The sequence below is a fragment of the Streptomyces sp. NPDC026062 genome (assembly GCF_055568375.1).
Window position 1 is genome coordinate 1 of sequence record NZ_JBVHOQ010000046.1, and the last position, 53,592, is coordinate 53,592.

Sequence of the window (53,592 nt, forward strand, 5' to 3'; positions counted from 1 at the left end):
TTGCGCGAATTGGGGGTGACCGCGCAAGCGCGATCACCGGGGCTGGCTACGACGGGGGGTGCATCACGCGCGGGACTGTGTAGGGCTTGGGGTTTCCACCCACCACCCCGGCAACGAGAGTGACGGTCCGTTGGCCCGATCGGGGGCCGGCCCTACCGCAGTGACGGGCTCCGCTGCGCTCCACCCGAACCCCTCCCCCGCCCTCGAAACCGGCCGCTCACGTTCACCAATACCCCGCCAGCATACACGGCAACCCGCTACGGCGGGACTGTTTACGTCACGCATCACCCTGGAGGGGGAACGCGTTACCAGAGTGATGCATCAGAGGCAGTCGCTGTGTAGCGTTTGGACTCCAGCCACACCACCCCTGATCCCGGCCCATAAACTCACCGCACGAATTCAAATTACGTGGCCATAAATAGCCTAGCCACAGAACGGAAGCCCGATATGGGAATGCCGGAATTCGGCGCGCGGAGGTACGCGAGCCGTTCGGCCGCCAGGCCGCACGGCGGAACCCACCACCGGCACCGGCCACGCCTCCATGCTTTTGAGCGTCACGGCCGGTACAACCCGAGACGCAGCTCCGCTGGTGCCGCCTACGGTCCATACCCGGCCCACAGAGCCGCACGCGAAGCCGCCTCAGCCCCGTCCGGGCACCGAGGTGCAGCAGCTGGCGGGCTGCCGGCGGATGGATCCGCGGCATCCCCCGCCCGGCCGCATCCTCGCCGCTGCATGGAGCGGTTGGAGGGGCGCGGTGCGGGCCGTAGGGGGTGGGCCTCTAAAGATCAGATAGGCGCGGAACCGTGACCTGCTGAAACGCGAAAGTTCTATTCCCCCGCACGCATAGATCGTGGTCGCGGAGCCCGAGATGTATGCGGCCTAGCCGACTAGATCGTCCCTGGCTAGGGACGCGCCGAAGGTGAATGGATCTCGCGCATAACATCACTCATGAGGTATGTTATGCGCCTCAATGGTCATGGAGGGAAGTCAGTGGCTCAGCGCTTGAGAAGCAGTGCACCGGCGCCGTTGCGGACGCCGCCGCTGGCTCCCGTCCCGGCCCCGGAGCGGGACGACGTCAACGGCCTCGAATCGGCTGCCGCCCTGCTCAACAAGTTCAAGGAGCTGTCCAAGGGCGGGACGTTCACCTACGACCGCAAGCGCCGGCCCTACGCCTTCTACGGGACGAACCACTCCAGCGTCTCGGACGTGTTGCAGGCGAACCTGTGGAAGTTCCGGCTCACCACGGTGGCCCGGGACGTGCTGGACTACCTGGTCACGCACCACGACCGGCAGGCCCTGGTGAAGACGACCCAGGCGAAGCTGGGCGAGCACTTCTGCTGCTCGCAGACCAAGGTCAGCAAGGCCATCGGGGAGCTCTCCCGCCACAACTTCACGTGGAAGGAGAAGCGCGGGCTGTACCGACTGAATCCGCTCTACGCTTACGGGTGGGGCAGTGACCACCACCGGGAGCTGGTCGTGTCGCTGCAGAAGGTACTGCTGGAGCACCAGATCGAGATTCCGAAGGTCGGGAAGAAGGAGACCTCGCGATGAGCAGCACGATCCCTGGATTCCACAACCCGCAGCTGTTCGAGGTCCTCCCCAACGCCTGCCTGTCGGCCACCGCCCGGGACATCTTCGACGTGCTCACCGCGCGCCAGGAGCCCGGCGGCCTGGTCCACATTCGTCAGCAGGAGATCGCGGAGCGCCTCGGGCTGTCTCAGTCCGCCGTCTCCAGAGCCATCAGCCAGCTGCGCGACAAGGGCATCATCAGCGAACGCCAGCGCAAGGGCACGCTGCTCATCCACCCGCTGCTGGCCGGCTACGAGTCCCTCGCCCACATGACCAACCACCTCAATGCCCCGGACACCCACGTGTGGCCCATCAACTTCCCGGTCGGTGACATCCGCCCGCCCCGCGTACGTGACGGCCGCACCGGCACCGACTTCGACCCGGATCCCGACGGTGGTGAAGATGCTCCCCTCGAGGATGTCCAGCCCTCACTGCGACTGGCCGGATAATCCGCAGCTCCTGCCTCGCCACCGCCACGGCGCCCACCCCACCGGGAGGGCGCCGTCGTCGTTCCCGGCCGGGGCCGCCCCCGAGCCGGTAGCACCAGGTGAACCGGACCGTTCCAGATTTCTGGAATAAGCCGCGGCTCGCCGATCCGCCGCTGCTGCCATCGAGTCGCTACAGCAGCAGGGCCGCCACTGCGCGAGCGCGCCGGCCTGCTGTACGAGCAGCACCCTTGTCCCGCCCGGCCCATACAAATGCTGCGCTGCACCCGGAACCGACCGGGCAACAGACCACGAGGACGACCAGGACCACGAGCAGCAGCGACTACAGAACCGTCCCGGCCAGGGCCCGGCGGTCACCGGTCAGGGCGTAGCGGCGGGCAGCGAGTCCGTTCTCCACCGTCTCCCCGATCTCGTCGCACAGGAGCGCCAGGACGTCGGCGGCCTCGGTGTCGGACAGGTACGCGGGGGCGACTTCGAGCATCAGCTCCCCGAGCTGGTGCGAGCAGGCGGCCAGGTCGTCGACGACGGCGCGCAGCGCGGCGACAGCCGGGTCCGCCGGCGGTTCGACGGGCGCCGGGGGCGGCGCGGTGCGGACGTCGCGCACGGCCTGGCGGACCACGGCGCGCACCGTGGGGTCATCGAGGGCCTGGAGGCCGCTGTGGGCGAGGGTGGAGAGGCGGCGGGTGATGATCTCCGCGACGTCGCCGCTGCGGCCGGAGACGGCGATCAGGGCCCGTTGGGACAGGCCGTAGTCGAGCGCGGCCGCGGCGCCCGGGTCGCTGTCTCGCGTGCGGGACGTCTCGGGACCGGCGGCGACCGCGTCGTGGATCGCGGCGAGCGCGCGGGCGACATCGAGGAGCCGGTACGCCTGCGCGCGGCTGATGCCGAACTCCACCCGGCAGTACGACTCCCAGCTGCCGTGACCCAGGGGAAGCCAGACGCGGGCGGCGTGCGCGGCGCGGACCCGGGCGGCGAGCACCGCCACGGAGCGCCGGACGTCGTCCATCGCCTCGCGCAGCCCGGCCGTCATCTCCCGGGCGCGGGCCACGGTCAGCGGCGGCCGCGCCGGTTCGACGCCGTGCTCCTGGTCCTCGTTGTCCTCGCCCACGACTCCATCGTCCTCCGCGCCGGCGGGCACCACCAGGGCGTACGGGAGCACAGGCGCGAGCTCCACCTCACAGGCTCACAGCCTCACAGATCACCCCGCCCACCTGGGAAAACGGCCTGTGAGTCTCCTAGCCTCACAGCGTGGCACCGGGCTCGGGGCGCGTCTGTCACGCTGATCCGCGACGGCGGGCGCGGGCCCGCCGCACGAGGCGGAGGGGGCTCGGTGGCGGGGATCGAGCGGGAGCCGGCGGAGGTGCGGATACCCAAGGCGGCGCTGGACGCCTTCGCCGCGGCGCTGAGCGTGCGCACGGTGGCGATGCGGACCTGGCCGAACGACGGCCTGGAGTGGATGTACCCGGTGGGCACGTGGGAGGCGGCGCACCTGGAGGTGGCGCTCATGCCCGGCGGCGAGGAGGTGTGGCTGCGGATGTCCACTGACCGCTCCAGTGTCGCGGTGTGGACCATCGAGCAGTGGTGGGAGTTCGCTGGCGAGCTGCCCGGCGCCACGCCGCCGTCGACCTGAGCGGCGGTCGGCCCGGCGCACGGACGGCGGAGGTCGGCGTGGCCCCGGCAGGCCTGGGTTGTTGAGCACCTGGCCGCCGATCACGCCGTGGCCGCTGTCCGCCGAGCGAACGAGGACCAATACAGCTGGTCCCCCGTCCCGCCGCCACTGGGGTCCACCCCGCCCACTGCCGGTCCTCCACGACCCAGGACGTCCCGACCAGCCGGCCCGGCGCCCCCTGCGGGGCACCACTCGCGCACGACCCACGGCACCATCAGCCCGGACCCGCCCTGCTCGAGCTCCAGCGCAAGATCCTCGGCCTGCTCGGCCCCGGCCGAACCAAACGGCAAGCACAGCAGTACTTCACCGAACTCATCCTGCTCGCCGGACTCGTCACGATCTGCTGGCCGCGCATCCAGCCGGTCGGCACCACCCGCCCACTCGCCGCGGCCGTCGACCGGCACCTCGCCATCCACGACGGAGTCGACTCCCGTCCATACCGCTCCGCCGCGGCCCCCGTCGACGCCCTCGCCTGCGCCGGCCTCCTCCAGGTCACCGATCGCCTCCTGACCGCCGCCGACCTGCGCGAAGCGCTCTCCCCGCTCGCGCCCGAGGAGAACCGGACCCGCAGCGGAATCCCGCCCACACGGCACCTGATCTGGGACAAGAACTTCAAGAAGCAGCGCAGTGCATGCTCCGAGCGCTTCCAGCTCGCCGCCGACACAATCGTTCCCACCTTCCGCCGCACCGGCAAAGGCGGACTCCGCCTCCCCTCCACCGGTGCCAGCCTGCGGCCCGAACACGTTCCCGCCTGCTTGCCCCAAGCCCTCGCCGAACGCCACCTCAGCTTCTTCTCGGACATCACCCCCAAGATGCGCCGACGCACAGCCTCGGTCTTCCTTGTCCGGCGCGCACGCGGCGGAGCCCTCGACGAAGCCGCCCACTTCCTCGGGATCAACCCCGAGAGCAAGAGGCTCGGCTACACGCAGCTGCTGAACCGTCACCTCCGCACCAGCGGCACGGTCCGCGACTTCGAACAAGCCCTCGACGCCATCACCGCCAAGCTCCTCGCAGGCCCCGCCATCGACTACCAACACCGCCGCGAGGCCCTCGCCACCTGGACGCTGGAACCCGAGAACTGGCAGCACATGCTCACCCAGCTCCCGGACCTCACCAGCCGCCGAAAGCCCCTCAGAGACGACCGCCGGCGCCTGGCCGTCAGCGCCTACATCTGGACCCGCGTCACCGAAGGCGAGCCCGATTTCGCACCCTGCCCGCCACACATCGCCCCCGACCCCGCACTGCGCGCCGTCTGGACCCGGGAGCGACACAACGTCTTCCACTGGCTCCGCACAACTGACCACCAGCCCTACTACGAAGCCCTCAAGCCACTGCTCGAAGACCGCGCCGAGCGCCTGGCCAAGGCGATCGACCACTGTCAGTGACGGCATGCACAATGCGTTCATGAGCCACGACTACAGGCCCGGTGACGTGCTGTTACTGGAGTGCCAGTTCACTGAGACCGCCGTCACCGACGTCACCTGTTACCACGTGTCCGTGCGGTGGCCGTGGTTGGAAGTGGACCCACAGGCCGAGAACTTCAGGTGGAACGGGCAGAGGGCGCTTCCAACGCCCGCGGCCCGCGAGTGGGAGATCTTCCGAACGGAACCGGCGGAGACCGCACTGAAGCCGGGCGATGCCTGCCTGGTGGGAATCCCAGCGACCGTGGTGCACGTCCAGGCAGTCCACCACTTCGATGCGCCCCTGATCACCGGCATGCTGCCCCGGCCCGCGTCCTACCTTGAGGTCCTGCAGCAGGGTGAGACCCACGACCCTTCCCTCGAGGACCAGGGCTACACGATCGATCCGGCCGGCGGCGAACCCATACGCATCGAGCTGTTCTTCCGTCCGTACGCCTTCCTCGAACTGGGTGATGAGGTTGTTGACCGGGACGGGCGCGCCTGGCGGTTCGATGCAGCCTGGAACTGGCACCCCTTCGACGGCGAACAGCCGGGCACTCCGGCCTGGCCGCTGAAGTTGATCACCCGCCAGGGTGAGCCGACACCGAAGGAAGCCGAAGAGGTCGCCCGGGCAACAGTAGTCGGCAGCCACTTGGACGAACTGGAGCGGTGGAGCGCACTCACTCACGCGCGACCAGCCGCCTATCAGCAGTAGGTCCCGCCGGTGACAAGAAGCCTGCCTATGTGACAGCTATCTTGCTTCGGCTCAGGCCGTGTGTCGAAGCGCGATAGTTGTCACCGTTGGTGGCCGCTGACCAGCGGATTTGACGCGGTGAAGCACGGTAGTTGCCACCAGGTCGGCATATCGCCTGTCACCGGCAGCGCGGAAAGCATGACTGTTGTCACCAGATGTACTGCTCCGTCAGGCCATGGACAGAACAATGAGTCCCCATCAGCCTTGTGTGGTGATCACACTCACGACTGCCATCGTCGGCCTACTCACCAGCCTGACGGCGCTATGGATCACCGTTGCGGACCGCCGGCGGGTGATCGCAAAGGAGCGCCGAGAGGAGGCCGAAGCGGACCGGCGGCGCTCCGCTGACGAAGCCGCCGAGATGGCTCATTCGCTCAGCCGCGCTAGGTCGGAGGAGGTGGCGCAGGCCAGAACCGTACAGATCCGGCTCACCCGCAGACCTACCGCTGACGACCCAGGCAGTGCACCAGAACCCTGGCTGGTATCGGTCGTCAATCGGGGCCCGTTACCGGTCACGGACGTGCAGGTGATCCACACTGCGGGCCCTGCGATACTGCACTGCTCGGAGTCCTTCGACCTGCAAGACGAATGCACGCATGAGGTCGAGCTGCCCGCATCAGGTGAACGGCCGCGCCTGGCCGAAGTCACTACGGTGTTTACCGATGCGGCGGGCCGCCGCTGGCAGCGCCACCTCACCGGCGGACTTTGTCTAGGCACCCTCCAAGACGACGATACCTATCAATGGGACGAGCCTCGCTTCCCCGAGATCACCGGATCCATCATTCTTGGCCCTGTGGGGTTGCGCAGTGGGCGGAGGGCGCGCCTCGCCCTCCTGGTGCCGCTGCTAGTACTCACCGCCGTCGGCTGCCTGCTTTACATTCTTCTCCACTGAAAGGCGAAGCGAGCGACCCCCACAGCGATCTTGGTGACAACCAGCCTGCTTCGGTGGCACCTATCGTGCTTCGGCTCAGGCCGGGAATTCAGTAGTCACGCTTTCGCTCCTATTCAGTATTCGAGATCGAGGTAATCGATGTCATTTAGGGTGACGTCCGAGAGTCCCATGGCGCGGCCTCCGCCGTCCTGGAAATACACTTCCTTAAACCCTTCGGCGATGATCCCACGCATGTCCTGGTCGCTGGCCCCTGTTTCGCGGGCGTCGAAGAGGCGCTGTGCGTATGCGGCGGGGAGCTTGACGGTTAGGCGGCGGAACCGTCCGTCGTCGGTCGATCCAGCGGACGACTGGTAGCCGAACCGGGCCCGGGTCTCCACCGTGATCCCGCCCGTGGTGGCGGCCTGCTTCTGTCGGCGCTTGCGCACCAGCGGCTGCCAGCGGGCCTTGACCGTGTCGTCGATCTTCGCGGCGACGTCGGCGCGGGCGTGCTTGCGGGCGCCGCGCCGGTAGCGGTTGACGGAGTCGGCGGTGACCCCGAGCTCTTGGGCGACGGCCTTCGCGCTGCCGAACTGCTTGAGCAGGAACCCGATCTGGCCCTTCAACGTCTTGGGCGGGTCCTTGGTGAACGCCTCGCGGTCGGCCCGCTCGATCGCGTCGTCGATGTCCCCCACCGGTTACTCCCCTTCGTCCAGGACGGCGTCGCCGCCCTTGATGTGGCGGGCCGGGTTCAGCCCCTTCTCCATCAGGTCGACCGCCCACAGCATCGGCTGGACGCCCTCCAGCTTTGCCAGGCCGGGCGTGGGCCCGAGGCGGAACCCGCCGGGCTGCGGCTTGCCCGAGGCGGCGTAGGGGAGGAAGTCGAGCGGGCTCTCACCCGGGCTCGGGTAGACGACGCAGTCGGAGAGCACGGCGAGCGGGTAGAGCCCGGTCATCTTGACCATGTTGTTGAGCTTGCGGTGCATGTTGACCCGGGCCTTGCTGATGACGGCGGCCCGGATGTCGGGGCGCCACGTCGGCCGGGACAGGGCCGGCCACGTCTCGCCCTCCTTGTAGTGCTTGCCCTGGGGGCGCTCGCGGAGCTTGCCGACGCCGCCCTTCACCGTGGCCTTGATGGCGGACAGGACGGCGGCCAGGGCCGGGTCGTTCTGCTTGTGCTGCTCCATCGCGGCGAGGAACTGGCGGTCGTCCAGGTCCTTGGTGACGCCCATGTCGGCGAGGGTGTCGACGTAGGCGTTCTTGAGGCGGTCGTGCCACGGGTCGAGGTAGGCGCCGGTCTCGCGGCGCAGGTACGCCTCGATCGGGTGCACGTCGTGCCCGAGCTCCTGGGCGTAGGCGAGGGTGTGGGTCTGGTACCAGGCGGCTCCCGTCGGCCGGGAGCCGTCCGGGGTGAACGGCGAGGGCAGGCGCGGGTCCAGCTCGATGTGGCTGAGGTCGGCCAGCCAGCTCCCGGGGATCTTCGGGTTGAACTTCGGGGCGTGGAAGTGGTCCGGGGCGGAGAGGCCGACGACCAGGCGGGCCGCGGCGGCGAGGAACGCCGTGTTCAGGTCGAGGCCGACCGCGAACGGCAGCAGGCTCTCCTCGTCGGTGAGGGTGTTCACCGACCGCACCCACTGGTACGCCTCCTCATTCAGGAACCCGCCCGTCCAGCCGCTGTTGACGACGACGGGGTGTTCCGGGGTGGCCTCCGGCGGCGCCGGTTCCATCGGCTCCGTGCCCAGGCTGCCCGCGTTGTAGCCGGACACCCAGTTCCCGGTGGCCGGGTCCTGCACGGCCTTGGTCGGCGGGCGCAGCGCCGTCATCAGCTCCAGGCCGGAGACGGCGGTGGAGCCCCGCGGGGTGATGACCCGCGTCGCGTAGACGCCGAGGACGCGGGCGATGTCGGCCGGCTCCATCTCCGCGACGCCGGGCCAGGACCGCTCATCGAGGGCGTCCCAGGACAGGATCGCCAGCTGCACGCACTGCCGGTCGCGGCCCTGCGCCTTGCGGTAGATCCGCGCCCACGGCCCGAACCCGCGCTGGGTGAGCTGCCACTTGGCCTTCGCGACCTGCTTGACGACCGGGTGGTCCTCCGGCAGGCGCAGGGAGCGGCGCTGCTCGTGGCCCTCCAGGCGCTCGGGCAGCCCGAGCTTCACGGCGGCGGCCGCGGTGAGCACGATCAGCGGGTCGGAGTCCTTGCCGTACCGGTTGAGCTTCGCGGCACCGAGACCGGACTCGCGCAGCGTCCACTCCACCAGCTCCGGCACGGTGGTCGCCGGGCAGTCCAGCACGACGCCGCCCACCGCGTACGCGGAGCCGTCGCCGTCCAGGACGGCCAGTGGGCCGTGCGGGAAGCGTGGGTCGGTCGCGGGCGCGGCGGCCTTCTTCGCCGCCGGGCGCCGGGACGACGTCGCCGGGCGGCCGGCCGGACGGGCGGGACGCTCCGGCGCGGCCGGAGCGGCGGGGGCCTGTGCCGTGTCGGCGGGCTCGGGCGTGGCCGGGCCGGTGAATGTGTCGGGCACCGGGGCGGGCTGCTGCGGCGCGGCGGCGGGAGCTCCGTGGGCGGGGTACTTCGCCGCCCACCCCTTGAGGAGCCGCTGGTACGCCTCCAGGCGCGGCGACTTCGGCTCGGAGCGGCCGTTCTCGTAGTTCTTGACCGTCTGCACGGACGACCTCAGCGCGGTCGCGAGGCGGGCCTGGGTGATGCCGGCGGCCTCACGAAGGCGGGCGCGCTCCGCCGGGGGCGGGAGCTGCGGCTCCTCCTCCAGCAGCGCGTCGATGTTTGCGAACAGCTCTTCCTCGGATGCCATTGCATCTCCTCTCGTGCCCTCACCTTAGCACCGCTTACCCTCATTTTTAACCTGCTTTTTTAACCCGATCTGATTCACTTCCGGGAGTAGAGTTGAACAATAAATGTCGTCTGCTGTCCTGTCTGTCGGCTGCCATCGGAACGTCAGTGGGGTCTGTCACTGGATGTCAGCTGTTCTGCCATGAGGTGTGTCAAGCGGTGATGGCTGGGAGAGCATCCGCAGGGAGGCGACCGCGCCCGTCGAATCAGCTGACACGATGCCGGGCATGACAACCGAGCCGCAGCGAATAGACCTTCACCTTCAGGCCCGCGACCATCTGGCGCGGTGGCTGGCCGCCGTACAGCTCCAGGCTCGCAGGCTCAGCGAGCCCCCTCCCTTTGCCAGCCCAATCGGGGCCACGCCTGCGACACCAAACCCAGGGCTGGAACAGGAAGCGGACACGCTCCTGTTCGTCTCCGCGCTACGCGACTTCCTGCGAGCCGTAGACCTCACCTCGCGGACCTTCACTGGCACCCCGGCGCAGAGTCCAGTGGACAAGGCTCGGGCGGCATTCAACAAGGCAGTCCCGAACCTGGTCACGATCCGGAACGTCCTGGAGCACTTCGACGAGTATGAGAAGGGCGAAGGCCATCTCCAGGGCGCTGCCGCCAAGGCAGGCTCCGATATCTGGTGGCTGAACATGTGGGTGGAGGTCGACAACGGCAGGGTGGAGCTCTTCCTGATGCCAGGCGACGGACAGATCCTGCGCCTGGACATCCACGCCTCAGCAGATGCCGCAGGAACCCTCTACATGGCGGTCTACAACGCGCTTGTCGAGCACGGAGTAGGCGAGCTGCCCTCGACGACGGCCTCGTAATCCAATTCGGACTCCAGCCAGCTTGCCGCGTCAACTGCGCTACCTCGACCCTCGACCAGATCACCGTTCCGCCGACAACCCGACTGACACTCCTGATGGCAGGACCACTGACGTTCTCGTGGCAGACGACACTGTCTCTGTGATGTCCGGGCAGTCTCGGAGATCTCCGGGCATGTGAGTGGGTGTCTCGGTCATGTCCGGGCAAGTTGTGGGGTGTCTCAGTCTTCTCTGGGTACTGCGGGTACTGCGGTTCTACGTTCGTAGCGTCTGGACGGCGTCGTACCGGAGGCCGGGGTGGCAGAGCGTTGGAAGTTCCAAGGTCCGCGGAAGACTTCGAGGTCGAGTACGTCTCCGCGGCGGGTGCGCGGCAGCGGGGCACGCTGGCCGAGTTGTGGCCGGTCCGGTTCGAGGTTCCCATGGCAGAACGGCTGACATTCTCGCGGCAGACGACACCTGATGTCCTGTCTCGGTTTCGCCACGACGGGAGCCTAATCGGCAGGACTGATAATCAGTAGCAGGTCAGAGCGCTGCCGCCCGGAGGCAGAGCGTTCTGCGCCACCCTGGTCCCGTCGGCATCAATGGTCCGGCCTTAGCTGTCCACGGCCGCGGGCGTGCCCTCCCGCTGCGGGCATCCCGGTGGGCGGCGGCGAGAAGTGCGGTGACGGTCGCGGGTTCGGTGCCTGTCACGGTGGCGATCTGATCAACGTTCAGCAGGAGCTGGTCGTGGAGCAGGGAGGCGTCTTCTACGGCGGTGGGTATGTGGCCGCTGCGGCGGGCGACCGTGCTGGTGTGCCGGTTCCAGGCCCATGCGGAGGGATGTCGCTCGGAGACGACGCTGGTCCAGTTGTCGGCCACGAGGTTGAAAAGGTGCGAGACAGCTACCTGCGCCTCCTCCGGCGGGAGATGGGCCTGCGCGTAGGCGTGATAGACGGGGCAGTGCAGGTCGTAGAAGGCGTAGAAGGCGGTGGTGAGGACGGTCAGCGATGGCGGCTTCATGATCGTTTCTCTCTGCCGGCTCTGGTCAGCCGAAGGCGTCGGCGGGGTAGCTGCTGACACCGGTAGCGCTGGGCCGGGTGCTGCGCCACAGAGGGTGGACGGTTTCGGGCAGGCTCTGCAGGGCGGTTGCGAGGTGGCAGACCACCGGCCAGCTGGGGGTTCCGGGGCCGCAGAACGCCTGCTTGAGATCGGCGGCACTGAGGGTGGGGCCGGCCGAATCGAGAAGCCTGTCGGTGCTGGGGGACCCGGCGGCGTAGTGCAGAGCGCGCAGGTACAAGCGCAGGGCCTGTACCGGGTCCGCGGTGTGCCGGTCCTGCGGGTCGGCGGTGACGTCCCAGAGCGGCAGGACGAGCTCGGGGTCGCCCTGACAGTGTTCGGCGATCAGTTGGACGGTCCTCACGGTGACGGGCCTGACACCGGAGAGGATGCGGGAGATGTAGGAGCGGTGAATGTTCATGCGCTGTGCGAGCGCGTGCTGGGGGAGGCCGGACTGCTTCCACATGAGAGTGAGCGCGCAGGCCAGACGCTGGCGGGGATGACGCAGCGAGAGGCTGGTCGGGGCGGATGAGGCTGTGACGGCAGGCGGGACGGTACGTGAGGGTTTGGCGCGAGCGGCGAGCTGCTTCTCGACAGTCCTTGGCGGGTACTTCTTGCGCAGCCGGTCCGCGGTGACGTTCATCAAGGGCTCGAGCTCGGTGAGTGATTTCCCTTGAGAGCGCTGAAGGACGACCAGGGCCGCGTTTGCCTGCTGTGCGCAGTGCTCGATGGCGACGGTGTAGGAGAGAAGCTCGGCGGGGGTCGCTTCGGGGCTGGAGGCGCGGGTGACGAAGTTGTCGACGGCCTGGGCGGCCTCTGCGGCCAGGCTGCGTACCGCGTCGCTGCAGAGGGCGGCGCGCTCGGCGTCGATGGCCGGCCCAAAACGGGGTGTCCGCTCGGGGCCCCAGTGCGAACTGATGGACATGGGAACTCTTTCGGGGTGCTGGGGCGGGTATTTGCACCCGCCCGTCCGGAGCTGGTGTGGTGACGGACCGATTCCTGGGCCGGGTGCGGGCGCGGTGCACCCGCACCCGGCCGGTCGGGTCAGCGCAGACGGACCCACTGGCGGACCAGCGACGATCCGTGAGAGGCCGTCAGCAAAAGCGCCAGGCACGGCAGCACGTCAGGCGAAAGAAGTCCCGGGATCATGATCAGCGGCCCGAATAGGGCGACACCGAGCATGCTGCCGCGCACGGTGACAGCCGTGACAACCCAGGATGAGGTTTCAACCAGGCGCGGAACAGGGATGATACGTTCACGGCTCAGTTTCCCTGCAGCTGAAAGCGGGCGTGCGGGGAGACGGGTTCGACGTCGGTGGAACACGAGAGATCCCTTCGTTTGTGTTCTGGCGTTGAAGAGCGACAAGAGACCCCGGCGAGGCGACCAACCAACGGCCGGGGTCTTTGCCTGCCCGGTCCGAAAAACCGGGAATCGCAACTTACTACCTAGAGCACCCGCTCGGTATCAACGTGTAGTGGTGGTGGGCGTAGGCGCCCACCGGATCCGCCGTGACCAAGCAGATACCTGACCGCCTAAAAGTGGTCACAAAACAACCAGAACCTGTCGCCCGGAACCGGCAAAAGTGATAGACCGTCACATTCCACAGGGCGGTGGTGCGCCCGCGCGACGGGACGCCACCCCGCGCCACCGCCGTGCTCCCCGTCTCAGGAGCCCGCGAGCCCCCCAGATTTGGCACAAATCCATTCCGCCAGACACTCCCGCAGTCACCGACACGCCGCCACCCCGCTGGGGGTGGACTGGGCGCTGGCCACGCTCGCCTACAGCCGCATCACGGCCGGCCTCACGCCGTCCGTACCGGCCTGGGCGGTGGCCAGCAGGCCGTGCACGGCCGGGGTCGGACAGGCCGGCCCTACGGAGAAACTCGACAACGTCGTGGTCGTCGTAGGCGAGCCCGGCGATCTGCCCCCGGACAGTGACGCGCCGGCCGCCGGTTGGAGAGGGCCGGTGGATGACGATGGGCGCGCTCATGCCTCCAGAGTGCGCCCGGGGTGGGGCTATCGCATGCGGGTGAGCGTGCCGCGCCGGCCGGAGGCGTTCGGGTGGGTGACGGCGGGGGTGGTGCTGGCGCGCCATTCGCATCCAATATTCGAACAGACGTAGCATTGGTGCGTGGTGAAATCCTTCCCGTTCCCCCAAGACCTCCTCGACGCCCAGGCGGCCCTCCATCATGCGCGCGCAGAGTGCGAGAAGTACGCCCGCACCCTGCCGTGGTCGGCCGAGCCAATGCCCGGGTGGGAGGCAAGCAAGCAGCTGCACAGCAACTACATCTCCGAGAAGCCGGACAGCCCCGGCTACACGCCGGAGCAGGCTGAGCGGATCGCCGGGTATCGGGCCCGGGTGCTGGAGCTGTCGACCGTGGTGTTCGGCCATCCGTTCTGGTCCACTCTCGCCAACGATGTCGTCAAGGCCCGGTCCGCGCTGCTGCGCACCCACGATCCGGCAGAGGCCGGGGCGTAGCCGTGTCCGACGACCCGTCCCGGGTGGCCGACCTGGAGAAGAACAGGATCCTGGCCGAGTGGCTGCGTTGGCAGCTGAGGCAGACGGAGAACCGGATCCGGGAACTCGAGGTCAGGGAGCAGCAGGAGCGACGGCGCCAGGAGCGGGCGCGGGCGGAGATGGCGTGGAAGATTCAGCCGGAGCGTGCGGGGCGTCCCGCGATGCTGCACCGCGGGGGCTGCACCCTGTCGGCGGGGGATCACGGGCTGATCAACCGCGAGGAGGCGTTGATCGCGCTGCAGGAGCCGGACATCGAGGCGTGTGAGGTGTGTCGGCCGGAGACGGGGCTGGCGGGCGGGTAGGGGTGCGGCACGTCGGTCGTCGGTTGGTGTCTTGAGCTGGATTTTCTCGTTGGTCTTCACTCTTCTGGGTGACACCCCTTGCCCACTATGACTCACGTGAGTCATAGTGGGGTCATCGCCAAGAGAACAGGGGAACCCGATGAACACCACCACCGCCGCACAGACCGCCAAGGTCACCGTCGCCACGATTCGCGACTGGGCCCGCCGCGGCATCATCGCCGCCACCAAGGTCGCCGGCCGGTGGGTCATCGACACCAATTCCCTCACCCGCCGCATCAACATCGGCGCCCGCCGCGCCGCACGCAAAGCCAAGAAGATCGTCCTCACTGCCGCTCACATCATGGCCATCGGTGGCAACGAATGGATCCGCGGCAACTACCACCGCATCTACCTCAACAACTGGGCCGAGTACGCCGGCATCGAGGTCACCCGCTACAACACGGGGAACGTCTCCTCCGTCTCCATCGACGGACGCGGTATCGCGAACGGCCGGGCATACGGCCTCCTCGGCGCGGTCGACAAGGTGTACTTCGACGTTGACGACAACTCCCTGTACGTCGAGCACAGCGGCGCCGACGCCTACGACGTCCGCTACCTCGACGGCGAGCGTGCCCAGGTCAACCTCGCGGCCCGCATCTTCGCCGGTGTCCGCACCGCCGTCGCCGCCCTCTGAACCGCCCTCTTCCTCAGCACCCCTCAGACCTCAAGGAGCCCATCATGGCCGTCACCACCACCTACGGCAGCTGGCTGAAGCACACGAACGAGCTCACCATCGGTCACACCGTCCAGGCCGCGGTCGGCGACTACGCCGACGAGTACGACCTCGACGCCATCAAGGACGACTACATCACCGCGATCAATGCCGCACTCCCCGACGGAGTGTTCCTGACCGGGGACGAGTTCCACGGCCCGTACTACGCCGAAGACGCCGACTTTGACGGGTACGACCTGAACGACAGCGGCCGTCCCGACATCAAGACGATCGTCGCCGACGTTGACCTGGACACGATCGTCGAGGCGAACGAGTTGTGGACGATCGACCGGGTCGCGGACGAGCTCGGCTTCAAGGGCGATTCCGCGAAGGGCACGGCCCGCAAGACACTGTCGCGGTGGAGTGTCGACCGCCACGACATGGTCGACCACCCGGACAGTGGCCGCCCGCAGGCCCGCTACAGGGCCAGCGCGGTGAAGACCGCCCAGGCTGCTGCGCCGCGCCGCAAGGATCAGGGTGCCCGTTCCGGCAAGGAAACAGCGTGAGCCCGCGCGCCCTGCGCCCGTACCAGCAGGAAATCGTTGACGCCGTGGTCGGCGGATTGCGTGACGGCGGGGTCGGCCAGACCCGCATGGCGTGCGGCAGCGGGAAAACAATCGTGGGGCAAGCTGCCGCGGACGGGCTCCTGCCCGCAGGCGGGCGAGCCGTGAGGGGCGCTGGCGGACTTTGTGTCAGCGGAGAATGTTCGGAGCCGGACCGGTGCCCTCGTCCTCGTAGCCGGGGAGAGGGCGGTGACCTTCGCTCCAGGGGTTGGACCATCCGCACAGCCCGCAGGCGTAGCGGCCATCGAGGCCGTGCACTTCGGCGTCGCAGCCGTTGCAGCGGGTCGTGGTGATTTCCGGGGTGGTGGGGGTTACGCCGGACGACCAGCCGCATTGGTTGTTGCAGGTCCAGGACCCATCAGGGCCCTGGGTGGCGCCGGCGCCACAGTTTCCGCACTGCATGGTGACCTCCCACGGGGTGGGCCTCGCCGACGGGGCGGCGCCGAGGCCGGACTCAGTGTGACAGGGACTGGTGGAGGCGGGGAGACATGGCCTCGACGGTGACGCGGCGGCCGGCTTCGGAGACCGGTCACGGTGAGGCCAGCGCGTTCGGTGGCGAGGCGCTGGAGAGCCCGGGCCCGGGCCGCTTGGCCGGACGCTGTTGGTTAATTCGGGCCTGTGCGTGACGTCGGTCCTCAAGACCACAACCGGGTCTTGAGGACTGCGCGGCCATTGTCGACCGCCTCACCTTCAACGGCACCATCATCGAAACCGGCACAGACTCCTACCGCCTCGCCAGTACCCGCGCACGGACCGAAGAACCCGCCAAGGTCAGCTGATACAGACGTTCGCCCGACGGCCCATCGGTCCTTACGGGCGGCGGGCCGTCCGGCACCGTCTCCCTCTCGCCCCCACCAAACAGGTGCCACGGGCGAGAGCCGGCCTCACAACGACACGGGCTCCGGATCCGTTACCAGGCGGGCATGAAGTTCCACGTCGAAGCGGACACCGTCGTATTCGAGCTTCTGTCGTTGCTTTCCTTCCACCGCGAAGCCAGCAGCGCGAGCCACTCCGCACGAGGCGGGATTGTTCAACCGGTGCCCAAGCTCCAGTCGGAAGAGTTCCGCATCGTCGAAAGCCCAGCGGGCCACAGCACGACAGGCACGGGAACCTATTCCCCGGCCACGAGCCGCCGGCGTCGTCCAGTAGGACACCCACCCAGTGGCATGACGCCGGTCCACCTGGCCGACAGACACCTGGCCCAGGACGAGACCACCGCCATCGACGGCGGCGAAGGAATAGGCAGAATCCGTAGCCCACTGGTCACCACGAGCCGATATCCACTGTTCGGCAGCCTGGACAGAATCAACCGGCTCGCTGGACTGGCCACGCATGAGCGGATCCGCGAACGCGGTCATCACCGCCCCGGCGTCCTCGGCCTTCCACCTCCGCAGCACCAGGCCAGAGGAGGCATCTACACGATCTCGCACGACGCGAGTCTTCCGCAGCAGGCATCGCCTTGTCACGCCGTTTCCCCAGCGGCCGACAACTCTCGCCAAAGGGCCGGGCTCTCCTGGACCGCGCCGGTCGGCAGTCTCCACCGCAGACAGTGCCGTCATTTCCCATCGATATCCACGGGACGGGAGATCGCCAACCGCCTCCCAGTTCCATCCACATCTGCTGTTCCTAGAGATGCGCAAAGCCACCCAGCGCCAGGATGATGACGGCCGTGGTCCTCTCCTCATTCCGGCTGCGGGCCTGCGTACGGCGCCGCAGCCGGAAGAAGACAACGACTGCGAGCAGCACGGCCACATTGATGGTCAGCAACCGCCCAGACCTCCCCCAACGATCGGCCATCACCAGGGAACGGCAGCACGCCATCCCGGCCTCTTGTGTAGCGGGGCGTCGGTGATGTTGGAGGCGGGTTGCCGACGAATGGCACAAACCCATCGGGCCTGGCTGGATACGGCACGACCGGTCCTCGCGTACGTGGTGGGACGGTCGGGCGGATCGTCCCACCAGGGGGAGTAGGCCCACAGCCGATCTCCGTGTTCACGCCGTCGTACGCCACGGCGGTGACTGCCGCACGACGGCCTGTGTCCCGGCCAGCCCGCGTTCGGCTCGGGCCCGGCGCAGGGCGGCGGCCTCGGTCACCGCGGCCTGGCGGCGCCGCTGTGCTCGGGCCTGCTCGATCGGGGCCGGCGCATCGTCCGGGCCCATGTCGGGCTCGGGGAACGCGCGGCGGCTCAGCTCGCGCATCGCCTGGTTCTGCCGCTCGATTGCCTCGGTGACGCCCGAGCTGACGTGCTGGCCGCGCGGGACGGCCTGGTGGGCGGTGAGCGCGCGGTGGAAACCGGGCGGGCCATGTCGCGGGTCTTCACCGGCGTCTCGGTCGCGGCCGCCGCCGTCGGAGCCGCGACCGCCTCGCGGGGGCCGGGGCCGTCGCGCCCACGGGCAGGACGCGGACGGTGCGCACCGCCCGGGTGCCGACCGCGTCGTTCGCCGCGGCGACAATCCGGGAGTCGATCAGGCGCAGCTGCGTGGTGTACGCGGGCGAGTCCGGGCACAGGTCCAGCTGCCCGCTCTCCGCGTGGAAGGCGACCGCCAAGGCGTGCGAGGCGAGCTTCGGGGGGAGGGCGGCCGCGATGTCCGGCCACTGGGCCAGGATGCTTCCGCCGGCAGTCGGGGCGGCCCAGGCCCGGCCCCCCGCTCGGCGCCGACAGCCCGGTGCCGGCAGCACGGCGAAGCGACGTGCTCCGTCAGGAGGTCTGTAGGGTCTCGCGTCCCGTGGCACAGGCCGGGTCGCTGACCAGCGGCTTTCACCCTGTCTCACGGCGGTGGCACACGGTGCGGTCTCACGGAGCGCGGCACTTCCTCGGCTGCTCCGCGAGACCGCAGCCTATTGACCTGCATGTCTCACCGATGTGCCATCAAGTGCCAAGATCGAATGAGACTGTGCCACGGGATTTGAGACCCCACAGTCGGTGTGTAGGTTCTCGCCGCTCGTGTCGGATGCCGCCTTCATGACCTGCGGCTTCATCCGCAGTCTCACGACGTGTCGGACGCTGGAATCTCACGCCCGTGTCGGATCCTCGACGCTCCGCTCGGAGCGGCTCTGGCCGCCGGTTCTCTGACCTGGGCGGTCTCACGACCGATGTCGTATCCGACGTCGATCCGACATTGGCCGTGAGATTCCGACACGGGATTTGAGATCCCACACGGTGAGCTTATGTCTGTGCCATGTCGACGAAGCGGGAGTAGTGGCCTTGGAAGGCCAAGGTGATGGTGGCGGTGGGGCCGTTGCGGTGTTTGGCGACGATGAGGTCGGCCTCGCCGGCGCGGGGTGATTCCTTCTCGTAGGCGTCCTCGCGGTGGAGGAGGATGACGAGGTCGGCGTTGTCTTCGAGCGATCCGGAGTCGCGCAGATCGGAGAGCATTGGCCTTTTGTCGGTGCGCTGTTCGGCGCCGCGGTTGGCTTTGGAGATGGCGACGATGGGGATCTGCAGTTCGGAGGCGAGCAGTTTCAGGCACCGTGAGATTTCGGAGATCTCTTCGTAGCGAGAGCCGAGCGGGCGGGTGCCGTAGGTCATCATCTGCAGGTTGTCGACGATGATCAGTTTGATGTTGCGTTGGCCGGCGAGACGGCGGCACTGTGCCCGCAGGTCGGTGAAGGTGGGCCATGCCTCGTCCTGGATGTACAGGGGGGCTTTGGCGATGTCGGGCACGCGGCGGGCCACCCTGACCCAGTGTTCGTCGTCCATGGTGCCGGCTCGCATGTGGAGCAGGGGCACGCGGGCTTCGGCTGACAGGATGCGGGTGGCGATTTCCTCGCGGCCGGACTCGTAGGTGAATAGAGCCGCGGGCAGGCCGTGCTTGATCGAGGCGGAGCGCAGGAGGTCCAGGGCGAAGGTGGAGGTGCCCATGGCAGGTCGGGCGGCAACGACGGTGAGGTGCCCGGGGCACAGTCCGCTGGTGAGCAGGTCGAGGTCGGTGAAGCCGGTCGGGACTCCGCTGAGTGCGCCGGTGCTGCCGGCTGCCTCGAGTTGGTCGAGTGCGCCTTCCAGGATGTCGCCGATCGAGTAGGAAGGGGCGAGACCGCGGGGGCGCTGGGCGGTGGCCGCGAGGATTTCGGCCTGGGCGATGTCGGCGAGACGGTCGGCCTCCTCGGGCTTGCTTTCGGAGGCCAGGCTTTCTACCCGGGCGGCGGCTTCTTTGGTGCGCCGCAGCATGGCGTGGGCCTGTATGCGCTCTGCGGCGCGGCGCCAGCCGTCGCCGCTGCCCCTGGCGATGAGCAGGTCGAGGTAGTCGCGGCCGCCTGCGGCGTCCAGGGACGCGTCGGAGTCGAGCACCTTGGTTACTCGAATGGGGTCGGGGCTTTCACCGGAGGCGTAGACGCGGAGCACGGCCTCGTAGATCAGGGCATGGGCGGGCTCGTAGAAGTCGCGGGGGTGGAGCATTTCGATGACGTCGGCGAGAGTGTCAGCCGACAGCAGCATCGCGCGGAGCACGGTCTTCTCTGCGGACATTGCGTGGTCGTCGCTGCTCAGGGTCTCCGGGCCGTCTGACTCGTTGCTCATAGTGGTGTTCTCCCCCGTTCCCTCGCCGCTGTCCGGCGTTGGCGCGTCCGGCGAATGCTCATGGTCGGACAATGACTTTATGGCCCTGGCGGTGGTGTCGGTGCACTTGCTTTCTCTGCCCGGGCCCGGCGCAGTGCCGCCTCCCACGTCGAGTCGGAGGCATCATCTCTTTCACTTGCCAGCGCGGTGCGGGCACGCTGGCAATCCAGCCGGTCACGTGACTCGCGCTCCGCCTGCGCGGTTTGCCGGGACACCGCATCGTCCACCGCCTGATCCACGACTGGGCCGAGGCGCGGAGTGGAAGCCCGGGGCATCCAGGACATCTGCTGTGGCAGAGGGCGAGAGGTCACGGCGTGGGAAGTTTCCGTTTCCACGTAGGCCATCGGCATCGACTGCCGACCGGCGATGCGCATCGTACGCACAGGCCCAACACCGGCCTGCACGAAGACCTCGTTCAGCACGCCAACCAGCCGGGGCCCAAGAAGACGGGTCTGCGTCGCCCACGCCACCGAGTCGGCGCGCACGGACAACACCCCCTCGGCCGCGTCGTACCCGGTGACGACCACATGCTTGGCGAGATCCGGGCCTACACGGTCCTGCCACAACGCGCTCACCGGGGCGAGATAAGGCATAGGAAAACGCCGCTCGAAAAGGTCCAGCAGGACCTGCGCGAGAGGGACCGGCACGGCGTTGCGACGCCGTCGCGGGGCTGGCCTGGCTCGCTGGACGCGATGCGACGCGGCCCCGCGGGAGCGGGCATCTTCCCTGGCCACCCTCAACGCCGCAGCGGCCATGTCGACGCGCCCGGCGGGCTCATCGGGGCGAATCACCGAGGTCTACTCCTCCGTCCCGGTCCCGTGTAGAACCGCAGTTTGTCAGCTTTCGATGCTCGTGGGAGTACGTGTGGCCAGAAGGACCTCAAGCGTGCGCCGACAGCAGGCCGAGGCGTTCTCCCGCCCCGTCACCGGGCCGGTCGGCCTGGTGACGGGGCGGACGGAATCGGGGGCTCGGAGCATGCGGCGGGGACCGGGTCACCGGCCAAGGACGCGAATCGCGGACAACGGACCTGTGGCCTTGCAGAGGCCGGCGCGGAGCGGCCGGGCGGGATGTGGGGAAACGGGCGGATGTGGTTGCGACCCGAGGGTGAGCGGTTCCCGGCCCCGGCCCGGTGGGCTTTCGGCGGCGGTCACCGAAACGTGTGAACCCGTACGTTGTCAGGCGGCCCGGGAGGGGCTGGCGGGATTGAGGGCGGAGGTTGGGGTGAGCGTGGTCAGTCCCGCGCGTTCGGCGGCGAGGCGTTGCAGGGCTCGTGCCCGGGATACGTCGCTGGGCCGCACCTGTTGTTGGGCGGCGGCTTTGGCTCGGAGTTCCTCGAGGGCCTGGCGGCCGTCGGCGAAGCGTTCTTCGGGCTCTCGTAGCCGGTCGCGGAGCTGGCGTTCGGCGGCTGCCAGGATTTTCGGGTTGGTGTGCTGCTGTCTCGTCCAGGTGGCGCGGTGGGTGGCGATGGCCTCGCGGTATCCCTCCGGTGTCTTTCGCCGGGCGGGCTCCACGGTTGCCGCGGCGGGTGGCGGAGCGGCGGCAGGCTCTGGTGGTCGGCTGCTGCCGGCGGGCTCGTGGGACGGCCGGGCGGTGAGGTCGGCAGGGCGCAGGATTTTCAGGCGCCGCACGGCGTCCGGGCCTGCCGCTTCGTTGACCTTGGCGATGATCTCCTTCTGGTGCAGGTTCAGCTGGGTGCGGTAGGCGGGCGTGACGGGTCGCAGGTGCAGGGTGCGGTCATGGGCGTCGTAGCGGACGGCCTCGACCTTCCCCGCGAGTTTGGGTGCGATGGCGGGCCACTGATCGATGATGGCGTTGCTTTTGGTGGCTGCGGCAGTGGTGGTGTCCCAGCCGCGTTCGGCGACCATTCGCGCGATGGCCTCACCGAAGGTGAGTGGGTCACGGCCGCCCCTGCGGGACGACGGCCTGGTGGTTCTGGTGCGGGTGGGCTGCGGTGCGGTCTTCGCGGCGGCGCGGGCGTTCTGTAGGGCTACGCGGGCCAGGTCGACGCCGCTCAACGTGGTCTCGTTGCTCATGCCGGGGCTCCCGTCGTGCTGGAAGTGGTGAGGAACGCGGCCATGTCGGCGGCCGCGTCGTAGCCGGAGAGGTCGTCCAGACCCTGCTCTGCCTGGCGGGCCGAGTACGTGGCGAGGCCCTGGGCCAGGCCGTCCAGCACACTGCGCACCAGGCCGGGCGCGGAGGCGGACAATGCTCCGGAGGCTTCTTTCTCGTCCCAGCCTTCCGCCTCGAGCTCGGCCGCCACGTGCTCGGCCGTGGCCTGCTTGGCCAGCTGGACGCGGATGTATTCCGCGGGCCGGGTCGGGCGCCAGGTCAGCATCCAGGAGTGGAGCTCCGCCGCGATGGTGTCGGCGTCCAGGCCTGCGTCGATCAACGGCCGCAGCACGAATTCCAGGCGCCGCAGCCTCACGCCCTGGGCCCACCAGACCCGTGCCCGTACCTGCCGGGTGATCCAGATACCGCGCTGCACCTGACGGGCTGTGCGGCGGCCCCCCTGGCCGTTGTTGCTGCTGCTGTTGTCGGGAGAGGGAGATGCGGTTGTGCGGCTCGCGCGCTGGCGCGAGGTGTCTTTACAACCACTCTCAACCTGCACTTCAGGTGATCGGTGGTAACGACCAGGAGAATGGGGCTCACGGCCCTGCGAGCAGGACTTGTCCACAGCCGGGTTATCCACAGGAAGAGCCCGGCGGGAGTCGGCACGGCCCTGGCCGGTGGACCGGCACCGCTCGGTCCGGCGCGTGGTCTTCTCCCGGGCCTGGCTGCGCGCCGCCGACTCCGCGACCGCCCGCTCCCGGCCGGCCTCGGTCATCCCGCAGACTCTGGCCTCGTACCCGGCCCCGGCCAGCCGGTGCCCCATCGCCTCGTCGAACACCGGCGGGACGACCGCGCCGTAGATCGTCGCCGTCGCCATGTACGGCTCCCCGGGCAGGGCAATGTTCCGCTTCGACCCATGGACCAGCCACACCAGCGCGCCCAGCTCGCGCAGCACCTTCACATGGCGCTTCACCGTGGCCGGCGACGTACCGGTCCGGCGGGTCGTGCCCTCCAGGTCGTAGATCACGAGACCGCGCCGGTAGTCCATCCGGGCCGCGAGATCCCGAGCGATCACGAGCGTCGTTGGACCGGCCTCCCGGTGCAGCCCAGCAGCGACCAGCCACACCACCGCACGCAGCCACGCCCGCGGCTCAGCACGACGCGACCGCGTCCACACGATGTCCTGGCCCTGGCCCAGCACCCGAGCCTGGCGTTCTCCTGACAAACCTCGCCCGGACGCCTTCGGCTCATTGCGCTGCCTGGGAATCCCTCTCTGGAGCTCGTCGACCGAGTTGTCGACGAGTTGGACCGTCTCGGGCACGGCGTCCGCGACCGGCTCACCTGCCTCCACACCGGCCGCGGGAGCGATGTCGCACGCGACGAACAGGTGGCGGCCCTGAGCCCCCGCGCGCCGCCGCACCGTCGTCCACTTCGCCGCTTCCAGCTCGTCGACGACCACCCCGGCCGCCGCCGCGGTGAGAGGCTGGCCGGCCTTCTTGCCCGAGTGGTGCCGCAGGTGCCCCGCCAGCTCTCCCTCGGTCAGCGCGATGCTCATCTGCTCCGCGAACGTGATGACCGCGAACGCACGCAACTGCCGGGGCGTGAGGTCCTCCGCGGCCGCCACCGGCAGCCACACGAACGACTCCGTACGCTTCACCGGACGCGTCGTACGCACCGCCGACGTGCCCCGGCCGCCCGGCAGCGTCCGGCGCTCCGACCTCAGCTCGATCACACCGTCCGGCGCCGGACGCGAGAGCATCTTCAGGCCCCGCTCCACCGATGCCTTGGAGATGTCCAGGTACGAGGCGATCGTCACCGCCTTCGCCTCACACCCCTCCGGACGCGCTCCGAGCGCCTTCACCTTCATGTACACCGACAGTGCGACATCGGCGTAGAACGGCGACGACACCAACCGCATCGGCACCTTCACCCGCTGCCGGCGAACCGGCACACCATCGATCGACTCCCCCGCGGCCTCAACCGCCACGGAGCTCACCGGCCCACCGCCCCGAGCGGAGAAGTGAGGGTTCCAAGGGCCGAAGCCGTCTGGGTAATCGTCATCGGGCAGGTGTACACGCCAAAGCGGACACCCCCCTGAGCAGCCGGAACGCTCGATTCGTCATCCACCCGCCGACCCTGCACCGGGCAGCCTGTGGACAGAGACCGACGAGCACCGGATACACCCGTCGCTCCCGCGCGGCGGGCAACGATCTCGGATCGCGTTGCGCACCACGGGCCGGAGTTCCGGAGCACCGCGGCGGTCGGCGCCGCCACGGTGCTCACCGTGCCGCCGGGAAGGGTACTGGTGTGCGGGTACGGATGAGAGATGGGTCTCATGGCGGCACCGTGGCTGATGCGGGGGTTAGCCATGCAAGTCCCGCTCCCACCGCCCCTGACCGCGTTGTTCGAGCTGCGGCCAGTGGTTGTCGCGTTGGTTACACCCATGGCCAAGGATTTATGCTGCCAAGGCTGATAATTAGCCCAAATCGCATGGGTCTCTCTTGACGTGCGGGAAGATCGCGCGGCCCGTACCGGGGCGAAACGGACAAGGTCAAGCTGACAGAAGGACGCCACTTCGGGCACTATGAGAACGACCTGCCTTCCATATAGCTGGACCGGCCAGAGCCCCTCGGAGCTGGACGAGCCAGATGTGCGGATGTGTCGGGTAAGCCCCCTTCGTGAGAAGCGGGCGTACGCCGACCGGGCGGGGGGAGATTTCTCCTCCCCTCCCGGTTCTGCTGAACCGCGAAGCCCCCTGGCAGGGGCCCGCGGGTGACGCAAGTTGCTGATCTGGCTGTGGTGGCCGTGGTTAGTGGCCGGTGGTACAGGTGGCCCTGATAAGGGGCCGGGTACAGATGGGCGGCTTGATAAGCCGCGGCTCAGGGACCAGCTTCAACTGGAATCTGAGCGACCGACTCGGGTTATGAGCTCGAGTCGGAGACGGGCCGCGCGAGGTCAGCGGGAGGTTAGTCCGCTTCTTGGTGCGCGCGGCCGATGGCCGTTAGGTCATCCCGACCCCCTGGATTCAGAGGCCGGCGTCGCGCTGCCCAAATCCAGTACAGCGGCCTCGGGGAAACGCTTTGCGAGCTGATTGAGCAGGTGGATGTATGCCTGTCGTTGTGGGCGCCGAGGGTTGCTCTTCCCCAGCTCCCACCGCACTACGGCAAGGCGTTTCACGCCCACCGCGTCCGCGATCTCCTGCTGGGTGAGGTTCGCGGCGAGGCGCAGCTGACTGCGCACGCGAGGCGGCGGCAGGACGTTGTCCAGGCCCTCCAGCAGGGCGTCGACCCGCTTCAAGCGGTCCGGGTCGGACATAGCGCAAGCTCCCATGATCGATCGATCTCCGAAACATACACCATTTGCTCTCCGGCGGGGGCGCGCTGCTGCCGTGAACGGCGCTGCGTCCGACGCCCGGTAGGGTCCGGGACCGTGCAACGACTCGCGCTTTTCGATTTGGACGGCACGCTGGCCGATCGGCAGTCGGTGCTCAGCGGCGCGTTGACGTGCCTGTGCCGTTCCCGCGCCCTCTCCCCAGACGCCGAACAGTGGCTGCGCATCGAGCTGGCCGACCGTGCGACCGCCAACGACTTCGTCCGGCTGCGGGACGCCTTCGGCCTGGAGCCGTCGGCTGCGGATCTGTGGCAGGAGTACGTCGACCTCATGTCGGCCGCCGTCACCTGCCGCCCCGAGGTCCTCCAGGGCCTGGCCCACCTGCGAGCTGCCGCCTGGACGACCGGCATCATCACCAACGGGGATGGCGACATCCAGCGCGCCAAACTCGCGGGGACCGGCCTTGCCTCCCTTGTCGACGGCGTCGCCGCCTCGGGCGACCTGGAGATCCGCAAGCCGGATCGGCGCCTTTTCGAACTTGCGGCCACCCGATGCGGCGTCAGCCTCGCGGACGGAGGCTGGATGATCGGCGACAACCCGGACGGAGACATCGGCGGGGGCCACCGGGCAGGCCTGCGCACCATCTGGCTGCGCGGACGCCCCTGGCCCGACGAACTCCCCGCCGCGCACCACGTTGTCGACGACGTCACCGACGCCATTACCATCCTGCTCAACGAGACCTGGGAGTAGCACCGTGGACCAGCCCACCGTCGGTATCCTCCACCCCGGCAGTATGGGCGCCGCCGTAGCCGCCTGCGCCGCGACCAACGCGGCTGCGGTCCTGTGGTGCGAGACCGGGCGCAGCACCGCGTCCATGGAGCGCGCTGCCCAGTTCGGACTGACACCCGTTGCCACGATGGCTGAGCTGCTGGACCGCAGCGAAACCGTCATCAGCCTCTGCCCGCCAGCCGCTGCCGAGGACCTGGCCCGCGACGTCGCCGGGCACCGCTTCACCGGGGTGTACGTGGAGGCGAACGCCATCAACCCTGAGCGCGTGCAGCGGATCGCCGGGCTGCTCGAATCGAACGCGACCGTCGTGGACGGAGGCGTCGTAGGCTCCCCACCGGTCCGCGGCAAGACCCCGACCTTGTACCTGTCCGGCCCGGTCGGCGCGACCGAGCGCATCGAGGCGCTGTTCGCGGGCACCGCGGTCCGGACAGCGGTGCTGGGCACCGAGGTGGGGAAGGCGTCCGCGCTGAAGCTGTCGTACGCCGCGTTCCAGAAGACCTCGCGGGTGCTGGTCGCGCTCGCGGTCGGTATGGCGCGCGAGCATGGCGTCGACCAGGAGCTCATCGAGATTGCCTCGAAGCGCACCGACTCATACCTGTCCGAGCCGCAGTACGTCGCCAAGACCGCAGCCCGCGCATGGCGCTGGGGCCCGGAGCTGGAGGAAGCTGCCGACGCGCTCGCGGCCATCGGCCTTCCACCAGAGATGCTGCGCGCGGCCGCGACCACGCTGGCACGGTGGCACGACGCCAAGGACGATAGCGAGCTCACGCTCACCGACGCCCTGGACCGACTTGCCCAGCCGTAGCCCGCGCTCATGCCGACGCCACTCCCGCCCGCTGCGCCAGCAGCTGGTTGATGAGCCGCGCTGACTTCTGCGGGCCCGCTGTTGTGGTGTCGACGGTCAGGTCCCAGTTCGTACCCGGGTGCTTGTCCAGATCGTCGCGGGTTGCGTCCCACGCCGTCAGGCGTGCCGTGGTGTCGCTGTCGCCGCGCTTCGCCGACCGCTGCTCGGTCACCTCGCGCGGACACCACAGCAGCACCACCAACCAGTTGGCCGGGTAGCCGTTGACCAGCGCGCGGATGCCGTCGACCTGCCCGAGGTGCACCACGGGCACACCGGCCGCGAACGCCGCGCGCACACCGGGCCGGTCGATGACGTAGACGTTGCCGTACCGCTCGTTGCGGTAGAGGACCTCCCCGGCCGTTTCCAGTTCTTCCAGTTGCGTGGGCGTGCCCATGCGGTAGCCGTCGGTTTTTCCGGATCCGACCTTCAACCGGGTGAACTGCGCGTAGGAGCGGTCCAGCTTCGCCAGCGCCGCCGTCACGGTGTCCTTGCCGGCCGCCGGCGGCCCGTACAGCACGATCCCCCGCGCGGTGCTCATACGGACACCGCCCCCAGCGCGTGCCGGGCCTGGTCGGCGAGAGAAATGGCCGTACCCATCCTGTTGTCGACCACGAGGTGCGGAACGACGGGCCGCAGCTCGACATCGATCGTGGCCAGGTACTCCTCCCACCGCTCCAGCTTCCAGCTGTCCCGGGCCGCTCCGCGACTGGAGATGTACTCGTGCATCGATTCCACGTCGCACTGCACCCAGATCGGTGCCACGTCGACGCCCTGCGCCTGGCACTTGTTGATCAGCCGCTGCATCCACTGCTCGTCCGACATCTCCGCGATGAACGGCGCGGTGACCACGGTGCTGATGCGGCACTGCACGTTCGCGTAGACCGCCTGCATCAGCGCCGCGTACTCCGCTGGGCGGACCTTCTCGCGGTAGACCTCGGTGTGCCGGTCATGCGCGTGAGACCCCAGCGCCATCAACAACTGTTCCACCAGAGGGCGGGTCAGCGGGTCCTTGTCGACCAGCGGCCAGCCGGTCAGCTGAGTGAGGAACCGTGCGAACTCGGTCTTGCCGCTGCCGGCGAATCCCCCGACCAGGACAACGCAGGGACTGTGCGGGTCGCCGCCCGTGTGGCGCCGCTTCCACGCCTCCATCACGCGCTGTTGCCACCCGTAGTGGTCGGAACCCTCCCCGCCGGAGCCGATCCGGGTCAGAGCGCGCTCCACGGCCAACACGTGCGAGCCGTTGCGCTGCTCCGGCAGCGGCGTCACATCAAAGCGGGTCTCCTCACCGGGCAGGGCGTTGCGGAACCCCAACGCGGGCTCCGTCGCTCCGTACAGAAGGCAGTACGCCCGCCTGTACGGCGGTCCCGGATAGACCTCGCCCGACTCGTGCTGGGACAACGTCGAAGGATGCGCAGCGGGCTCGTCGATCTTCGCCCGGCGGACCACCTTGTGCAGCTCTTCCCGCGTGGCCTCCAACGTCAGCCCGTGCTTCTCCCGCTGCTGGCGCAGCAGGTCCGGACGCCATCCCGGGTGATTCTTGGCCATGCCCCAGACCTCATTCGCCATAGTCACGGACCTTAGATCCGCACCTTCGGAAACGACGCAAACAAAAATGTGAACGTGGATGTAGTGGCGCTCAGTTGCGACACCGTGGGAAGAGCATTCTGCCAACCCGGTGAAACTTCCGAACTGGCAGCTGTGAACGTGACCACACCCTGACGCCGGAATTCCTGTGACCACGCGGTCTTGTACCGGTGCGCATCCGGTTCGCCCCCAAGAGTGGCGACTTGCTCCAGCACGGTGGCAGCCCCTGTGCGGAGAGCAACCTGGCGGTGCCGGCGTTGGTAGTCACAGCCAGCAGCTCCCGCTCCAGAGCGAGCTCCCGCGTGGTCGCGCTGTGAGGTGACCCACCGCGGCCTCCTCCGTGAACGCGGATGCGAAAACGCGTGAAGACGGATGCGAACGAACCTCAGTAACGATCTGTGATTCCGTCAAGTCGCTCTGGCCGGTGTGATGGAGCCCACAACGCCGCAGGTCAAGCGAAGTGAGGGGAGCGCCGTGAACAACGACAAGTGCAGCATCACCGGAGCGACGTCAGGCGTCGAACTCGTAGTCGAGGACGTACGCGGTCGAGTCCATCGTCATCTCGTTGACTTCGACGGCGACTCCCTCGACGTCGAAGGCCGTCCGCATAAGCAGCAGTACTGGTCGAGGCCCCGGAAGTTCCAGCTGGTCGGCCTCTGCGCCGTTCGACATGCGACTGCGGATCTCCTCCCGGAAATGGACAGGGGCGCGTCCCAGGTCCGCGAGCCGTGCGTACGTACCGCCGGGGCCGGTATCAGCCCGGGTGATCGCCGAACCTTCCACAAGCGTGTAGGGCAGGTACGACGAAGCGAGCATTACGGGGCGGCCATCCAGAACGAAGCGCCGGGCCCGGAGGCACGCAGTCGCGTCGGCCTCCAGCCCGAGAACCTCCGCCACGTGCGCCGGGGGTGCGACCTCTTCGACTCTGGCCTGGTCGATCGTCAGCGGACGATCTTCATCCGCAGACCAAATGGTTTTGCCGGAGCCCCACCGCTCTCGCGAGAGCCGCTGGATGCCGCGCCGCCGGATGGGCCTGAAGGATTGAACGAACACCCCTGCCCCCTTCCGCGACTCCGCCAGTCCCTCGCTCTTCAGCACACTAAGTGCCTGCCGCACGGTCATGACAGCCACGCCGTGCTCCTCCGACAGGGCGTGTTCGCCCGGCAGACGGTCGCCAGGGACGTACTCGCCCCGCTCGATCGCGGCACGCAGGTCATCAGCGATCCGCTTGTACTTCGGGCGCTTGGAGCTGGGTTCGTCGCTGCTCATTCATCTCCTCAGGTCTCTAGCGATCGTACGGCCGGTGTTCCGTGCAGGGCTGGGAGCCCGGCCGTAAGCGCCACCTCACTATATTTAACTAGAGAGTTCATTGACATAGCTAGAGAGCTTCGCTTCACTGGAGACATCACCGTCCGGGTCACTGGTGGCGAGCTTGGAGTCACATCGTGCTGCGCAGCTCACTGAATATGCAGGTCAAGCCCCTTCGAAAGGAGCTCCACCCCATGAACGTCATCCGCCACCCCGCCGACAGCCTCACCACCGAGCACTTCGACACGGAGACCCAGGAGCTGCTGAACGCCATCGACGTGGAGCTGCCGGATTTCGGCGACATCGACATGGACATCGCCTTCGGTACGCCGCTCGAGATGTACGGGCTGGTGACGTCGGACGAGCTGGCCCGATGGGACGCCGCGGCCGCGGCGACGAAGGGCAAGACCAAGGCGCGCGACGAGGTCATCGCGGAGTCCGGGGCGCGGCGGGAAGCGGCGCGGGACATCCTCGCGGCCGACCCCTCGATCACCGAGCTGGTGCGCGAGCGCCTGGTCGACGTGCTCCTCCCCTACGCCGCGCAGCTGCGCATCGCGCCGCCGGCCACCGCCATGAAGTCCCTGCCGCTCGCGGCGTAGCTCCAGCCGGGTCCTCACGGACCCGGCTCCCTCACCCGGACGCCGTCTCGTACGCCGCCGGATGTGGGAGCCGGACCCTCGGTTCCTGTACCACTGCGCGACCAGTCGCCACTTCGGTGGCCTCGGGGAGTCTGAGGCAACTAACTCCTCCCCGTGTCCGTGACTGCTGTTTGAACTGTCGCAGCGCGTATGCGTTGTCGGTCCGTCAGGACGCCCGGATCTTCCGGTGGGTGCTGGCGTGGCCGAGAGGGCACCCGCGACGCCTTACCCGACCCGCCTGCTTCGTGAGGAGTTTCCCCATGACCGCATCCGTCCGTGAGGTCGAGACCGTCAGCCGTGAGCGCCAGCGCCGGACGCGGTCTCGCACGATCAGCCGCCTTGACCCGATCGTCGTTTCCAAGCTTCCGGCGCACGAGTACGACCTCGATCCCGCCTGCATCTCCCTGGTGTGCCCGTCCTGCCGCACGTGGGTTCCGATCCGCGTCGCCGACACGGAGCGGGCCACGGCCAAGCTGGTCCCCCACCACACCGAGCAGGCCGGCACCGAAGACCCGGTCCGCTGTCCCGGCAGCCACCGCCTGGTCACGATCAACGTCACCGTTGCCACGTGGTCCCGCCGTCTGGAGGAGGGCGTCTCGGAGACCAACGGCCGCCGCGCTGACCGCGTCATCCGCAAGCCCCAGCCGATGCCCACCCCGGCTGTCATGCAGATCGTCGGCGGCCTCGTCGACGACAAGACGGCACGCAAGCTGCACGAGGTTCACGTCAAGAGCTGCACGACCTGCTCTGCCACCACCCCCCGGTGCGCGGACGGCCGTCGTCTCGCGCACCTCGCCGCGCACACCCAGCGGACTGCGCCTCTCCGCCGCCAGAGGCAGACGCGGCAGGAGGAGCAGGCCGACAAGCGCGCCTGGGCACTGCGCCTGCTGCACGACCAGCAGTGGGAAAAGGTGGCCGGCCCGGTCCACAAGACCGACCAGCAGCGCGTCCGCGACGTCCTGACCGCGCTGCGCAAAATGCTCAACGCCCCGACCAAGCCCGGCGCCCGGCCGCTCACCACGTGGGAGCGGGCCGACCTGGAGACCACGATCGCGGTCCTGGAACGGCAAGAGAAAGACCTCACCCACCGCTGGTAGGCGCTGTACGAACGACCACGGCCGGTCACCCCGACGAAACGGGGTGACCGGCCGTGGCTGCTCGTACAGCAGCCCAGGGCTACCGGCCCTGAATACGACGAACCCCCGGGGGGCAACCCGGGGGCCGTCTTCGCAGCTCACCCTCCACAGAAGGGCAACATGCGCATGCACAGGATGACATCCACTCAGGCCCGGCACACGCGCCGGGCCGTACTCCAGGCCGCGGTCGACGCCGGTGCCCGCTGCACCGGCATGGACCCGGACCTCTTCTTCCGTGCCGATGACGAGCCGGACACCGACTGGCACGCGCGACGTACCGAGGCGATCCGCCTCTGCACCGGCTGCCCGATGCGGGCCGCGTGCGAGGAGCTCGCCCTGCGCAACGGCGACGGTGAGCCCGACACGGACGAACTGGTGCGCGCCGGCCTGACCGGCCAGGAACTCGCCGACATTCGTACCGCCCAGGCCGTGCGCCTGCAGGCGGCGGTTGACGTCGACCGGGACACCCAGGGCCGCCAGCTCGACACGCTGATGACCGAGCTCCACACCGAGGCCATCTTGACCCCCGACTCCAGCCGGAACGGCGCCTCGCGTTCCAGCGCGCTGCGCACCGCTGCTCAGAACGACCGGCTCCGCACCGTGGCCGCCCAGATTCGCCAGATCCGTACCGCCCGCCGTGCACGCAGCGGCTGGGGGGTGGCGGCATGAGCGTCACCACCCTCGCCCCGAACGCCGGAACGATCGAGGACATCGAGCGGGAGGACGACCGCAGGGGCTACGAGCCCGAGGACGTGCACCAGCGCCTCGGTAGTCTCTTGGTCCGCATCGTCCGCGAGACCGACACCCGTATCCCCGCCGGTAGGCGCGCCCCGCGCACCGTCGCGGAGATGCGGGCCCGCATCAACATCGCGGCCGGTCAGGCCTGCTCCTCCTGCGGGGGCACCGGCGGACGGATTGAGGACACCAGCGGCGACGGTGTCTCCCGGCAGACCTGGCAGTCCTGCACCTCCTGCAGCGGAACGGGGGTGGCCCGATGAGCTGCACCTCCTGCGGCGGGAGCGGCCAACAGATGGTCACCGTCAACCACGTCGGCGCGGACGGCACCCCCTACCAGGGCGTCGAGATGCAGACCTGCCAGGGCTGCTCCGGCACCGGCCAGAAGTAGTTGCCGGTGCATCACATACGCGCTGCCCGGGCCGCTCAGTACTACGCGGTCCGGGCCATCACTTTGCGCGGTCTGGCTCACCCGCTCACCCACGTTCTGCTCGCGGCCGCCGCTACGGCGGCCGCGCAGGCGTGGGAGGCCGGCCACCGAGTCACCGACCTCCACCCCGTACGAACTGATCGGAAGCCTGCCGGTGGCTGACAGCCTCCACGCCCGCTACATGGCCGCCAGCGATACCTGGCGCGCCCACCACAAGGGCTGCCCGCCCTGCCAGAACGGACGCCACTGCCCGGACGGTGAACCGCTCTTCGAGCAGTTCACCCGGCTGCAGAACGCCTATCTCAACCACCTCCGCACCCGCTGAACCGACCCCGTGAGGAGCAGCAATGACGCTCAGCCTCGACTTCTTCCGCGACCAGCACGGCGACCCCACCCGGTGGTGCGCCGCCGACATCGACAGCTACCTCGTCATCGGCGACATCGCCCCGCCCGCCCCGCCGCTCCACTCCCACGAGGAGATGCAGGCCATCGCCGCCGACTGGGCGCGCACGGCCCAGGTGCAGCAGTCGATGGCCGACCAGTTGCTCGACCAGGGCCACGAGACCGCGGCCGGGATCTGAGCGCGCGGCGCGCAGGGGGCCCGCGAGTACGAGGCCGCCGCCCGCTACGGCTACCCGCACTACGAGGCCGTCCTCAACGGCTGGTGACGACCGTCCGACGGATACCTGATCCGCGAAGCGCTCCCCCGTGACGGGAGCGGCGACCGTTTCGCCGCCCGCCCCACAGCACGTTCAAGGTCCAGCTGCCCGTGTGCCGGGAGGCCGGTCTTTCGCCTTCCCCGGGTCGGGCATAGCCCAGACCTTCCCCCTCAAGTCCTGCCGGGCTGCCCCTTCCTGAGCGGCCCGGCAGGCGCACATCAGAAAGGACCTCGCCTGTGAGCACCCGACGCGCACCCGCCCGCAAGGCTCCCGCGAAGAAGACGACGACCAGGGCCACCACCACCAAGACGGCCACGACGTCCGACCAGAGCGAGGCCGTGAACACGCCCGTGGTCACCGAGCCCGCCCCGGCCCCGGCGGTCGACACCGAGACGATCGTGACGGCCGCCCGCGCGGAAGCCGACCAGCTGCTCGCCGCCGCGCGCACCGAGGCCGACACCCTGCTCGCCCAGGCCCGCCGGCAGAGCGCGGAGGCCGACAGCACCGCGCAGAAGGCGCAGGCGGAAGCGGACAGCATCCTGGACGTCGCCAAGGACCAGGCGGCGCGGATGCGCCAGCTCACCGAGGAGCAGATCACGGCGGCCGAAGAGACCGTGCAGCGCGCCCGCACGATCGCCGACGGTGACCTTTCGGCGGCCGAGCAGACCCTCGCCCGCCGCCGCCAGGCCGCGGAGAAGCTCCAGGCCGAGGCCGAAGCCGAGGCCGCCCGGATCGTGGAGGCCGCTCGTACCCGCGCGCAGCAGGTACGTACCGAGGCAGAGCAGGACAAGGACCGGCTCCAGGCCGAAGCGGACGCCACCGCCGCGCACGCCGGCCACCTGGTCCAGGAGGCCAAGCAGCGGGCCGCCGACCTGGTGGCCGCAGCCGAGGAAGACGCCTGTGCTCGCCGTGAGGCGGCGGCCGAGATGCGCCAGCAGGCGGAGAAGGACTCCGAGCAGCTGCGCACCCGGGCCCGCGAGGACGTCGCGACGGCGGAGGAGGACGCGGCCCGGCTCCTGGACCACGCCCGCGGGCAGGCCGCCGACGTGCTGCGCGAAGCCGAGCAGGACGCCGACGACCGGCGCGGCGAGGCGCAGCAGGTCCTCGAGGCTGCCCAGGCCCGTGCCGAAGAGGACGTCCTCAAGGTTCGTTCCCTCGCGGAGGCCAAGGCGGCCGGTGCCATCTCCAGCGCGGACACCGCGGCCTCCGAGCGGATCGCCGCGGCGGAGCTGGAGGCAGGCCGCCTGGTCACCGTCGCCAAGCAGGAAGCCGAGCAGGTTCGCACCCGCGCCCGCACGGAGCAGCAAAGGGCACGGGCGGAGCTGGAGGCCACCCGGGCGGAGGTCACCGCGGCTCAGGCGCTCATCGAGAAGCAGGAGAAGCGGCAGAACTTCGTCAACACCTGGGGGCCGCGCGTGGCCCTGGGCGCGACGATCGTCCTCACCGCCTCCGGCGAGTTCGCCCTGGCCAAGCTGAGCGGCTGGCCCGCAGAGGTCGCCTGGGCGCTGCCCCTGGCGATCGACGTCTACGTCGTGCAGGCCTTCCGCCGGCACCGCGACGTTGCCGGTGCGCTGATCCTCATGGTCGCCGCGAACGCGATCTACCACCTCGCGGCAGCCGGGCTGGTCGGCGTCGACAAGAAGGGCGCCCCGCTGTGGTGGCTCATCGTCAGCGTGGCCGCCATCGCCCCCTGGGTGATGTGGCGCATCCACCAGATCACTAAGGAGTCCGATGAGACGGACTCCGGTGAGACCGGCACCAACAACGGCGCCGGGCCGGATGAGACGAACCGCCCCGCACCCCTCGATGAGACCGAGCACACCCGGACCGCCGATCTCAGCAGCCCCGGCGAGACGGTTCCCCACCCCCGTATCGCCCCGGCGCGTGCTGCCGAGACGGACTCGGGTGAGACCCCCCGGGCACTTGAGACGGGCCACACCGAGACGAACGGCTCAGTGAGCTCGATTGAGACCGCGTCTCACCCGAGTGAGACGCGCAGGTCAGGCCGTGAGACGGCCACCCGGGGCGACGGTGCTGCACCGGTCCCGCTGCGCTCCGCTGAGACCGGCCGCCCCGCCCTTGCCCGGGACGCTGAGATCGAGGGGCAGGTCACCTCGCTGCTCAGTCTCATGTACCGGCGCCAGGGCGCGGAGACCGTCTCGGTCGACGAAGCCAAGAACGTCCTCGGTGTCTCACGCGCCACCGCCGGCCGTCGCCTTGAGATCGCACGGACCCGCTTCACGAACGTCTCGTGAGATCGCACTGCTCGAACCTGGGCTGCCGCCCGCAGTAGTGACCCGCATTCACCGAACCGAGAGGAGCTCGACATGAGCAACCTGGCCTACGCGATCGGCATGATTCTCTGCCTGATCGCTCTCATCACGATCCTGGCCACACCGTTCCTGCTGGCCCACTCCCGCAGCCTGTACGACCACGGATCGGGCTGCTGGTGGTGCCACCCCCGGCTGCTGCCGCGTAAGCGGCGCTGACCAGCGAGTTCTCAGACATCCGGCACACACCAATGAGGGCCAGCCCGCGTGAATCGGGCTGGCCCTCGTTGCGACTGCCGGAAGCAGTCACCCGGCCAGTACAGCACGTTTCACCTGGTCAGAACCCCCTTCCCGCATCGAAAAGGAGTCAGCCGCCCATGTCCGGAATCGACTGGGACAAGGAGTTCAACCTCATGAACCCCCCGAACCCCCCGACGCCCCCGACTCCGGACAAGCCGGAGAAGACCGAGACCTCGCGTCTGTCCGTTGCGGTCGACGGGATGCGCCGCAACACCGCGGCGCTCGCCGTGTGCGGCACGCTCGCCGTCGTCGCCGTGTGCGGCACGGTCATCACCGTCACCAGCATGCAGAACGAGCAGGCCGCCCAGGAGCGTGCGCGCGCCCAGGAGAGCGCCGCGAACGCCCTGGTCGAAGCGGAGGCCGACAAGCAGCGGGCGCAGACCGAGGAGGCCGCCGCCAAGGTCACGTACGAGCGGGAGATGACCGTCTACCGCGAGTGCATGAAGGCCCGCTCGGCGGCGGTCGCCAAGGCCGCCTCGTACGACATCGCGAGGATTCCCGAGTGCGACGCCCCGGTCTTCAGCGGCACGGCCCCCAGTGCCCAGAAGTCCTCCGGTGACGGTGCCGGCGGCGGCATCACCTCCAGTCCATGGCTGTGGGTGGCGCTCGTCGGAGGCGGCGGATTCATCGCCTACAAGAAGCTTTCCGCGCCCTCCGGATCCTCTTCTGGTTCGGGTGCTATCACTCCCGTGAACGACAAGGGATTTACCTTCGAGAAGGGTGCATGACATGACACTTCAGTTCTTCGCTCTCGGCCTGTTCTGCTGGGCCCTTTTTTTCACCTTCAAGAAGACGAAGGGAAAGCAGATGGCGGTCTGCATCATGCTGATCGTCTCCGGGATCTTCCTGCCGTACACGCCGTTCAGTGAGGAGATCCGCACCACGCTGGAGTCGGTGTTCAGCACGGCGAACACGACCGTGGACAACATCGGCTCGTCGCACTGAGTGAGCAATCCCGGTTACCGGTTACCGGTTACAGGCCCACAAGACCAGGGTTCGGACCCTCCAGCGGGGGGTTCGGCGGGTCTCTGGGGGCTGTAACCGGTAACCGGTAACCGACCGCAACCACACAGAGTCACAGAAGGGAGGGCCATGGAGCTCCTGGTACTCCTCGCCATCAGCTACCTGTTCGGCGTGGAGAAAACAAACGAGAAATACGAACAGGCGGGAATCAAAAAACCCCCCGCTAAAACAAAAGAGAAATGGAATCCGGCCCGAGCGCCGGATGCGTTCAGAAACACGCCGTACAACGTCGCAGCGAAAACCCATTACGGGCTGCTCGCGGGCGCCCATATGGCCGGTGGTCTACGCGACGGATGGCGTTCGGCCTACCTCAAAAAGCCGAGCGGAAAGCCTTCCGTTTCCACTTCCGCCGGGCCCGCTTCAGGGCCTTCCGCGGCCACCGTACCGCCCAAGCCGAGCACACCCCCGACGGCTCCTCCGACGGCTCCCCCGCCTCCGACGACGGCTCCGCCGACCCCGCCGCCGACGACCCCGACCACACCGCCGACGGCTCCTCCGCCCCCGACGGCTCCTCCGTCAACACCTCCGCCGACGGCTCCCTCGACCCCACCGCCGACGGGAGTGCCGGGGTCGGCAGTTCCCCCGGTGGGCACTGTCCCACCGCCCCGCACCGTCCCGCTGCCTGAACACATCCGGAAGGACCCCAAGTTGCAGCCCAATCCGCCTGTTCCGCACTCCGCGACCGTCGACGAGAAGGGCACTCACGTCACGACCGCCGCGGGGAAGTCCCGCACCTACAGCGGTGGTGAGGTCATGACCCTCACTCAGGTCATCGACCTCGCCGAGGGATCGGCCACCCTGTGCCAGGCCAGCACCGACACCGCCCTGGAACTCATGGACGAGTCCACGGAACTGGCCACGGACTGCGACACGCTCATCGCTGAGATCACCGCGAAGGGCGTCGGCGCGAACCTCATCGGCAAGTGCGAGGTGCTCAAGGAGCAGCTCGACCTCCAGGCCGCTGCCGCCAAGGACGTCCACGACAAGATCCAGGGCGGCGAGGAAGCGTGCCGCACCGCGTCCGCGAACGCGGAGCTCCGCCACGGGCCGATCTTTAGGGCCGTCGCCGACTCCCCCCTGACCAAGCCCGCCGAACGCGACTTCTACAACGCCCGATAGGGAGGCCCCACATGACCGTCACCGAGACCCTGAAGGACGCCGCGAACTACGCGGCCCTGCGCACCAAGCTGGCCTGGCTCACCCACAAGGTCAACGCCCACGCCCAGACCGTCACCACCCTCGCCTCCGACATCGACGACGCCGCCGAGCAGATGCTGGACGCCTCCGAAACCATGAAGGCGCTGGCCGTCGACGACGCCACGACCTCCGAGTTCGCCGACGCCGCGCTGACCATGACCGGCGTCAAGGACGCGGCCGGCGCCTACACCTCCTCCGCCGACAGCGCCTCCGCGGCCGCCGATGACGCGAAGACGACCACCGAGAGCGACCACGGAGGGATCGCCGACGCCGTGGACACCTCCCCCGTCGACATGGCCGAAGCGGCCTTCTACACCCAGAGTTAAGGAGCACAGAGGATCATGGGGCCGACCCGAGCACAGTTCATCCAGTACGCGCCCGCCGCTCTCGCGGTGGTGCCACTCGTGGCCGGCCCCTGGTCCGCCCTCGCCGCCGCGGCGGCCGGAGCCGGGGCGTGGGCCGTCAACACCTCCGCTCCAGCTCTGCGGTCTCTGATCGCGTGCGGGCTCACGACCACCGGCTGCGGCATCGCCGCGCACGAGGTCCTTGCCACAGGCGGAACCCCACTGATCGCCCTTGGACTCGCGTTCCCGGCCGGAGCGGCCGCCCTGGCCCACCACCGCAACCTCGCCGGCCACATCCCCGCCGCCGCGCTCACGCCCGCGACATTGGCCACGGGCGCGGGAGCGGACACCGGGCAGACGTCGCAGGCCCAGCTCATCACCGCCTGGTGGCGCGAATACATTTCAGGCCCCACCCAGACCGAGGGCCGTACCCTCATCCAGGCCGGGGCCAACCTGGAGCACCTCGCCCTGGAGATCGACAGCGACCATGTGGCGTTCACCGGGATCATCACCCTGCCCCAGGGGCAGCAGGTGCGGGTGAAGGCCGCCGACATCGCCTCCGTCTACCAGATCCCCGTCTCCCAGATCGAGCTGGGCGACCCCAAGCACTACGCGCCCAACGCCTTGCCGGTCACCGTGCACCTGAAGGTGCCGGCCGTGCAGCCGCAGATCGAGGCGGGTGCCCCCACGACTCCCGAGGAGATGTGGGCGGCGTACGTGGGCGTGCCGGAAGGAGCGATGCCCGGCACCACCCTGACCCTCATTCGCTACGACGGGCCGCTGGACTGGGAAGGGATCGCCACCCGCGACCGTCGGGCGATCGGGACCGTCAACCTCCAGGACCTCGCGGGCAACCTCGACCTGGAGACGATCCAGATCGCCCTGGCCCCGGGCGGCAAGCCGTCGCAGATGGGGATCCGGGTGATGCGGGAGCACGCGCTGATGCACGGCACGATGCTCTCCTCGGTCCTGGACGAACTGTCGATGGACTCGCGCGGCTACGTCCGCGCCGGCACCTACGTCGACGGCCGGGCCGCGCTCCTGCCGCTGGCGCAGCCCGGCTCCGGCGCCCGTCACCTCTACCTGGTGGGCGGATCGCGGTCGGGTAAATCTGGTTTGTTGGAGCAGATCCTGCTCTCCGCGCACCGCTCCGGTGTCGCGGTGGTCCTCGCCTCTCCGCAGGCCGGGACCATTGCCGGCGCCTCGCTGGCCGCGTACCTCGGGGACGGCCTGGACGAGGCGATGGGCGCGCTGCGCCTGGCCTACGCGATGATGCTCGACCGCGAGGCCCGCTACCGCAGCCCGGCCTTCCCCTTCACCGACCCGCTGGTCCTGGTCGTCATCGACGAGGCGCACATGCTGTTGTCGGCCTCCTCGCCCTATCACCTGGAGGCGAAGGCGATCGTGGAGCAGCTGACCCGTCGCTCCCTCAAGCGGGGCATCGGCGTGGTCCTGGCCACCCAGACCCCGCTGGCCGAAGACCTCGGCAACTCCACGGTCATCCGCTCCCAGCTCCTCATCGGCGGTGGTGCGGTGTTCCTGCGCTGCGCGCGTGGTCAGGGATCGCTGGTCGGGGCGAACGCGGTGGAGGGCGCGGAGGGCCTCGACCTGTCGATGATCCCCTCGCAGTGGCCTGGCCAGTACGCCAAGGTCGCCGACCGGGACATGTCCGGTCTGGCCACCGAGGTCGCCGCTGCTCCCGAGGACGGAACGTTCGGCCTGGGCTACCTCCTCACCCCCGGCTCGCAGGCCGTGCAGTTCCGCTCCCTGCACCTGGACGTGCCGCCCGTCTCCCTCGCCGGAGGCGAGCGGCCGGTCGGGATCGAGGACTGCGACGCCTGGCGCGAGCGCGACGCGATCGCCCAGACGCCGATGGTCGACAAGCGCGGCAAGAACCTGATCGGCAGCCTCGCCGACCTCCTCACCGCAGCCGAGGGCGCCGCCTCCTCGCAGGAGGCACCCCACCACAACCCCGGCGGCCTTCAGATGATCGCCGGAAGCAGCAGGCCCGGTGCCCCCGCCACCGTGGGGGCCCCTGACGGACAGGAGCTGATCAAGCCCCGCATCCTCGAACTCCTGCGGGAGCAGTCCATTTCGATGACCGCCGAGACCATCGCCCGAAAGCTGGAGATCCCGGCCAAGCGCATCAAGCCGCGCCTGTCCGAGCTGAAGAAGCGGGACGAGGTCATCAACGAGAACGGCCTGTGGAGGGCAGCATGAACACCCATACCGAGACCGACTTCAGCCCCATCGACTCCGACCTGTACGCGAAGGCATTCCAGCTCCTCGACCCCGCCCCGGAACCCGCCACCCTCACGACACGGGCGACCCCCGCGGCTCCCGCGAAGGTTCCCCTCAACCCGCCCGTCGCACCGCCGGTGCGCCTGACCGGCCCGGTCGAGAAGACCCTCACCGACGCCCTCACCTTCCTCGACACCCACGGCTGGGCCAGGCACAGCCTCGTCCACCCCGAGGGCGCCCGCTGCTCCATCGGCGCCCTGCGCGCCGCAGCCGGCGCCCGCAACGCCGCCTACTGCGACGCCGGGAACTTGCTCCTGGACGAGGCCCGTCGCCAGCACGGCAAGAAGTGGGAGACGATCCCGTCCTGGAACGACTCCCACAGCGGAGCACAGGTGCGTAGCGTGTGGGAGGCCGCCATCCGGCGCGCCCACCACATGAACATCTGACCCGGCTGGAGCTGCCTGTGTCGTTCTCGTTCACCAACCCCGAACCGGACCGTGACGACCGGTCGTTCTCGTTCACGAGCCCGCAGCCGGGCAGCGACGACGGGCGCTCGTTCTCGTTCACCGGCTCGGACCCGGCCGACATCGACAGGCAGCTCCAGACGATCACCGACATGGCCCACGAGATCCTCCGCCGTGTCGAAGACGTCCGCAGGCAGATCAACACCTGACCGCCCTCCGCCCAGAACGCGGAGACACCCACACCCCGCTCGGCATCGCGCCCCGCCCGGAACCTTCCGGGCGGGGCGTCGCCGTTCCCTGCCCCGAAACACCACCCTCTCGGGAGACCGACCACCGTGCGCCGCTACCGCTACCGCTGCACCATCTGTCGCACCACCAGCCCCATCGTCCACCAGCCCGACGACCTGACGGCCGAAGGCGACGCCCACCGCCAGGCCGTCCACGGAGGCCACTTCCCCGACGACGAACTCGCCGGCCAGATAGACCGCCTGGGCCGCTGGTACGCCGCCCTGCCCCCACTGGCCGTTCTCCACGCCCGCATCGCCGATGGCCTCAGCGACCTCCGCGACGAGAAGGCGATGGGCCACTACTGGTGGGCCAGCGCCGGCGCCGCCCTCCTGATCGGCGGGTCCGCCGCCTTCGCCCTCCTTCTCGCCGCCTCCGCCCTCTGACCACGGCTCCGACCGCCCGCTTTGCCACCGGCACCGGGCCCTACGAGCTCACTCAGATCCCGCGGGAGCTCCACCCGTGAGGACGGTGTCCCAGCTCAGCCCAGCGCGACCGCCGACTCGAAATCCACTGCCATCGCGCCCCCTGCTGCTCCCTGGCCTCGCCCCAGCCTGTCGTACCACCAGGCCCGGCAACAGAGCCATTCCGATTCCGTACGCAGCGTCACCGCCTCGAAGGAGAAGCCGACTGTGGCTGACCACGACGACCGCACCCCGAACATCCCCGGCCAGCGCCAGGAGCACCCGGCCGCCAACGGCCAGGACCTCAACTTCCCGCCGCCGCCCGCGCCGTCCCTCGAGGAGAAGGAGCCGCGGCTGGCGGCGCTGCGCGAGTGGTGGGACGACGCCTGGGACGACGGCGGGTTCCTGCACGACCGCTGGGAGGACCTGCGCCAGGCCCCGGAGCTCGGCTGGCACTCCATGGCGAACTGGGTGAAGGCGGCCATCGGCCTCGCCGGGATCTGCGCGGTCATCATCCTGCTGGACACCGCGACCGACGTCCTGGCCGACTCGATCCGCACCCTGCTCACCGCCGTCCCGCACGTGACGGTCGGCACCGACACCTCCACCGGTGTTTTCGCCGTGGTCGACCAGCCGATCCGCTCGTACATCGCGGCCCACTCCGCCTCACTGCCGATCAGCGCCTCCACCGTCTACACCGTCTGGCAGGCCGTCGGACTCTTCGGCCTGGTCGGCGGGTTCTTCCGCAGCAGCGGCGCCCGCATCACCTGGACGGCCTTCGGCGCGTGCAGCATCGCCATGGTCTACAGCGCCGCACCGGCCGACGGCCGCACCATCGCCACCGGCCTCGCCGTCCTCGCCTGGACCGCCGCCTCCGCCTTCGCGCTGCGCGGGCTGACCCTGCGCCCGTCGCTGTTCATCCACAACGCGGTCCCCAACATCGAGATCCGCCCTGAGATCCACGTCCCCGCCCCGGCCGCCCCGCCGGCCCCCGAGGTACCGGACAACGTGCACCCGCTCCAGAAGCGCTGACCCGTCGCCCTGCCTGGCTCTCGCCTGCCCTTCGCGGGCGAGAGCCGTACAGGCCGCCCGGCCGCCGCACCCCGCGCCCCGCCGACGCACCGACCTCAGCGGGGCACGGTGTCGTCCCTCAACCCGCTGGAGGAGACCACTCGTGCTCATCCCCCGTCCGCGCCGCCGTATCGGCCGGCCCCGCCCGCAGCGCCCCGGCCCCCGCTACCCGCACCGCCCCCACCAGCTCCCCGGCGCCTGGAGCCGGTGATGCCCCGCCCCCGGAAGAAGCGCCACCGCGAGATCAAACGCGTGCCGCGCAGCACCGCGACGCTGGAGGAGTTCGACCGGCGCGCTTGCCCCGAGGGCCTGGTCACCCGGAGGCAGTTACGCGAGCTGGGACTGAGCCCCGGCGGGCACGGCCCGGTCGCGGTACTGCGCTGCAAGGGCTGCGCCTACCGGCCCGACCAGTCGTGCAACCACCCCACCCGGGGCTGGCTTTACGACGTAAAGATCGCCCGGCCGAAGCGCACGCCGACGCTGGCGCAGGAAGAAGCGCTGGACAGGGCGATGGCCGCGCGGTCCACCTGCCCGGAGTGCGGCCGCCGGTACTACTACTGCCTCCCGCTGCGCACCCAGGGCTGCTGCGACCCCTGCGCCCGCGGCTACGAACCCAGCCCCGACACCTACATGGCGTCCACGGCCCCGGTGGTCCACCGGCTCGCCGCCTGATCCCACCCGAAGGAGACAGACCCTTGAACACCGCCCAGATCCAGGACGGCCCCGGCTCCCGGGACCAGGCGCCTGCCCTGACCAACCGCGCGCTCGCCGTAGCCTGCCCGGCCTGCGATTCCCCGCCCGGCGCTCTGTGCACCTCGCACAGCGGCACCCGCACCCGCCGCTACGACGTCCACCGCGCCCGCACCGCCGCCCTCGCGTCCACCAGCTGATCCGGCCACCCCGTCCGGCCACCGGCACCACCGCCCCCCACCCCCGAGGGCGGCTGGTCCCGGTGACCGGGCAGGCCGCCCGCTCCCACCTCACGCCCCGCCGACGGACCGTCCGTCGGCGGGGCGCAGCACTGCCCGCACACCCTCACCCGCCCGAACACGAAGGAGCCCAACGCCGTGGCACTCATCGACCTCTTCACCCGCAGGCCCGCCATCTCCGCCGTACCGGCGAAGGACCCCGAGCCGACGGCGTGGCCGCAGATCGGCGAGACGTGGAAGCCCGAGGGCCTCCCCGTCGCCGAGCGGTACTACAACCAGGCCCACGCCGTCGTCCTGGTCGCCAGTACCGGACAGGACCCCTACGGCACCAGCTACTACCTGGTCGCGTGCCTGGGCTGCCACTACCTCAGCACCCGCACCAAGTACCTCGCCTCCCACATCCGCTACCCGCTGGGAATGGCCGCCGAGGCCGCCAACAGCCATGCGGGCACCTGCCGAGCACTGCCCCGCGAGATCCCGGCCCGCCCCGAGGAGAACACGGCCCGCGACCTGCTGCGCTCCTGGGTGATGGCCATGCCGCGCCGGGATCTGCACCGCGACGTCGACCTTGCGGAGTTCGACTCCGGCCGCCTGGAGCTCCAGCGCACCAATGAGTGGATCCAGAGGGAGCTGACCGCGCTCGCGATCGAGCAGAGCGACCTTCTGTCCGCCCGGCTTGACGAGCGCACCGGCACTGTCCGTTTTCGGATCCTGCCCCAGCTGCACTGACCGGCCGCCCGCCGTACGAACCGCGACCATCGCGCCTCCCCTATCTGCGGCTCTTGGGGCCTGGCTTCGCGGGCTCGATGCCGTGCTCGCGGGCGATACGCCGTACGTATGCCGCCGTGAACGGGGACCGCTCCGTGACGTCCGTGGGGCGCATCCCGCCGCGCAGCGCGGCGATGACGGCTGCGATCGCAGCCTGCCGCGCTTCCTCGTGGGCCTCCTCGGTCTTTCTGTACTGCCGGGTGGCCTGATCCAGAGCCTGTTCAGCATCCATACGCAACAGAGTAGCGATACAGACTTGCTTATCGCCTCCTTGTATCGCTACTTTGTATCGCAACAGCGGATCGGTCGTACTGCTGAAAGGAGGACCTGTGCGCGCGAACCTCGCGACCCGCCGCCAGCTGCGCGAGATGGGACTTCGCCCCGGAGGTCAGGAGCCCGTCGCCCGGATCGAGTGCCGTGGCGGCAAGCGCTTCGCGTGGCTGTACCGGATCGACCTGGCGAAACCGAAGTTCGCGATGACCCTCGGGAAGGAAGCGGCGCTCGACAAGGCGATGGCTGCTCGCCAGACGTGTCCCGGCCCCTGTGGCCGGCGCTATTTCCACTGCCTTCCCTTGCGGACCTTGGGGTCCTGCCTGGAGTGCTTCGACGGCACGCCCGCCGACCCCACCTCCTACATCGCTCCCCCGGCCAAGCACCTGCTGGCCGCCTGATCCGAGAGGACCACCGTCCATGAGCACCGCCGCCCTGCGCGTCTCCGCCTTCACCGAGCCCGAGCGCCCGAGGAACCTCCAGATCCGCTACATCAACCTCGCCGGTGCCGCCGTCGACGTCACCGGTGGCGGCGAGCACGCCCAGGACAACCGCTGGACGTGCCGCGGCTGCAAGGACAGCTCCGACTGCCTGACGGCCGACTGGCTCTGGCGGATCCGGGAGGCGGCCAGCACCCACGCCACCACCTGCCGCGCGATCCCGCTGACGTGACCGGCCGCCGTCTGCGGGCCGCCCTGCTGCTCGCCGTCTTTCCGGCCGCCGCGGCCGGAGCCGGGGCCGTCGCCCTCGCGCTCAAGGTCGGGCACCGGCGGCTGCACGTCGACCGGCACCGCATCGAGCTGACGCCCCAGCCCCGCCGCTCCTGCCCCGACTGCCGGGGCGACGGCGGCTGGTGGACCGGCGGCCCGTTCCCGGAGATGGAGGCGTGCGGCTGCTGGGCGGACCGGCGCGTGCTCCGCGTCCGGCTCCTGCCCGTTCCGGCCTGGCCGGACGAACCGCCGTTCTGAACGACCTCCGCCCCGGCCACACAGGCCGGGACGAAGGCGCACGGGGTCGACCGCAGCATCGGCAAAGAGGCCGGTCGTCCCGCTCCCATCACCCAAATCGAGATCAGGAGAACTCCAGCATGACGCATCGCCCCGCCACCTTCGCCGCCCTGCTCGGACTGACCCGCGCCGCCAGCGCCGTTGGAGATTTTTGGATCCAGGACGACTTCTGCGCCCGGGTGAAGGGCGCCTCCGACGACCACCCGGTCACCTACGTCAACCCGGCCACCGAGGAGAAGACGACCCACGGCACGGCCGACGGCCGTAAGGCATGCCTGACGCACTGCCTGACCTATACGGCCACGCAGGCGATCGTCGCCGGGGCCGGCGCCCGCGCGCTCGGCATCAAGGTCCACCCGGCCGCCGCCGCGGCCGCGCTCGCCATCTCCTTCACGACCCACTACGCCGCGGACCGATGCGTCCCGGGCAAGGGCCTGCTGGAGAAGCTCGCCACCAAGACTGGCAAGAGCAACTTCTACAAGCTCGCCGACTTCGGCATGAACGGCGCCTTCCACCTCGACTCCGCCTGGCACCACGGCTGGGAGACCGTCGCCACCGTGGTCGCCACCACCAAGGCCACCAGCCGGTGACCGGCCGCACCCGCACCCGCCTGGACCGGGTGCGCGCCTCCGTCGGCATCGCCCAGCTCGCCCTCCAGCAGATCGAGGACGAACTGAACGCCGACGACGTCGACGCCCCCGAGCTCGCCGCGATCCTGCGCGAGCTCCAGGAAGACATCGACCACCCCGGCGGCCTCTTCCCCGCCCTCGCACAGGTGGTCACCGCCGCCGCCCGGCGGGCGGAGCAGATCGAGCCCGACCGCGACGGTGACGCCTCCTGCCCGCTCCACGAAGCCGCCGCCCTGATCACCGACAACGCCGGGCAGCGCTCCTCCCGTACACCGACGACGCGTACTGCGCCACCAAGGGGCCCCGCTCGATCATCCGTGAGCTCCGCGCCGGAGCCCGCCCAGCCCGCATACCGCGCATGACCACCGACCCCCACAGCCCGATCGACACCAGCATCCGGCAACGAGCGACTCCGCCGGACGCCCCGGATATCACCAACATCGGAAGCAACCAGGAGCCGTAATGGGCCTTTTCTCCCGCAAGATCGACCGCGTCACCACGGAAGAGGAGCGCTACCGCGCCGCCCAAGCGGCCGCGTCAGCCACACAAGCAGCGGCCGACCAGCAGGCCGTGTACGAGACGGCCAGCCGGGAGGCGACCGCGCGTGCGCAGACCCGCCGGGAAGCAAAAGCGGCGAAGCGTGCCCGGATCAAGACGGTCGGACAGATCAAACGTGTCGGACGCGGGCGCTACGTCACCACCGGGTGGGAAATCGACGTCCCCGACAACAGCGGACGCGGGCGCGTGAACGAATCCGAGGTGACCCACACCGGCACCCTCGCGGGATTCACCGTGGCCGAGCTGTGCCGCATCGCCCACGGCGCCGGCTGCCGCCGCTGCTGAACGAGACCCGCCACCCACCCGACGACTGACGGAGAGACACAGCATGACCGAGACCAACCTCACCGGACCACGCTCGTGGTCGATGGACTGGCCGCAGTACACGCCCACCGACATCACACCCCCCGAACTGCTCCCCGCAGCTCTGGCCCACCACGTCCCCGACTGGGCCGAGACCGCCCCCACCCCGACCGACGTCCCGGACTGGGACCGCCGCCAGGCCGACGCCCTCGTCCCCTACCAGCTCGACGGGCAGGGCCGGCCGCTGAACCCCCACGGGCGCACCGGCCGCACCGGCCGCAACCTCGGCAAGTGGGGCGAGAACCCCGCAGCTGACCCGATCGTCGTCGCGGGCACCGGCCGGCAGCGCAGGGTGCTGCTGATCACCCGGTCCGACATCGGCGTTGAGGCGATTCCCGGCGGGATGGTCGATCCCGGCGAGACCGCCCCGGACACGCTCGTCCGGGAGCTTCGTGAGGAGACGGGCGTCGACCTCCGCGACCGCACCCCGGTGATCCTCGGCCGCGACCTCGTCGACGACTGGCGCAACACAGACCACGCCTGGGTGGCATCCACCAGCGCGCTCTTCCAGCTCGACGCCACGGTGACCGCCGTCGGCGCCGACGACGCCCTCGACGCCAACTGGTGGCCGTTCGGCAGCATCGAGCACCTCGAAACGGCGATCACCGCCGCCGGACGCACCCTGTACACCGCCCACCGACCTCTGCTGCAACGCGCTCTCGACCAACTCGCCCAGACGGCGACCAGGCCTTCCGCCTCGATCACTGAGCTGATCGCCCGGCACGCCACGAACCTCGCCTCCCTCACCGGGGAGCCGCTCGCCACGACCGGGGCCGACCTCATCGACCAGCTCCGCGAAGCCGAAGAGCGCCTCGACCGGGCCGGCATCCCGGGAGCCGACGCCCTGTGCACCGCCGCCGGGCTCCTCGACCAGGCGCTCGACGCGCAGCTGGACGGCGGCACACAGCTGGACCAGCAGGTGTTCGTCGCCCGCGCTGCACGCCTGCTGGGCGACCTGGACGAGATGGCCGCCGAGTACCGCCACATGACCTGAGCACCACCCCACGCGGCCGCGGGCACGACGAAACCGCGGCCGCAGCCGCCCACCCCTCCACGGAAGGGACCATGAACCCCCTGACCCGCCCGATGACCGGCACCGGAACGAGCGACAACCCCGTCGCCACCCCCGACACCCCGCCGCTCGGCTGCTACTGGTTCACCGACCACGACGGGGCGCTCTGCCTCGCGCCGGGCTGCATGGCCCGGATTCAGGACCCCGACGCGCAGTGCCTGTGCGACACCCTCACCGCCCGCCTCGACCTGCTCACCAAAAGACTGCGGGACCGGGAGGAGCGCCAAAGGTACGCCAACGTCTGGTGGCGCGCCCTGAGCTCCACCGTGCGAGACCACCCCGACGGGCAGGCCATCGTCACCGAGACCCGCACTCGCACCGGCCGCTGACAGCCCCAAGACCAGCCGCACACCACCACAACAAAACGCTCGGGACCGCCGACGCAACGGCGGTCCCGAGCTGATCCCACCCGTGCACGAGACGAGAGGGAAACCCCAGTATGAACTCCGCCAAGCGTTTACCGGGCCGGATCGGCCCGCACGCCCTCCTGATCACCGCCGCAGCCGTGCCGCTCACCGGCTGGGCCGTCCACGCCGTCGCCCTGCACAAGAGGCTCGCTGTCACGAAGCTGGACCCGCTCACAGGGCTCCTGCGCCGCGACTCCTACGCCAACCGCGCCCGCCGGCTCCTGACCCGCCACGGCGACGACACGGCCGTGATCATGGTCGACGCCGACAGGTTCAAGCAGATCAACGACGGCCTCGGACACGCGGCGGGCGACACTGTCCTCGCCGCGATCGGAGCCCGCCTCACCGCCTGGGCAGGCCCGCGCGCAGCGACCGGCCGCCTCGGAGGCGATGAGTTCGCCGTGGTCCTGGAGCTCGCCGCCGACCGCCGCGAACAGCGCCTGCAGCAGCTGGTCCGGATGCTGCACACCCCGGTCGTCCTGGACGACGGACGCACCATCGACGTCGCCGCGTCGGTCGGCGCCGCGACCCCGGACACGCTGGGCACCCGCGACCTAGCCGCGTTGCAGAGGGCGGCCGACACTGCTCTCTACACCGGGAAGCACACCGGCCGGGCGGTCCTCGCGACGGCTGAGCAGGCCGCGATGCCCTCCATCAACGGACGCCGGGCCGGCCGCCCGGGGACAGCGGTGTGGGGGCGAGCCGCATGAGCATCGCACCCCTGCCCGAAGGCGACTGGATCCGCGGCATCAGCATCAAGCAGCCCTGGACGACCGCGATCCTGACCGGCGCGAAGACCATCGAGAACCGCCCGCAGCACTGGTCCTGGCGTACCTGGGTGCTCCTGCACGCGGGCCAGCAGACCGACCGCCCCGCCCTGCGCCTCCCGCTGGTCGCCCGCACGATCGGCGACCGCCAGCTGGCCACCGGCGCGGTGGTCGGCATCGCCCGGATCACCGACCGCCACCAGGACCCCGACGGTGCACCGCTCTGCTCCCCGTGGGCGCACCCGGGCGCCTGGCACCTGGAGCTCGCCGACGTCCAGGAGCTCCCTCTGCCCGTCCCCGTACGCGGACAGCTCGGGCCGTGGAAGCCGACCGGCGACCTGCTGGGCCAGGTGTTCCAGCAGCTGCCCAGCTTCCGCCCGTGACCCGTACTCGCACCAAGAAGGCGTCGGCGGAGCCGGGTCTGATCCCAACCCCCGGCGGCCTCCTCGACTGGCGCGACGGCAGCCACTTCGACCGGTGGCAGGACCGCCCCTGCGCCCTGTGCGACCGGCCTACCCCGATGCGCTCCCACGCCGGTGAGCCGGTCCACAAGAGCTGCGCCGAAGCGTGGATCGCGGCGAACCCGGTCGAGGCCCGTCTCGGCCGGTTCGCCTCCGACGCGCAGGCCGGACGCCGCCGCGGCGACGACCACGCCTGACCGCGCCGTCCCGCCCCCGCACCACACCCTGTCTCTCGTTCGCTCCCTTGAGGAGGTTCCTCATGCCCGGCTCCCGTCCCGGCACCGCGACCTTGGTCTCGGCCGACCCCCGGCTCCCCTTCCCTGACTCCGACCAGCCCCTGGCCTGCCGCGCCGATCCGGCCCTGTTCGCGATCGAGGACGTCAGCACCACGGACGACCCGCGCGCCCGGGAGAAGGCCACCGCCCAGGCCAAGAAGGCATGCTCCGGCTGCCCCGTCGCCGCCGAGTGCCTCAAGTGGGCGCTCGCCAACCCCGACCTCACCCAGACCGGGGTCTGGGCGGCGACCACGAAGCGCGAACGCAAGCGGCTGCGCAAGCAGCTCGTGGCCCGGCTCGGTGACGACTGGCCCGGTGTGGTCGCCGAGCAGGACCGCCGACGGCGCGAGCAGCAGCGCACCGCGCGCACCGCACCGCCGACCGTCCGGGACCAGGCCCTGGCCCGGCTGGAGCTGGAACTCGTGCCCACCCGCCCCGAGCCCTACAACCCGTGGAAGCAGCCGATCACCCCTCAGCAGGCCGCAGCCAACCGGCGCGTGCTGGAACTCGCCCTCACCGGCAAGGCGGCCTGAACGGTGTTCACCGACTGGTCCGAAGCCCTTGAGGCCGAGTCCCTTCCCCTGGGCCCCACCTCCGCGCAGCAGCTCGCCGCCGCGGCCCGGGTCACCGCCCGCAGCTCCCACGACAAGGACGACCTCGGCCTGCTACTGGACGTCCTCGGGCTACCCACCGACCCCGACACCCTCACCTCCCTGCTCCCCCTCATCCCGGAAACCGGAGACGCACCCACCATGACGAACACCCCCGCCACCGAGGCCATCGACGTCCCCGTCACCCCGCTGACATGAGGTTCGGACCGCTCTGCGTCAGCGACCACCAGCTGTTCACCGACCCGCACGACACCGACGTCGTCGCACTCCTGAACACCGCCGTCGCGGACGGGATCGGATGACCGCTCAGGCGCCGTGACGCTCACCTTGAAGGCCCGTACCCTGCCGCGAAAGCTGTGGCGGGGTACGGGCCTTTTTGTGTTTCCGTACGGCTCCAGAAACCTCTCTGAACAGCACTCAGGTGGCTATATCCCTTGCGGTGCCTGGTGTGCGGAATTTCCGACACGCATTTCGCACACGTCAGCCGACGATCTCAGCGTCCACGATCTCCTCGGGAACAGCAGCCGTACGCGCGATCCGCTTCCCGGCCGCCTTGAGCTTGTTGACCGCCACCTCGACCCGCGCCGGATCGGCCGGCGGAACCCCGGCCGCCTTGAGACGGTCCAGGGTGGTGAGCATGTCCTCAGCCTGGCTGACAAGCCGGTCGAACGCATCGTCCACCGCCGCTCGCTGCGGATCTACGGGCGGACGACGCCCCTCAGCTCCGGCAGCGCCCGAGCCGGCAGGCGCGAGCACGACGAGACGGGCCACGGCCTGGCGCAGCTTGGCCGCTGTCACCCGGCCCTCCGGGTGGGAGGCCCGCGCAGCATCGAGGGCGCCCTGCGCCCGCTTCTCCCCGTCGTCCAGCTGCATCACCGGAGCCAGGATCGCGGCCTGCGAGGCCGGAATAGCCCGTCGGCTCGCGGTCGTGAGTGGGAGCACGGCGACCAGATTGCCCGCGTCCTCGATCAGGTCGTACACCCGGCGCCTGTCCTTGAACCCAAGATCGTCCACGACGAACGACTCAAAGGTCTCGTGACCGGCGAGCAGATGCACCTGGAAGTCGCGCATCAGGCGGAGGATTGTCCCGGCCTCTATTACGGCGCGCATCTTCACCCGGGCATCGAGACCCTCGGCTGTCGCCCGGGACTCCGCCAGTGCGTTGCGCAGCCGAGCCAGCTTCTCCTCGTCGCTGACACCCTCGAAGTCCTCAGCGCGCAGCACGGTCGGAGTGAACGGCGAGACGACGCCACCGCCCCGAGCCAGCTCCTCGGCATAGGTGGCCGTGGTCTGTGCGGGCACCTCGGGAGCGTTCGCGCCGGAGGTGACAGGAGGCGCATCAACCTTGGCCGGAGCCCCCTTCCCCCGGGTCGTCGCGCCATCCTTGATCTTGAACCCCATGGTCACGCCGCCCGGGTGATGAGCAGGGAAGCCAGCTGTGCGAAGTCGGCTACGGCCTTGTCCTTCGGTGCGTACATCCGCGTCGGTACCAACTCGAACGGCGACTCCCGGACCTTCGGTGAGCGACGTACCGGGGCGACGACGGAATCGGGGTAGTCGGCGGCCATGGCCTGACCGACCTCCTTCTGAACGCCGGAGCGGTGCCACTCGGTGAGCACGACAGCAGCAACCCGGAAATCAGGGTTGAGCGCCTCCCGCGCGGTCGTCAGCGTCGTGTCCAGGTCCTCCATGCCGATGTAGTCCAGGCCGCCGGCCACGACCGGAACGACGACGTCATCGGCTGCGCCGAGAGCCGCCATGGTCAGCAGGCCCAGCGTCGGCCCGGAATCGATCAGCTCGATATCGGGAACCTCGTTCGGACGCTCCCTGCGATCAGCTTCGATGGCGCGCTTGATGAGCGTCTGGCCGCCCATGATCTCGTGCTTCTCCACCGTGCCCAGGTCGCTCAGGGACGGCACGATCGTCAAGCCCTCGAACCGGGTCTCGTAGGTGACGTCGGCCAGCGTCGTGCCTCGGGCGAGGAACAGCGTCGCCAGCGTCTTGCGATCCCTCTCCTCGACACCCACCGGCCACAGCGGCTCCGTCACAGCAGTCAGCGCCGCCTTCTGCGGGTCGGCATCCCAAACGCGCACCCGGTAACCCATGGCCACCCACGCGGCCGCCAACTCCAGAGCGGTGGTGGTCTTGCCCGCCCCGCCCTTCTGGTTGGCGACAACGAAGACGCGCGGAACCTGAGCGGGCCGGAACGAAGCCGGCACGCGAAGGGAAGCGCCCCAGTCGCTATAGGACTGCTCAGCGTCGTACTCAGCGACAACCGGCA

At 69.6% G+C, this 53,592-nt stretch carries 69 protein-coding genes and 1 pseudogene (1 of these 70 only partly in view); 49 read left to right on the forward strand and 21 right to left on the reverse strand.

Translation table 11 applies throughout. The features are described 5' to 3' along the window. Nucleotides 1–990: 990 nt before the first annotated feature. Both ACZ4LX_RS31545 and ACZ4LX_RS31550 read left to right on the forward strand, forming a co-directional pair. The gene (locus ACZ4LX_RS31545; protein ID WP_467650347.1) at nucleotides 991–1,551 is read left to right on the forward strand and encodes a hypothetical protein; all 561 of its coding nucleotides are present in this window, start codon (nucleotides 991–993) and stop codon (nucleotides 1,549–1,551) included. Then, complete coding sequence (locus ACZ4LX_RS31550) at nucleotides 1,548–2,018, forward strand: helix-turn-helix transcriptional regulator (protein WP_467650346.1); 471 nt, start codon at nucleotides 1,548–1,550, stop codon at nucleotides 2,016–2,018. Before ACZ4LX_RS31545 ends, ACZ4LX_RS31550 begins: the two co-directional genes overlap by 4 nt. Nucleotides 2,019–2,337: 319 nt before the next feature. Here the strand turns inward: ACZ4LX_RS31550 and ACZ4LX_RS31555 are convergent, their stop codons facing one another. Then, entirely contained in the window at nucleotides 2,338–3,189 is an 852-nt protein-coding gene (locus ACZ4LX_RS31555) for a hypothetical protein (protein WP_467650345.1), read from the reverse strand. Nucleotides 3,190–3,345: 156 nt separating this feature from the next. Here ACZ4LX_RS31555 and ACZ4LX_RS31560 point away from each other — a divergent pair, with 156 nt between their 5' ends. Further along, nucleotides 3,346–3,645 (forward strand): hypothetical protein, encoded by a 300-nt coding sequence (locus ACZ4LX_RS31560; RefSeq protein ID WP_467650344.1) that lies wholly within the window; start codon nucleotides 3,346–3,348, stop codon nucleotides 3,643–3,645. 80 nt (nucleotides 3,646–3,725) lie between these two features. Here the strand turns inward: ACZ4LX_RS31560 and ACZ4LX_RS31565 are convergent, their stop codons facing one another. Continuing rightward, nucleotides 3,726–4,466 carry a hypothetical protein gene (locus ACZ4LX_RS31565; protein WP_467650343.1) on the reverse strand — a complete coding sequence of 247 codons (741 nt, stop codon included), beginning with the start codon at nucleotides 4,464–4,466 and terminating at the stop codon, nucleotides 3,726–3,728. A 30-nt stretch (nucleotides 4,467–4,496) separates the two neighbouring features. Here ACZ4LX_RS31565 and ACZ4LX_RS31570 point away from each other — a divergent pair, with 30 nt between their 5' ends. The 3 genes from ACZ4LX_RS31570 to ACZ4LX_RS31580 all read left to right on the forward strand — a co-directional run bounded on the left by ACZ4LX_RS31570 (nucleotide 4,497) and on the right by ACZ4LX_RS31580 (nucleotide 6,730). After that, nucleotides 4,497–5,069, forward strand: coding sequence for a hypothetical protein (locus tag ACZ4LX_RS31570; RefSeq protein WP_467650342.1), 573 nt, complete (start codon nucleotides 4,497–4,499; stop codon nucleotides 5,067–5,069). Between the two features lie 19 nt (nucleotides 5,070–5,088). After that, nucleotides 5,089–5,799 (forward strand): hypothetical protein, encoded by a 711-nt coding sequence (locus ACZ4LX_RS31575; RefSeq protein WP_467650341.1) that lies wholly within the window; start codon nucleotides 5,089–5,091, stop codon nucleotides 5,797–5,799. Nucleotides 5,800–6,049: 250 nt separating this feature from the next. Further along, a complete protein-coding gene (locus ACZ4LX_RS31580) occupies nucleotides 6,050–6,730 on the forward strand; it encodes a hypothetical protein (protein WP_467650340.1) in 681 nt (226 codons plus the stop codon). 113 nt (nucleotides 6,731–6,843) lie between these two features. Here the strand turns inward: ACZ4LX_RS31580 and tpg are convergent, their stop codons facing one another. Further along, a complete protein-coding gene (gene tpg / locus ACZ4LX_RS31585; protein ID WP_467650339.1) occupies nucleotides 6,844–7,401 on the reverse strand; it encodes a telomere-protecting terminal protein Tpg in 558 nt (185 codons plus the stop codon). Between the two features lie 3 nt (nucleotides 7,402–7,404). After that, nucleotides 7,405–9,516: a telomere-associated protein Tap gene (tap, locus tag ACZ4LX_RS31590; RefSeq protein ID WP_467650338.1), complete on the reverse strand. Its 2,112-nt coding sequence runs from the start codon at nucleotides 9,514–9,516 to the stop codon at nucleotides 7,405–7,407. 265 nt (nucleotides 9,517–9,781) lie between these two features. On the opposite strand from tap, the gene ACZ4LX_RS31595 reads away from it, so the two are divergent. Next, nucleotides 9,782–10,372 (forward strand): hypothetical protein, encoded by a 591-nt coding sequence (locus ACZ4LX_RS31595; protein ID WP_467650337.1) that lies wholly within the window; start codon nucleotides 9,782–9,784, stop codon nucleotides 10,370–10,372. Between the two features lie 519 nt (nucleotides 10,373–10,891). On the opposite strand, the gene ACZ4LX_RS31600 is transcribed toward ACZ4LX_RS31595, so the two are convergent. Both ACZ4LX_RS31600 and ACZ4LX_RS31605 read right to left on the reverse strand, forming a co-directional pair. After that, the gene (locus ACZ4LX_RS31600) at nucleotides 10,892–11,368 is read right to left on the reverse strand and encodes a hypothetical protein (RefSeq protein WP_467650336.1); all 477 of its coding nucleotides are present in this window, start codon (nucleotides 11,366–11,368) and stop codon (nucleotides 10,892–10,894) included. Between the two features lie 25 nt (nucleotides 11,369–11,393). Beyond that, entirely contained in the window at nucleotides 11,394–12,329 is a 936-nt protein-coding gene (locus ACZ4LX_RS31605) for a helix-turn-helix domain-containing protein (protein WP_467650335.1), read from the reverse strand. Nucleotides 12,330–13,534: 1,205 nt separating this feature from the next. Between ACZ4LX_RS31605 and ACZ4LX_RS31610 the strand changes: the two genes are divergently transcribed. The 5 genes and pseudogenes from ACZ4LX_RS31610 to ACZ4LX_RS31630 all read left to right on the forward strand — a co-directional run. Next, on the forward strand, nucleotides 13,535–13,882 hold the full coding sequence (locus ACZ4LX_RS31610) for a hypothetical protein (protein WP_467650334.1): 348 nt from the start codon (nucleotides 13,535–13,537) through the stop codon (nucleotides 13,880–13,882). Nucleotides 13,883–13,884: 2 nt separating this feature from the next. Further along, entirely contained in the window at nucleotides 13,885–14,223 is a 339-nt protein-coding gene (locus tag ACZ4LX_RS31615) for a DUF6233 domain-containing protein (RefSeq protein ID WP_467650333.1), read from the forward strand. A gap of 139 nt (nucleotides 14,224–14,362) precedes the next feature. Next, a complete protein-coding gene (locus ACZ4LX_RS31620; protein ID WP_467650332.1) occupies nucleotides 14,363–14,896 on the forward strand; it encodes a helix-turn-helix domain-containing protein in 534 nt (177 codons plus the stop codon). 44 nt (nucleotides 14,897–14,940) lie between these two features. After that, nucleotides 14,941–15,480, forward strand: coding sequence for a hypothetical protein (locus tag ACZ4LX_RS31625; RefSeq protein WP_467650331.1), 540 nt, complete (start codon nucleotides 14,941–14,943; stop codon nucleotides 15,478–15,480). Nucleotides 15,481–16,199: 719 nt separating this feature from the next. Beyond that, nucleotides 16,200–16,316, forward strand: a pseudogene (locus ACZ4LX_RS31630) (IS21-like element helper ATPase IstB); the annotation flags it as partial. Nucleotides 16,317–16,421: 105 nt separating this feature from the next. Here the strand turns inward: ACZ4LX_RS31630 and ACZ4LX_RS31635 are convergent. The 9 genes from ACZ4LX_RS31635 to ACZ4LX_RS31675 all read right to left on the reverse strand — a co-directional run bounded on the left by ACZ4LX_RS31635 (nucleotide 16,422) and on the right by ACZ4LX_RS31675 (nucleotide 25,457). After that, the gene (locus ACZ4LX_RS31635; protein ID WP_467650330.1) at nucleotides 16,422–16,967 is read right to left on the reverse strand and encodes a GNAT family N-acetyltransferase; all 546 of its coding nucleotides are present in this window, start codon (nucleotides 16,965–16,967) and stop codon (nucleotides 16,422–16,424) included. 196 nt (nucleotides 16,968–17,163) lie between these two features. Further along, the gene (locus ACZ4LX_RS31640; protein ID WP_467650349.1) at nucleotides 17,164–17,304 is read right to left on the reverse strand and encodes a hypothetical protein; all 141 of its coding nucleotides are present in this window, start codon (nucleotides 17,302–17,304) and stop codon (nucleotides 17,164–17,166) included. Between the two features lie 225 nt (nucleotides 17,305–17,529). Further along, nucleotides 17,530–17,736 carry a hypothetical protein gene (locus ACZ4LX_RS31645; protein WP_467650329.1) on the reverse strand — a complete coding sequence of 69 codons (207 nt, stop codon included), beginning with the start codon at nucleotides 17,734–17,736 and terminating at the stop codon, nucleotides 17,530–17,532. 118 nt (nucleotides 17,737–17,854) lie between these two features. Further along, nucleotides 17,855–18,217, reverse strand: coding sequence for a DciA family protein (locus tag ACZ4LX_RS31650; RefSeq protein ID WP_467650328.1), 363 nt, complete (start codon nucleotides 18,215–18,217; stop codon nucleotides 17,855–17,857). 487 nt (nucleotides 18,218–18,704) lie between these two features. Next, nucleotides 18,705–20,054 (reverse strand): replicative DNA helicase, encoded by a 1,350-nt coding sequence (gene dnaB, locus ACZ4LX_RS31655; protein ID WP_467650327.1) that lies wholly within the window; start codon nucleotides 20,052–20,054, stop codon nucleotides 18,705–18,707. A 77-nt stretch (nucleotides 20,055–20,131) separates the two neighbouring features. Continuing rightward, on the reverse strand, nucleotides 20,132–20,848 hold the full coding sequence (locus ACZ4LX_RS31660) for a DciA family protein (protein WP_467721332.1): 717 nt from the start codon (nucleotides 20,846–20,848) through the stop codon (nucleotides 20,132–20,134). 420 nt (nucleotides 20,849–21,268) lie between these two features. Next, a complete protein-coding gene (locus ACZ4LX_RS31665; RefSeq protein ID WP_467650325.1) occupies nucleotides 21,269–22,126 on the reverse strand; it encodes a DciA family protein in 858 nt (285 codons plus the stop codon). Next, the gene (locus tag ACZ4LX_RS31670) at nucleotides 22,123–24,060 is read right to left on the reverse strand and encodes a hypothetical protein (protein WP_467650324.1); all 1,938 of its coding nucleotides are present in this window, start codon (nucleotides 24,058–24,060) and stop codon (nucleotides 22,123–22,125) included. Before ACZ4LX_RS31670 ends, ACZ4LX_RS31665 begins: the two co-directional genes overlap by 4 nt. 1,088 nt (nucleotides 24,061–25,148) lie before the next feature. Then, the gene (locus ACZ4LX_RS31675) at nucleotides 25,149–25,457 is read right to left on the reverse strand and encodes a helix-turn-helix transcriptional regulator (protein WP_467650323.1); all 309 of its coding nucleotides are present in this window, start codon (nucleotides 25,455–25,457) and stop codon (nucleotides 25,149–25,151) included. 114 nt (nucleotides 25,458–25,571) lie between these two features. Between ACZ4LX_RS31675 and ACZ4LX_RS31680 the strand changes: the two genes are divergently transcribed. Then, the gene (locus ACZ4LX_RS31680) at nucleotides 25,572–26,222 is read left to right on the forward strand and encodes an HAD family hydrolase (protein WP_467650322.1); all 651 of its coding nucleotides are present in this window, start codon (nucleotides 25,572–25,574) and stop codon (nucleotides 26,220–26,222) included. A gap of 4 nt (nucleotides 26,223–26,226) precedes the next feature. Next, nucleotides 26,227–27,066, forward strand: coding sequence for a DUF1932 domain-containing protein (locus tag ACZ4LX_RS31685; protein ID WP_467650321.1), 840 nt, complete (start codon nucleotides 26,227–26,229; stop codon nucleotides 27,064–27,066). A 7-nt stretch (nucleotides 27,067–27,073) separates the two neighbouring features. Here ACZ4LX_RS31685 and ACZ4LX_RS31690 read toward each other — a convergent pair whose 3' ends face one another. From ACZ4LX_RS31690 to ACZ4LX_RS31700, 3 genes are all read right to left on the reverse strand, one after another. Beyond that, complete coding sequence (locus ACZ4LX_RS31690; RefSeq protein ID WP_467650320.1) at nucleotides 27,074–27,643, reverse strand: phosphotransferase-like protein; 570 nt, start codon at nucleotides 27,641–27,643, stop codon at nucleotides 27,074–27,076. Next, nucleotides 27,640–28,650 (reverse strand): AAA family ATPase, encoded by a 1,011-nt coding sequence (locus ACZ4LX_RS31695; RefSeq protein WP_467650319.1) that lies wholly within the window; start codon nucleotides 28,648–28,650, stop codon nucleotides 27,640–27,642. Before ACZ4LX_RS31695 ends, ACZ4LX_RS31690 begins: the two co-directional genes overlap by 4 nt. A 549-nt stretch (nucleotides 28,651–29,199) precedes the next feature. Beyond that, a complete protein-coding gene (locus ACZ4LX_RS31700; RefSeq protein ID WP_467650318.1) occupies nucleotides 29,200–29,958 on the reverse strand; it encodes a GntR family transcriptional regulator in 759 nt (252 codons plus the stop codon). A gap of 233 nt (nucleotides 29,959–30,191) precedes the next feature. Here ACZ4LX_RS31700 and ACZ4LX_RS31705 point away from each other — a divergent pair, with 233 nt between their 5' ends. From ACZ4LX_RS31705 to ACZ4LX_RS31810, 22 genes are all read left to right on the forward strand, one after another. Next, the gene (locus tag ACZ4LX_RS31705) at nucleotides 30,192–30,596 is read left to right on the forward strand and encodes a hypothetical protein (protein ID WP_467650317.1); all 405 of its coding nucleotides are present in this window, start codon (nucleotides 30,192–30,194) and stop codon (nucleotides 30,594–30,596) included. Nucleotides 30,597–30,895: 299 nt separating this feature from the next. Further along, the gene (locus ACZ4LX_RS31710) at nucleotides 30,896–31,732 is read left to right on the forward strand and encodes a hypothetical protein (protein WP_467650316.1); all 837 of its coding nucleotides are present in this window, start codon (nucleotides 30,896–30,898) and stop codon (nucleotides 31,730–31,732) included. A 174-nt stretch (nucleotides 31,733–31,906) separates the two neighbouring features. Next, nucleotides 31,907–32,440 (forward strand): WhiB family transcriptional regulator, encoded by a 534-nt coding sequence (locus tag ACZ4LX_RS31715; protein WP_467650315.1) that lies wholly within the window; start codon nucleotides 31,907–31,909, stop codon nucleotides 32,438–32,440. Then, nucleotides 32,437–32,769, forward strand: a complete 333-nt coding sequence (locus tag ACZ4LX_RS31720) for a hypothetical protein (RefSeq protein WP_467650314.1) — start codon at nucleotides 32,437–32,439, stop codon at nucleotides 32,767–32,769. Before ACZ4LX_RS31715 ends, ACZ4LX_RS31720 begins: the two co-directional genes overlap by 4 nt. After that, a complete protein-coding gene (locus ACZ4LX_RS31725; protein ID WP_467650313.1) occupies nucleotides 32,766–32,897 on the forward strand; it encodes a hypothetical protein in 132 nt (43 codons plus the stop codon). The genes ACZ4LX_RS31720 and ACZ4LX_RS31725 overlap by 4 nt, the downstream gene beginning before the upstream one ends. A gap of 193 nt (nucleotides 32,898–33,090) precedes the next feature. Further along, the gene (locus ACZ4LX_RS31730) at nucleotides 33,091–33,261 is read left to right on the forward strand and encodes a hypothetical protein (protein WP_467650312.1); all 171 of its coding nucleotides are present in this window, start codon (nucleotides 33,091–33,093) and stop codon (nucleotides 33,259–33,261) included. Between the two features lie 22 nt (nucleotides 33,262–33,283). Further along, a complete protein-coding gene (locus tag ACZ4LX_RS31735; protein ID WP_467650311.1) occupies nucleotides 33,284–33,517 on the forward strand; it encodes a hypothetical protein in 234 nt (77 codons plus the stop codon). A gap of 314 nt (nucleotides 33,518–33,831) precedes the next feature. Beyond that, on the forward strand, nucleotides 33,832–35,850 hold the full coding sequence (locus tag ACZ4LX_RS31740; protein WP_467650310.1) for a coiled-coil domain-containing protein: 2,019 nt from the start codon (nucleotides 33,832–33,834) through the stop codon (nucleotides 35,848–35,850). Between the two features lie 72 nt (nucleotides 35,851–35,922). Then, nucleotides 35,923–36,084: a hypothetical protein gene (locus tag ACZ4LX_RS31745; RefSeq protein ID WP_467650309.1), complete on the forward strand. Its 162-nt coding sequence runs from the start codon at nucleotides 35,923–35,925 to the stop codon at nucleotides 36,082–36,084. Nucleotides 36,085–36,242: 158 nt separating this feature from the next. Beyond that, nucleotides 36,243–36,893 carry a hypothetical protein gene (locus tag ACZ4LX_RS31750; RefSeq protein ID WP_467650308.1) on the forward strand — a complete coding sequence of 217 codons (651 nt, stop codon included), beginning with the start codon at nucleotides 36,243–36,245 and terminating at the stop codon, nucleotides 36,891–36,893. Between the two features lies 1 nt (nucleotide 36,894). Then, nucleotides 36,895–37,110 (forward strand): hypothetical protein, encoded by a 216-nt coding sequence (locus ACZ4LX_RS31755; RefSeq protein ID WP_467650307.1) that lies wholly within the window; start codon nucleotides 36,895–36,897, stop codon nucleotides 37,108–37,110. 371 nt (nucleotides 37,111–37,481) lie between these two features. Continuing rightward, a complete protein-coding gene (locus tag ACZ4LX_RS31760) occupies nucleotides 37,482–37,814 on the forward strand; it encodes a hypothetical protein (RefSeq protein WP_467650305.1) in 333 nt (110 codons plus the stop codon). 22 nt (nucleotides 37,815–37,836) lie between these two features. Continuing rightward, nucleotides 37,837–38,307, forward strand: coding sequence for a hypothetical protein (locus ACZ4LX_RS31765; protein WP_467650303.1), 471 nt, complete (start codon nucleotides 37,837–37,839; stop codon nucleotides 38,305–38,307). An 11-nt stretch (nucleotides 38,308–38,318) separates the two neighbouring features. Further along, on the forward strand, nucleotides 38,319–38,711 hold the full coding sequence (locus tag ACZ4LX_RS31770; protein WP_467650302.1) for a hypothetical protein: 393 nt from the start codon (nucleotides 38,319–38,321) through the stop codon (nucleotides 38,709–38,711). Between the two features lie 15 nt (nucleotides 38,712–38,726). After that, entirely contained in the window at nucleotides 38,727–40,949 is a 2,223-nt protein-coding gene (locus ACZ4LX_RS31775; protein WP_467650301.1) for an AAA family ATPase, read from the forward strand. Further along, on the forward strand, nucleotides 40,946–41,416 hold the full coding sequence (locus tag ACZ4LX_RS31780) for a DUF6197 family protein (protein WP_467650300.1): 471 nt from the start codon (nucleotides 40,946–40,948) through the stop codon (nucleotides 41,414–41,416). The genes ACZ4LX_RS31775 and ACZ4LX_RS31780 overlap by 4 nt, the downstream gene beginning before the upstream one ends. 17 nt (nucleotides 41,417–41,433) lie before the next feature. Further along, nucleotides 41,434–41,643 carry a hypothetical protein gene (locus tag ACZ4LX_RS31785; RefSeq protein WP_467650299.1) on the forward strand — a complete coding sequence of 70 codons (210 nt, stop codon included), beginning with the start codon at nucleotides 41,434–41,436 and terminating at the stop codon, nucleotides 41,641–41,643. 126 nt (nucleotides 41,644–41,769) lie between these two features. Beyond that, nucleotides 41,770–42,105 carry a hypothetical protein gene (locus ACZ4LX_RS31790; protein WP_467650298.1) on the forward strand — a complete coding sequence of 112 codons (336 nt, stop codon included), beginning with the start codon at nucleotides 41,770–41,772 and terminating at the stop codon, nucleotides 42,103–42,105. A gap of 246 nt (nucleotides 42,106–42,351) precedes the next feature. Next, nucleotides 42,352–43,155 carry a hypothetical protein gene (locus ACZ4LX_RS31795; RefSeq protein ID WP_467650297.1) on the forward strand — a complete coding sequence of 268 codons (804 nt, stop codon included), beginning with the start codon at nucleotides 42,352–42,354 and terminating at the stop codon, nucleotides 43,153–43,155. Between the two features lie 249 nt (nucleotides 43,156–43,404). Further along, nucleotides 43,405–43,866 (forward strand): RRQRL motif-containing zinc-binding protein, encoded by a 462-nt coding sequence (locus tag ACZ4LX_RS31800; RefSeq protein ID WP_467650296.1) that lies wholly within the window; start codon nucleotides 43,405–43,407, stop codon nucleotides 43,864–43,866. A gap of 23 nt (nucleotides 43,867–43,889) precedes the next feature. Then, on the forward strand, nucleotides 43,890–44,084 hold the full coding sequence (locus ACZ4LX_RS31805; protein WP_467650295.1) for a zinc finger domain-containing protein: 195 nt from the start codon (nucleotides 43,890–43,892) through the stop codon (nucleotides 44,082–44,084). 177 nt (nucleotides 44,085–44,261) lie between these two features. Beyond that, nucleotides 44,262–44,852 carry a hypothetical protein gene (locus ACZ4LX_RS31810; protein ID WP_467650294.1) on the forward strand — a complete coding sequence of 197 codons (591 nt, stop codon included), beginning with the start codon at nucleotides 44,262–44,264 and terminating at the stop codon, nucleotides 44,850–44,852. Nucleotides 44,853–44,892: 40 nt separating this feature from the next. Here ACZ4LX_RS31810 and ACZ4LX_RS31815 read toward each other — a convergent pair whose 3' ends face one another. Further along, a complete protein-coding gene (locus ACZ4LX_RS31815; protein WP_467650293.1) occupies nucleotides 44,893–45,123 on the reverse strand; it encodes a hypothetical protein in 231 nt (76 codons plus the stop codon). Between the two features lie 97 nt (nucleotides 45,124–45,220). Between ACZ4LX_RS31815 and ACZ4LX_RS31820 the strand changes: the two genes are divergently transcribed. From ACZ4LX_RS31820 to ACZ4LX_RS31880, 13 genes are all read left to right on the forward strand, one after another. Further along, nucleotides 45,221–45,562: an RRQRL motif-containing zinc-binding protein gene (locus ACZ4LX_RS31820; protein WP_467650292.1), complete on the forward strand. Its 342-nt coding sequence runs from the start codon at nucleotides 45,221–45,223 to the stop codon at nucleotides 45,560–45,562. A gap of 19 nt (nucleotides 45,563–45,581) precedes the next feature. Further along, on the forward strand, nucleotides 45,582–45,833 hold the full coding sequence (locus ACZ4LX_RS31825) for a hypothetical protein (RefSeq protein ID WP_467650291.1): 252 nt from the start codon (nucleotides 45,582–45,584) through the stop codon (nucleotides 45,831–45,833). Beyond that, nucleotides 45,830–46,129: a hypothetical protein gene (locus ACZ4LX_RS31830; protein ID WP_467650290.1), complete on the forward strand. Its 300-nt coding sequence runs from the start codon at nucleotides 45,830–45,832 to the stop codon at nucleotides 46,127–46,129. Before ACZ4LX_RS31825 ends, ACZ4LX_RS31830 begins: the two co-directional genes overlap by 4 nt. A gap of 119 nt (nucleotides 46,130–46,248) precedes the next feature. Beyond that, nucleotides 46,249–46,758, forward strand: coding sequence for a hypothetical protein (locus tag ACZ4LX_RS31835; RefSeq protein ID WP_467650289.1), 510 nt, complete (start codon nucleotides 46,249–46,251; stop codon nucleotides 46,756–46,758). After that, the gene (locus tag ACZ4LX_RS31840; protein WP_467650288.1) at nucleotides 46,755–47,159 is read left to right on the forward strand and encodes a hypothetical protein; all 405 of its coding nucleotides are present in this window, start codon (nucleotides 46,755–46,757) and stop codon (nucleotides 47,157–47,159) included. The genes ACZ4LX_RS31835 and ACZ4LX_RS31840 overlap by 4 nt, the downstream gene beginning before the upstream one ends. 100 nt (nucleotides 47,160–47,259) lie before the next feature. After that, nucleotides 47,260–47,640 (forward strand): hypothetical protein, encoded by a 381-nt coding sequence (locus ACZ4LX_RS31845; RefSeq protein ID WP_467650287.1) that lies wholly within the window; start codon nucleotides 47,260–47,262, stop codon nucleotides 47,638–47,640. 43 nt (nucleotides 47,641–47,683) lie between these two features. Further along, nucleotides 47,684–48,712 (forward strand): NUDIX domain-containing protein, encoded by a 1,029-nt coding sequence (locus tag ACZ4LX_RS31850; protein WP_467650286.1) that lies wholly within the window; start codon nucleotides 47,684–47,686, stop codon nucleotides 48,710–48,712. A gap of 71 nt (nucleotides 48,713–48,783) precedes the next feature. Next, entirely contained in the window at nucleotides 48,784–49,119 is a 336-nt protein-coding gene (locus tag ACZ4LX_RS31855; protein WP_467650285.1) for a hypothetical protein, read from the forward strand. A gap of 110 nt (nucleotides 49,120–49,229) precedes the next feature. Further along, on the forward strand, nucleotides 49,230–49,907 hold the full coding sequence (locus ACZ4LX_RS31860; protein ID WP_467650284.1) for a GGDEF domain-containing protein: 678 nt from the start codon (nucleotides 49,230–49,232) through the stop codon (nucleotides 49,905–49,907). Continuing rightward, nucleotides 49,904–50,347, forward strand: a complete 444-nt coding sequence (locus ACZ4LX_RS31865; RefSeq protein WP_467650283.1) for an ASCH domain-containing protein — start codon at nucleotides 49,904–49,906, stop codon at nucleotides 50,345–50,347. The genes ACZ4LX_RS31860 and ACZ4LX_RS31865 overlap by 4 nt, the downstream gene beginning before the upstream one ends. Next, nucleotides 50,344–50,622, forward strand: coding sequence for a hypothetical protein (locus tag ACZ4LX_RS31870; RefSeq protein WP_467650282.1), 279 nt, complete (start codon nucleotides 50,344–50,346; stop codon nucleotides 50,620–50,622). The genes ACZ4LX_RS31865 and ACZ4LX_RS31870 overlap by 4 nt, the downstream gene beginning before the upstream one ends. A gap of 62 nt (nucleotides 50,623–50,684) precedes the next feature. Then, the gene (locus ACZ4LX_RS31875; RefSeq protein WP_467650280.1) at nucleotides 50,685–51,233 is read left to right on the forward strand and encodes a WhiB family transcriptional regulator; all 549 of its coding nucleotides are present in this window, start codon (nucleotides 50,685–50,687) and stop codon (nucleotides 51,231–51,233) included. Between the two features lie 3 nt (nucleotides 51,234–51,236). Beyond that, a complete protein-coding gene (locus ACZ4LX_RS31880) occupies nucleotides 51,237–51,509 on the forward strand; it encodes a hypothetical protein (RefSeq protein ID WP_467650279.1) in 273 nt (90 codons plus the stop codon). A 282-nt stretch (nucleotides 51,510–51,791) separates the two neighbouring features. Here ACZ4LX_RS31880 and ACZ4LX_RS31885 read toward each other — a convergent pair whose 3' ends face one another. Further along, entirely contained in the window at nucleotides 51,792–52,613 is an 822-nt protein-coding gene (locus tag ACZ4LX_RS31885) for a hypothetical protein (protein WP_467650278.1), read from the reverse strand. A gap of 101 nt (nucleotides 52,614–52,714) precedes the next feature. Beyond that, on the reverse strand, nucleotides 52,715–53,592 hold the 3' portion of the coding sequence (locus tag ACZ4LX_RS31890) for a ParA family protein (RefSeq protein WP_467721330.1). The gene runs 145 nt beyond the window's last position; the window shows 878 of its 1,023 coding nt (coding positions 146–1,023); the start codon falls outside the window, past its right edge; its stop codon occupies nucleotides 52,715–52,717.

Bases quoted from the DNA above. Each gene is read 5' to 3' on its own strand.
- ACZ4LX_RS31550 (WP_467650346.1), top strand. From the start codon at position 1,548: ATGAGCAGCACGATCCCTGGATTCCACAACCCGCAGCTGTTCGAGGTC.
- ACZ4LX_RS31570 (WP_467650342.1), top strand. From the start codon at position 4,497: ATGCGCCGACGCACAGCCTCGGTCTTCCTTGTCCGGCGCGCACGCGGC.
- ACZ4LX_RS31575 (WP_467650341.1), top strand. From the start codon at position 5,089: ATGAGCCACGACTACAGGCCCGGTGACGTGCTGTTACTGGAGTGCCAG.
- tap (WP_467650338.1), bottom strand. From the start codon at position 9,516: ATGGCATCCGAGGAAGAGCTGTTCGCAAACATCGACGCGCTGCTGGAG.
- ACZ4LX_RS31595 (WP_467650337.1), top strand. From the start codon at position 9,782: ATGACAACCGAGCCGCAGCGAATAGACCTTCACCTTCAGGCCCGCGAC.
- ACZ4LX_RS31600 (WP_467650336.1), bottom strand. From the start codon at position 11,368: ATGAAGCCGCCATCGCTGACCGTCCTCACCACCGCCTTCTACGCCTTC.
- ACZ4LX_RS31605 (WP_467650335.1), bottom strand. From the start codon at position 12,329: ATGTCCATCAGTTCGCACTGGGGCCCCGAGCGGACACCCCGTTTTGGG.
- ACZ4LX_RS31620 (WP_467650332.1), top strand. From the start codon at position 14,363: ATGAACACCACCACCGCCGCACAGACCGCCAAGGTCACCGTCGCCACG.
- ACZ4LX_RS31625 (WP_467650331.1), top strand. From the start codon at position 14,941: ATGGCCGTCACCACCACCTACGGCAGCTGGCTGAAGCACACGAACGAG.
- ACZ4LX_RS31645 (WP_467650329.1), bottom strand. From the start codon at position 17,736: ATGCGCGAGCTGAGCCGCCGCGCGTTCCCCGAGCCCGACATGGGCCCG.
- dnaB (WP_467650327.1), bottom strand. From the start codon at position 20,054: ATGAGCAACGAGTCAGACGGCCCGGAGACCCTGAGCAGCGACGACCAC.
- ACZ4LX_RS31660 (WP_467721332.1), bottom strand. From the start codon at position 20,848: ATGGCCGCTGCGGCGTTGAGGGTGGCCAGGGAAGATGCCCGCTCCCGC.
- ACZ4LX_RS31665 (WP_467650325.1), bottom strand. From the start codon at position 22,126: ATGAGCAACGAGACCACGTTGAGCGGCGTCGACCTGGCCCGCGTAGCC.
- ACZ4LX_RS31670 (WP_467650324.1), bottom strand. From the start codon at position 24,060: ATGCGGTTGGTGTCGTCGCCGTTCTACGCCGATGTCGCACTGTCGGTG.
- ACZ4LX_RS31675 (WP_467650323.1), bottom strand. From the start codon at position 25,457: ATGTCCGACCCGGACCGCTTGAAGCGGGTCGACGCCCTGCTGGAGGGC.
- ACZ4LX_RS31690 (WP_467650320.1), bottom strand. From the start codon at position 27,643: ATGAGCACCGCGCGGGGGATCGTGCTGTACGGGCCGCCGGCGGCCGGC.
- ACZ4LX_RS31695 (WP_467650319.1), bottom strand. From the start codon at position 28,650: ATGGCCAAGAATCACCCGGGATGGCGTCCGGACCTGCTGCGCCAGCAG.
- ACZ4LX_RS31700 (WP_467650318.1), bottom strand. From the start codon at position 29,958: ATGAGCAGCGACGAACCCAGCTCCAAGCGCCCGAAGTACAAGCGGATC.
- ACZ4LX_RS31705 (WP_467650317.1), top strand. From the start codon at position 30,192: ATGAACGTCATCCGCCACCCCGCCGACAGCCTCACCACCGAGCACTTC.
- ACZ4LX_RS31710 (WP_467650316.1), top strand. From the start codon at position 30,896: ATGACCGCATCCGTCCGTGAGGTCGAGACCGTCAGCCGTGAGCGCCAG.
- ACZ4LX_RS31715 (WP_467650315.1), top strand. From the start codon at position 31,907: ATGACATCCACTCAGGCCCGGCACACGCGCCGGGCCGTACTCCAGGCC.
- ACZ4LX_RS31720 (WP_467650314.1), top strand. From the start codon at position 32,437: ATGAGCGTCACCACCCTCGCCCCGAACGCCGGAACGATCGAGGACATC.
- ACZ4LX_RS31725 (WP_467650313.1), top strand. From the start codon at position 32,766: ATGAGCTGCACCTCCTGCGGCGGGAGCGGCCAACAGATGGTCACCGTC.
- ACZ4LX_RS31735 (WP_467650311.1), top strand. From the start codon at position 33,284: ATGACGCTCAGCCTCGACTTCTTCCGCGACCAGCACGGCGACCCCACC.
- ACZ4LX_RS31745 (WP_467650309.1), top strand. From the start codon at position 35,923: ATGAGCAACCTGGCCTACGCGATCGGCATGATTCTCTGCCTGATCGCT.
- ACZ4LX_RS31750 (WP_467650308.1), top strand. From the start codon at position 36,243: ATGTCCGGAATCGACTGGGACAAGGAGTTCAACCTCATGAACCCCCCG.
- ACZ4LX_RS31755 (WP_467650307.1), top strand. From the start codon at position 36,895: ATGACACTTCAGTTCTTCGCTCTCGGCCTGTTCTGCTGGGCCCTTTTT.
- ACZ4LX_RS31760 (WP_467650305.1), top strand. From the start codon at position 37,482: ATGGCGTTCGGCCTACCTCAAAAAGCCGAGCGGAAAGCCTTCCGTTTC.
- ACZ4LX_RS31770 (WP_467650302.1), top strand. From the start codon at position 38,319: ATGACCGTCACCGAGACCCTGAAGGACGCCGCGAACTACGCGGCCCTG.
- ACZ4LX_RS31775 (WP_467650301.1), top strand. From the start codon at position 38,727: ATGGGGCCGACCCGAGCACAGTTCATCCAGTACGCGCCCGCCGCTCTC.
- ACZ4LX_RS31780 (WP_467650300.1), top strand. From the start codon at position 40,946: ATGAACACCCATACCGAGACCGACTTCAGCCCCATCGACTCCGACCTG.
- ACZ4LX_RS31800 (WP_467650296.1), top strand. From the start codon at position 43,405: ATGCCCCGCCCCCGGAAGAAGCGCCACCGCGAGATCAAACGCGTGCCG.
- ACZ4LX_RS31815 (WP_467650293.1), bottom strand. From the start codon at position 45,123: ATGGATGCTGAACAGGCTCTGGATCAGGCCACCCGGCAGTACAGAAAG.
- ACZ4LX_RS31825 (WP_467650291.1), top strand. From the start codon at position 45,582: ATGAGCACCGCCGCCCTGCGCGTCTCCGCCTTCACCGAGCCCGAGCGC.
- ACZ4LX_RS31835 (WP_467650289.1), top strand. From the start codon at position 46,249: ATGACGCATCGCCCCGCCACCTTCGCCGCCCTGCTCGGACTGACCCGC.
- ACZ4LX_RS31845 (WP_467650287.1), top strand. From the start codon at position 47,260: ATGGGCCTTTTCTCCCGCAAGATCGACCGCGTCACCACGGAAGAGGAG.
- ACZ4LX_RS31850 (WP_467650286.1), top strand. From the start codon at position 47,684: ATGACCGAGACCAACCTCACCGGACCACGCTCGTGGTCGATGGACTGG.
- ACZ4LX_RS31855 (WP_467650285.1), top strand. From the start codon at position 48,784: ATGAACCCCCTGACCCGCCCGATGACCGGCACCGGAACGAGCGACAAC.
- ACZ4LX_RS31860 (WP_467650284.1), top strand. From the start codon at position 49,230: ATGAACTCCGCCAAGCGTTTACCGGGCCGGATCGGCCCGCACGCCCTC.
- ACZ4LX_RS31865 (WP_467650283.1), top strand. From the start codon at position 49,904: ATGAGCATCGCACCCCTGCCCGAAGGCGACTGGATCCGCGGCATCAGC.
- ACZ4LX_RS31875 (WP_467650280.1), top strand. From the start codon at position 50,685: ATGCCCGGCTCCCGTCCCGGCACCGCGACCTTGGTCTCGGCCGACCCC.